At 46.1% G+C, this 57,671-nt stretch carries 46 protein-coding genes and 1 tRNA gene (2 of these 47 cut by a window edge); 20 read left to right on the forward strand and 27 right to left on the reverse strand.

Annotation, left to right across the window (positions count from 1 at the left end; translation table 11 throughout):
* The 7 genes from DW096_RS04770 to DW096_RS04800 all read right to left on the reverse strand — a co-directional run.
* Positions 1–848, reverse strand: the 5' portion of a protein-coding gene (locus DW096_RS04770) for a site-specific integrase (RefSeq protein ID WP_032575809.1). Its footprint begins 268 nt before the window's first position; the window shows 848 of its 1,116 coding nt (coding positions 1–848); it begins with the start codon at positions 846–848; the stop codon falls past the left edge of the window.
* A gap of 117 nt (positions 849–965) precedes the next feature.
* Entirely contained in the window at positions 966–1,844 is an 879-nt protein-coding gene (locus DW096_RS04775; RefSeq protein WP_117867183.1) for a helix-turn-helix domain-containing protein, read from the reverse strand.
* A 260-nt stretch (positions 1,845–2,104) separates the two neighbouring features.
* Positions 2,105–3,499, reverse strand: coding sequence for a tRNA uridine-5-carboxymethylaminomethyl(34) synthesis GTPase MnmE (gene mnmE / locus DW096_RS04780; RefSeq protein ID WP_044468225.1), 1,395 nt, complete (start codon positions 3,497–3,499; stop codon positions 2,105–2,107).
* 281 nt (positions 3,500–3,780) lie between these two features.
* A complete protein-coding gene (locus DW096_RS04785; protein ID WP_009036776.1) occupies positions 3,781–4,659 on the reverse strand; it encodes a nucleoside phosphorylase in 879 nt (292 codons plus the stop codon).
* A gap of 93 nt (positions 4,660–4,752) precedes the next feature.
* A complete protein-coding gene (gene floA, locus DW096_RS04790; protein WP_005826863.1) occupies positions 4,753–5,754 on the reverse strand; it encodes a flotillin-like protein FloA in 1,002 nt (333 codons plus the stop codon).
* A 48-nt stretch (positions 5,755–5,802) separates the two neighbouring features.
* Entirely contained in the window at positions 5,803–6,273 is a 471-nt protein-coding gene (locus DW096_RS04795) for an NfeD family protein (RefSeq protein WP_005826862.1), read from the reverse strand.
* A gap of 8 nt (positions 6,274–6,281) precedes the next feature.
* Entirely contained in the window at positions 6,282–7,712 is a 1,431-nt protein-coding gene (locus DW096_RS04800) for a M48 family metallopeptidase (protein ID WP_117652917.1), read from the reverse strand.
* Positions 7,713–7,878: 166 nt separating this feature from the next.
* Between DW096_RS04800 and DW096_RS04805 the strand changes: the two genes are divergently transcribed.
* Positions 7,879–8,628: an ATP-binding protein gene (locus DW096_RS04805; RefSeq protein WP_005826857.1), complete on the forward strand. Its 750-nt coding sequence runs from the start codon at positions 7,879–7,881 to the stop codon at positions 8,626–8,628.
* A 21-nt stretch (positions 8,629–8,649) separates the two neighbouring features.
* The gene (locus tag DW096_RS04810; protein WP_118930929.1) at positions 8,650–9,018 is read left to right on the forward strand and encodes a DMT family protein; all 369 of its coding nucleotides are present in this window, start codon (positions 8,650–8,652) and stop codon (positions 9,016–9,018) included.
* Between the two features lie 21 nt (positions 9,019–9,039).
* Here the strand turns inward: DW096_RS04810 and DW096_RS04815 are convergent, their stop codons facing one another.
* From DW096_RS04815 to DW096_RS04845, 7 genes are all read right to left on the reverse strand, one after another.
* Positions 9,040–10,056, reverse strand: coding sequence for an FAD:protein FMN transferase (locus DW096_RS04815; protein ID WP_005826854.1), 1,017 nt, complete (start codon positions 10,054–10,056; stop codon positions 9,040–9,042).
* 26 nt (positions 10,057–10,082) lie between these two features.
* Positions 10,083–10,661 carry a manganese efflux pump MntP family protein gene (locus DW096_RS04820; protein ID WP_005826852.1) on the reverse strand — a complete coding sequence of 193 codons (579 nt, stop codon included), beginning with the start codon at positions 10,659–10,661 and terminating at the stop codon, positions 10,083–10,085.
* A 7-nt stretch (positions 10,662–10,668) separates the two neighbouring features.
* Positions 10,669–11,436: a DUF6048 family protein gene (locus DW096_RS04825; RefSeq protein WP_009036778.1), complete on the reverse strand. Its 768-nt coding sequence runs from the start codon at positions 11,434–11,436 to the stop codon at positions 10,669–10,671.
* Positions 11,405–11,890, reverse strand: coding sequence for a DUF6452 family protein (locus tag DW096_RS04830; protein ID WP_005826848.1), 486 nt, complete (start codon positions 11,888–11,890; stop codon positions 11,405–11,407). Before DW096_RS04830 ends, DW096_RS04825 begins: the two co-directional genes overlap by 32 nt.
* A gap of 2 nt (positions 11,891–11,892) precedes the next feature.
* Positions 11,893–12,846 (reverse strand): glycosyltransferase family 2 protein, encoded by a 954-nt coding sequence (locus DW096_RS04835; protein WP_005826846.1) that lies wholly within the window; start codon positions 12,844–12,846, stop codon positions 11,893–11,895.
* A gap of 54 nt (positions 12,847–12,900) precedes the next feature.
* On the reverse strand, positions 12,901–13,446 hold the full coding sequence (locus DW096_RS04840) for a DUF4199 domain-containing protein (RefSeq protein ID WP_005826844.1): 546 nt from the start codon (positions 13,444–13,446) through the stop codon (positions 12,901–12,903).
* Positions 13,447–13,593: 147 nt separating this feature from the next.
* Positions 13,594–13,667 (reverse strand) — tRNA-Thr (locus DW096_RS04845).
* Positions 13,668–14,205: 538 nt separating this feature from the next.
* On the opposite strand from DW096_RS04845, the gene DW096_RS04855 reads away from it, so the two are divergent.
* From DW096_RS04855 to bglX, 7 genes are all read left to right on the forward strand, one after another.
* Entirely contained in the window at positions 14,206–17,097 is a 2,892-nt protein-coding gene (locus tag DW096_RS04855) for a triple tyrosine motif-containing protein (RefSeq protein WP_118930928.1), read from the forward strand.
* 291 nt (positions 17,098–17,388) lie between these two features.
* Positions 17,389–20,583: a TonB-dependent receptor gene (locus DW096_RS04860; RefSeq protein WP_118930927.1), complete on the forward strand. Its 3,195-nt coding sequence runs from the start codon at positions 17,389–17,391 to the stop codon at positions 20,581–20,583.
* Between the two features lie 20 nt (positions 20,584–20,603).
* Positions 20,604–22,211 (forward strand): RagB/SusD family nutrient uptake outer membrane protein, encoded by a 1,608-nt coding sequence (locus DW096_RS04865; RefSeq protein ID WP_118930926.1) that lies wholly within the window; start codon positions 20,604–20,606, stop codon positions 22,209–22,211.
* Positions 22,212–22,228: 17 nt separating this feature from the next.
* Complete coding sequence (locus tag DW096_RS04870) at positions 22,229–23,680, forward strand: PKD domain-containing protein (protein ID WP_057281779.1); 1,452 nt, start codon at positions 22,229–22,231, stop codon at positions 23,678–23,680.
* Between the two features lie 68 nt (positions 23,681–23,748).
* Positions 23,749–24,867, forward strand: a complete 1,119-nt coding sequence (locus DW096_RS04875; RefSeq protein WP_227212671.1) for a family 16 glycosylhydrolase — start codon at positions 23,749–23,751, stop codon at positions 24,865–24,867.
* 26 nt (positions 24,868–24,893) lie between these two features.
* Entirely contained in the window at positions 24,894–26,264 is a 1,371-nt protein-coding gene (locus DW096_RS04880; RefSeq protein WP_016273350.1) for a M57 family metalloprotease, read from the forward strand.
* A 17-nt stretch (positions 26,265–26,281) separates the two neighbouring features.
* Positions 26,282–28,528 (forward strand): beta-glucosidase BglX, encoded by a 2,247-nt coding sequence (gene bglX, locus DW096_RS04885; protein WP_117962581.1) that lies wholly within the window; start codon positions 26,282–26,284, stop codon positions 28,526–28,528.
* Between the two features lie 171 nt (positions 28,529–28,699).
* On the opposite strand, the gene eno is transcribed toward bglX, so the two are convergent.
* The 3 genes from eno to crcB all read right to left on the reverse strand — a co-directional run bounded on the left by eno (position 28,700) and on the right by crcB (position 31,117).
* The gene (eno, locus tag DW096_RS04890; RefSeq protein ID WP_117962583.1) at positions 28,700–29,992 is read right to left on the reverse strand and encodes a phosphopyruvate hydratase; all 1,293 of its coding nucleotides are present in this window, start codon (positions 29,990–29,992) and stop codon (positions 28,700–28,702) included.
* A gap of 65 nt (positions 29,993–30,057) precedes the next feature.
* Positions 30,058–30,726: a pentapeptide repeat-containing protein gene (locus DW096_RS04895; protein ID WP_016273353.1), complete on the reverse strand. Its 669-nt coding sequence runs from the start codon at positions 30,724–30,726 to the stop codon at positions 30,058–30,060.
* Between the two features lie 13 nt (positions 30,727–30,739).
* Positions 30,740–31,117: a fluoride efflux transporter CrcB gene (gene crcB, locus DW096_RS04900; RefSeq protein ID WP_005826820.1), complete on the reverse strand. Its 378-nt coding sequence runs from the start codon at positions 31,115–31,117 to the stop codon at positions 30,740–30,742.
* A gap of 725 nt (positions 31,118–31,842) precedes the next feature.
* On the opposite strand from crcB, the gene DW096_RS04905 reads away from it, so the two are divergent.
* From DW096_RS04905 to DW096_RS04915, 3 genes are all read left to right on the forward strand, one after another.
* On the forward strand, positions 31,843–32,328 hold the full coding sequence (locus DW096_RS04905; RefSeq protein WP_005835937.1) for a DsbA family protein: 486 nt from the start codon (positions 31,843–31,845) through the stop codon (positions 32,326–32,328).
* Between the two features lie 218 nt (positions 32,329–32,546).
* Positions 32,547–34,709 carry a glycoside hydrolase family 97 protein gene (locus DW096_RS04910; protein WP_057088054.1) on the forward strand — a complete coding sequence of 721 codons (2,163 nt, stop codon included), beginning with the start codon at positions 32,547–32,549 and terminating at the stop codon, positions 34,707–34,709.
* A gap of 206 nt (positions 34,710–34,915) precedes the next feature.
* Positions 34,916–35,857, forward strand: a complete 942-nt coding sequence (locus DW096_RS04915) for an EFR1 family ferrodoxin (RefSeq protein ID WP_005826810.1) — start codon at positions 34,916–34,918, stop codon at positions 35,855–35,857.
* Between the two features lie 3 nt (positions 35,858–35,860).
* Here the strand turns inward: DW096_RS04915 and DW096_RS04920 are convergent, their stop codons facing one another.
* Positions 35,861–36,667: a helix-turn-helix domain-containing protein gene (locus DW096_RS04920; RefSeq protein WP_005826809.1), complete on the reverse strand. Its 807-nt coding sequence runs from the start codon at positions 36,665–36,667 to the stop codon at positions 35,861–35,863.
* 171 nt (positions 36,668–36,838) lie between these two features.
* On the opposite strand from DW096_RS04920, the gene DW096_RS04925 reads away from it, so the two are divergent.
* The 3 genes from DW096_RS04925 to gcvT all read left to right on the forward strand — a co-directional run bounded on the left by DW096_RS04925 (position 36,839) and on the right by gcvT (position 40,791).
* Entirely contained in the window at positions 36,839–38,251 is a 1,413-nt protein-coding gene (locus DW096_RS04925; RefSeq protein ID WP_005826808.1) for an amidophosphoribosyltransferase, read from the forward strand.
* Between the two features lie 196 nt (positions 38,252–38,447).
* Positions 38,448–39,671: a peptidase T gene (pepT, locus tag DW096_RS04930; RefSeq protein WP_005826807.1), complete on the forward strand. Its 1,224-nt coding sequence runs from the start codon at positions 38,448–38,450 to the stop codon at positions 39,669–39,671.
* Between the two features lie 31 nt (positions 39,672–39,702).
* On the forward strand, positions 39,703–40,791 hold the full coding sequence (gcvT, locus tag DW096_RS04935; RefSeq protein ID WP_117713579.1) for a glycine cleavage system aminomethyltransferase GcvT: 1,089 nt from the start codon (positions 39,703–39,705) through the stop codon (positions 40,789–40,791).
* 91 nt (positions 40,792–40,882) lie between these two features.
* On the opposite strand, the gene DW096_RS04940 is transcribed toward gcvT, so the two are convergent.
* Both DW096_RS04940 and DW096_RS04945 read right to left on the reverse strand, forming a co-directional pair.
* Positions 40,883–42,409 (reverse strand): M48 family metallopeptidase, encoded by a 1,527-nt coding sequence (locus DW096_RS04940; protein ID WP_044467724.1) that lies wholly within the window; start codon positions 42,407–42,409, stop codon positions 40,883–40,885.
* Positions 42,410–42,590: 181 nt separating this feature from the next.
* On the reverse strand, positions 42,591–42,842 hold the full coding sequence (locus DW096_RS04945; protein ID WP_005835945.1) for a type B 50S ribosomal protein L31: 252 nt from the start codon (positions 42,840–42,842) through the stop codon (positions 42,591–42,593).
* 188 nt (positions 42,843–43,030) lie between these two features.
* Between DW096_RS04945 and DW096_RS04950 the strand changes: the two genes are divergently transcribed.
* Positions 43,031–44,038, forward strand: coding sequence for an endonuclease (locus DW096_RS04950; protein WP_061411187.1), 1,008 nt, complete (start codon positions 43,031–43,033; stop codon positions 44,036–44,038).
* A 282-nt stretch (positions 44,039–44,320) separates the two neighbouring features.
* Positions 44,321–45,331, forward strand: coding sequence for a class II fructose-bisphosphate aldolase (locus tag DW096_RS04955; protein ID WP_005826798.1), 1,011 nt, complete (start codon positions 44,321–44,323; stop codon positions 45,329–45,331).
* A gap of 470 nt (positions 45,332–45,801) precedes the next feature.
* On the opposite strand, the gene DW096_RS04960 is transcribed toward DW096_RS04955, so the two are convergent.
* From DW096_RS04960 to mce, 7 genes are all read right to left on the reverse strand, one after another.
* Positions 45,802–47,652 carry a glycoside hydrolase family 13 protein gene (locus DW096_RS04960; RefSeq protein ID WP_119958013.1) on the reverse strand — a complete coding sequence of 617 codons (1,851 nt, stop codon included), beginning with the start codon at positions 47,650–47,652 and terminating at the stop codon, positions 45,802–45,804.
* Between the two features lie 109 nt (positions 47,653–47,761).
* A complete protein-coding gene (locus DW096_RS04965; RefSeq protein ID WP_119958014.1) occupies positions 47,762–49,114 on the reverse strand; it encodes a lipopolysaccharide assembly protein LapB in 1,353 nt (450 codons plus the stop codon).
* A gap of 169 nt (positions 49,115–49,283) precedes the next feature.
* Entirely contained in the window at positions 49,284–50,444 is a 1,161-nt protein-coding gene (locus tag DW096_RS04970) for a sodium ion-translocating decarboxylase subunit beta (RefSeq protein ID WP_005826789.1), read from the reverse strand.
* Between the two features lies 1 nt (position 50,445).
* Positions 50,446–50,880, reverse strand: coding sequence for a biotin/lipoyl-containing protein (locus DW096_RS04975; RefSeq protein ID WP_005826788.1), 435 nt, complete (start codon positions 50,878–50,880; stop codon positions 50,446–50,448).
* 23 nt (positions 50,881–50,903) lie between these two features.
* Entirely contained in the window at positions 50,904–51,836 is a 933-nt protein-coding gene (locus DW096_RS04980; protein WP_008663742.1) for an OadG family transporter subunit, read from the reverse strand.
* A 31-nt stretch (positions 51,837–51,867) separates the two neighbouring features.
* Positions 51,868–53,421 (reverse strand): acyl-CoA carboxylase subunit beta, encoded by a 1,554-nt coding sequence (locus tag DW096_RS04985; RefSeq protein WP_005826784.1) that lies wholly within the window; start codon positions 53,419–53,421, stop codon positions 51,868–51,870.
* A gap of 58 nt (positions 53,422–53,479) precedes the next feature.
* Positions 53,480–53,896 carry a methylmalonyl-CoA epimerase gene (gene mce / locus DW096_RS04990; protein ID WP_118930938.1) on the reverse strand — a complete coding sequence of 139 codons (417 nt, stop codon included), beginning with the start codon at positions 53,894–53,896 and terminating at the stop codon, positions 53,480–53,482.
* 289 nt (positions 53,897–54,185) lie between these two features.
* Here mce and DW096_RS04995 point away from each other — a divergent pair, with 289 nt between their 5' ends.
* From DW096_RS04995 to DW096_RS05005, 3 genes are all read left to right on the forward strand, one after another.
* On the forward strand, positions 54,186–55,673 hold the full coding sequence (locus tag DW096_RS04995) for a TolC family protein (RefSeq protein WP_005826781.1): 1,488 nt from the start codon (positions 54,186–54,188) through the stop codon (positions 55,671–55,673).
* Positions 55,674–55,816: 143 nt separating this feature from the next.
* The gene (locus DW096_RS05000) at positions 55,817–57,178 is read left to right on the forward strand and encodes a sigma-54 dependent transcriptional regulator (protein WP_009036791.1); all 1,362 of its coding nucleotides are present in this window, start codon (positions 55,817–55,819) and stop codon (positions 57,176–57,178) included.
* Positions 57,169–57,671, forward strand: partial view of a PAS domain-containing sensor histidine kinase gene (locus tag DW096_RS05005; RefSeq protein ID WP_008663734.1) — the start only. 811 nt of this gene lie beyond the right edge of the window; only the first 503 of its 1,314 coding nucleotides appear in the window; the start codon lies at positions 57,169–57,171; the stop codon falls past the right edge of the window. Before DW096_RS05000 ends, DW096_RS05005 begins: the two co-directional genes overlap by 10 nt.

Genomic DNA, 57,671 nt, shown 5'->3' on the forward strand with positions numbered 1-57,671 from the left:
TTCTTTTCAGAACTATAGCCAATCAATCCCAAAGCTTCTTCACTGATGGGAATGATGTCTTCCGCCTTGTTCTTTTGCGTAATGATGTGTACGCATTTTCCTCCGGCAGAATAGTCCACGATGTCTTCCCAACATAGCGAGAGAATGTCACTGATGCGCAAGCTGGTCATACAGGAAAACAGCGATGCCGTTTTCAGAATAGGCTTCTTACAAGGTGTCTCGGCCAATTTGTACAGTTCCTCAACAGACAGGGCCTCTTTCATTACATCTTCTGTCTCTATCTTTTCCAAGAAGTCATTGACATTGGTCTTTATCATCCCATTACGGTAGAGTATTTTCAGGAAACCTCTGAAAGTAGACCAATATCCTGATGCGGAGTTCCGTGTGATACGTCCGTTACGCCTTAGCTTCTTGGCATTCAGCAGATATTCCCGAAACTTGTTACAGAGGTCGATGTCAATCTCTTCAAAGGTGCATTTGCCATGTACGAAGTTATTGAAATGCAGATAGACAAACTCCCATTTCTGGTCATGCTTACGGAGCTGCTTGCGATAATACTCCAGAAAGTCTGCCTTGAGTTTGTACTTGTCAAAGAAGTCATACCGTTCATTGACTACCGACTCGAACCTGCGGCAACGGATGGCTTCGGCTTTCTCGGTCATTACCTCGTTGAAATTCTGTTCACGTTTGTTCCTCGGATTGGCATAGATATAAATACCAAGCGATTCATGACGGATAACTTTCATTGTCTCTTTGTCTCGATACCCCGGATAATAATCCAGATAGAAAGACATCATCCTGCCTTTTAGCGGACGTGTCCTTAATGTCACGGTCTTGCATTCATGCATAATGTTATATTTTTATGGTTATTATTAATTCGTCGGCGAAACTCTATAATGTAGTCATGCAGATTACCTACAGCAGGGATTAATTTTTGAATAATTTACGGATAGCCATAAATTAGACTATTTGCGGGCACCCATTACCCGGTCAAACTCCACTTTCAGGAATCTGACGAACCGTCCGTTCTTCTCCCGGTTGATCTGATGGAATTGCAGAATACCGTAAACCGAATCACGAGAGAGTTTGAATTTCTCCATCGCCTCCTTGACGGTGTAGTATTCCGCCTTGCTCTCCTGTTCGGAACTCTTCGAGAGGTCGAAGTGGAGCTTTGAGTAGAATATCTGCCCATGCTCTTTCTTGGAGGGAATGTTGTCCCGATACACTTGCGAACGGATGGCGACACGTGTCATACCGTACTTCTCCTGAATCTCTTCCGGTGTGTACCATTCAGTAAGGTCGGAATCTACCTCGTATTTGGCAAAGGCAGCATCGATATGTTTCTTGCTGTAATAGTTGAACTGGCGGATTCTCACTTTCGGCACTTTATGTTGCCGAGTGTAAGTCCACACCCATTTGGCGTTGACCTTATATTTTTCCGCAATCTCTTCGGCTGTGTAATACTCGGAGATGTTGAAGTCGTTTTTCGCAACCAGTCGTTCGTAAGGTTTGCTTTTGAGCATTAACTCTATGTCTGCACGCCTTACCAAAGCCATTCTTCCGCTAATTCGGGATGCTCTAAGTTTATCCTCTTTGACTAATTTATAAATGTACTGACGACTCACACCCATCAATCGGGCAGCCTGCGAAAAAGTGAAATATTCTTGTTTCTCCAAACTGGAGCGCAACTCCTGCATTTCCTGAATATGGCGCAGTTCCATTTTGCGCTCCTTGATACGATGTTTGTAACCTCGCTTCGAGCATTGAGGGCTACAATAACAGGTCGTTGTTTTCTGTGCAATGAATGGTTTTCCGCACCATTGACAAATTCTCTTTACTTCCATATTTCTATATCATTTTCTTTGTTTTTTAATTTCCCTTTTTGTCTACACATGTAAACCATTGTCAACACACGTCAACTAATGCGTCACTGTGACATTCGGGCTAACCGTGAATTTGTGTCGCGGTAGAAATATGATAGAAAAATATGGATAAAAACCGTTACTTCCAAATACGGATTGGAAAGTGTTAAAATAGAAAAGTCGCTGAAATACAGCGACTTTGTTCTGAATGGTTATAGTTGGTTATGGCAGATTCTAAGCCATCACTTGCCGATGCAAAAATGTTCAAAAATATTCCCAAGTACCATGTCGTTCGTAACTTCCCCCGCAATATCGCTTAGATGGAAAATACATTCGCGGATATCTTGTGAAACAAAATCTCCGGATAGATTTTCTGCTAGCCCTTGTTGGACCCGGTGGATGGCTTCCAAGGCATGGGTCAAAGCCTCGTAGTGGCGTATATTCGTGACAATGACATCGTTTTGGGTAACCGTGGGCAGGTTAGCGGCAGAGATTAGCATTTGCTGAAGCTTGTCGAGGTTGGTACGCCCTTTGGCAGAGATGGAGATGCATTGCACATTAGTAGCGGCCAGGGTGAAACTGGGGGTGAGGATGGTTGAGGCATCCTGCACCAGATCGGCCTTGTTGAATACGAGAATGAGCCGTTTCCCTTCGCAACGGGGAAGTATCTGGGCAGTTAGTTGTGGTATCCGTGAGACGGCATTCGTGGCATCAACTACCCAGAGCACGATTTCCGCCTGCTCCAATTTCTGGAAGGTTCGCTCAATTCCTAGGCTCTCGATGGTGTCGCTCGTTTCGCGTATGCCTGCCGTATCAATAAACCGGAAAGTTATCCCGCCAAGATTGACTGTGTCTTCTATCACATCTCGGGTTGTCCCGTGTATGTCGCTTACAATGGCTCGTTCCTCGTTTAGTAGTGCATTCAGCAGGGTGGATTTACCAGCATTCGTTTCGCCGATGATGGCTACGGGCACACCGTTCTTGATGGCATTGCCTACACTGAAGGATTGTACTAAACGGGAAATTACCTGCTCTATGCCGTCTGCTAGGAGACATAGCTCGGAGCGGTCTGCAAATTCCAGTTCTTCGTGGTCGCTGAAGTCCAGCTCCAGTTCTATGAGTGATGTGAAGTGCAGCAATTGGTCGCGTAGTGAGGCCAGCTCTTTACTGAACCCACCGCGCATTTGGCTCATGGCGAGGCGGTGAGTGGCGGCAGAGGTGGAGGCGATGAGGTCGGCCACGGCTTCGGCCTGGCTTAGGTCCATTTTGCCGCCCAAGAAGGCCCGTTGCGTGTACTCACCGGGAGCGGCCAGGCGGCAACCATTACCGATGAGCAGTTGCAACACCTTCTGAAGAATATAGCTCGAACCGTGGCACATGATTTCCGTGCTATCCTCGCCCGTGTACGAGTGGGGGGCACGGAATAAGCTTACAAGTACTTCGTCTATGATGTTTTCTTCTTCATGGATATGACCGAAGGTAAGTGTGTATGGCTTGGCATCCTTCAGCTTCTTCCCCTTCCGGGCAGGGGTAAATATGCGGGATGTTATCTCTATGGCATCCGGTCCGGAGACACGGATGCATCCTATGGCTCCCCCTTGGGCGGTGGCTATGGCACAAATGGTATCTTGGTTCATTTTATCCGGCTTATTTTTATTCAGCAAAGATAATGGTTTCTTTACAAAAAAGAGAGATGGTGATTCAACTTATGGGCTTTTATCGTAACTTTGTGCAAATCGATAATGGATAGATGCTTATAAAGCCTAATCCGCCTCTGTGCCCATTGTGGGTATAGCAGGACATTGCTACACTATACAGACCAGCAACGGGCACGTCAGGCAGGATGTGATGAAGTCATTACTAAACCTTACTCCTAGGATTGGCTGAAGGAAAGGGAGGAGCATTTCTTGAAGGATACTTAGATACGGTCGAGTACTGTTTTGATAAGAGTATCTATCGTATTTTTGTATCCCGTGTTCGCTTCTTTTATCAGGCGGTTGGCAATGACCATGCATACCGTCATGGCCTTGTGCCCCATCAGACGGCTCAAGCCTGCCAGGGCAGAACTTTCCATCTCGAAGTTGGTAATACGGTAGCCGTTGTATTCAAATTTTTCAATCTTCTCATTCTGATGTGGGTCGGCAAGCGGCACGCGTAACTCGCGTCCTTGAGGTCCGAAGAAGCCCCCGGCGGCAATCGTTACGCCACGTACCATGTCGTTTTGTGCGATGCGGTCTATCAGTTCAGTGCTTGCATCAATGACGTAGGGGGCAGGGGCACACATGTTGCCGGACCATCCCATATGGTTGAGGAAGGCACGCTCCATGGGCAGGTCGCACACGGAGTTGCGTCCGGCATAGAAGTTGAGCAGCCCATCGAAACCAATGGACTTTTCAGAACATACAAATGTACCCACCGGAGTGTAGGGTTGCAAGCCGCCGCAGGTGCCGATACGTACCAGCTCAAGGCTACGTAGGCGGGGCTTTTCTTCGCGCGTCTCGAAGTCGATGTTTGCCAGGGCATCCAGTTCGTTCATCACGATATCGATGTTGTCACATCCGATACCGGTGGAAACCACCGTAATACGTTTCCCCTGGTAAGTACCGGTGATAGTCTTGAACTCGCGGCTTTCCACTTCACATTCCTTGTTCTCGAAATGGGAGGCAACCAGTGCCACCCGTCCGGGGTCGCCTACCAAGATGACTTTATCTGCCAGCCATTCGGGCTTTACGTGAAGATGAAATACAGAACCGTCTTCATTGATGATCAGTTCGGAAGAGGCGAAATATTTCTTCATATGCTTGAGGCTTTAATCTTTTGTTTATAAATAGAAACGCCGGGAACCGATTCTTGTTCACCGGTTCCGGCGTTTCGTCAGTTACTTTCCGGGTTATTTACTCAACGGCTGGCTGGTATTGCCCGTCGTCGGTTTGGCAATGTTTTCGCGCATGGAAGTGTCGGCTTCTATATTCTTCATCCGGTAATAGTCCATGATACCCAGATTGCCGTTGCGGAATGCTTCGGCCATGGCCTTGGGTACTTCCGCTTCTGCCTCGATAACTTTGGCACGGGCTTCCTGGGCTTTTGCCTTCATTTCCTGCTCTGTGGCTACGGCCATGGCGCGGCGTTCCTCTGCCTTGGCTTGAGCAATGTTCTTGTCGGCATTGGCTTGGTCTATCTGCAGGGCGGCACCGATATTCTTACCTATGTCAATATCAGCAATGTCAATGGACAGAATTTCGAATGCTGTTCCGGCATCCAACCCCTTGCGCAATACCAGTTTGGAGATAGAATCCGGATTCTCCAATACAGACTTATGATTCTCTGACGAACCGATGGAAGACACAATACCCTCGCCTACACGGGCCAGAATCGTGTCTTCTCCGGCACCTCCCACCAATTGGCGGATATTGGCGCGCACCGTTACACGGGCCTTGGCAATCAGCTGGATACCGTCTTTGGCAACAGCTGTCACGGGAGGAGTGTCAATTACTTTGGGGTTAACGGACATCTGTACGGCTTCGAATACGTCACGGCCGGCAAGGTCGATGGCGGTTGCCATCTGGAACGGCAGCTCGATATTGGCTTTAGAGGCGGATACCAGTGCGTGTACCACCCGCTCTACGTGACCTCCGGCAAGGTAGTGCGCTTCCAGTTCGTCGCGCGTGATGTTTTGCAATCCTGCTTTATGAGCTTCAATCATGCCGGGCACAATGATATAAGGAGGAACATTACGGATACGCATCAGGAAAAGTTGTACCAGCGAGATGTTTACTCCCGATACTTTGGCAGACAGCCACAAGAAGAACGGTACATAATGGAAGAAAAGTACCAGGAAGATAATGCCTCCTATAATGAGGAAGGCGGTTAAATACATTGTGCTTGGATCCATGAGATTAAATATTAATTGTTAGTTATAAATAGGTTGATTCCTGAAATTTCACTGCTTGAGCCGTTCCACTAAGAGGACTCCGTCGGCAATACGGTCTACGATAATCGGAGTCTTTTCGTTCAGGAAGCCGTCTGATGACTTTACTTCCACGATGTCTCCGTTGATTTCGGCATAGCCGATAAGAGCCAGGCGAGTAGTGGTTACGCCTATATCACCTACCTTGACTTTTTCCTCGGCACTACGGTCTACTTTGGAGGTGATGTTTTTTTTCAATGCAATTTTGTCGAGTGTCTTGGAGCGCATGAACCATACCAACGAGCCGATACAAGCCAGGGCAGATATGATAAGCGTAATGACACCTGCCGTGGTACCCATATAGGCAAAGGCATAGTAGTTGGCAAAGATGATGCAACCTCCTGCCAGAAAACCGGCAACGCTGATGCCCGGAATTACGAATAATTCCACTAAGAACAAGATTACTGCTCCTATAATCAATGAGGCGATAATGAGTATATCCATAGTTGTCTTTATTTGGTGGCTTGTTTTTCCAGGTTGCGCACTTGAATGGCAGTCTGCTCCATCTCAGTGGACAATTGCCGTACACGTTGCTCCAGGTCGAGGATGGCGGCGGACATCTTGTCCTTTTCCTGCTTGTTGGCTCGGGAGTATTCCGAACGCATATCTTCCAGTTTCTCCTGCAGTTGTTTGTAGCTCTGCTCCAGCTGATTGTATTTGCCATACGAGGCTTTGGCCTGTGGGGAGCGGAAATCGTCCAGCTGGTAGTAGGTGGAGTGGTCGTCAATGATGAATTGGAAATCATGCTTCTTGGTAGTCCGCGGCTTTGCGTTGGCAGCAGTCCGAAGCCTTTCTCGGGCGCCCTTTACCGCATCGGTGTCCGTCCATGTGTCCTTGATAGAGTGAAGTTGCGCCAATGATATCATCTTGTCCGGGTCCATCCCTTCGTAGTTGTACACTTGCTTGGATGAGTTGGGAATGAATACATAGATACACACTTTGCCTTCGGGCTGGTAGCGGTCGGAGGCAAACCATCCCAAGTCGTTGAATTCGTCGATGACGTACATATAGTCGTTGTAGGGCGAATTGAACGGCATGCCCACATTTTCCGGCATCAGATAGGAGTCGGTATTCGTATTGTAACGGGTGACGAAAATGTCATATCCTCCCATCGAGCCAGGGCCATCCGAAGCATAGTAGATAGTGATACCGTCCGTAAGTACATAGGGATAGTCTGCATTCATGGCCTCATTGATGCTTCCGGGCAACAAGCTGCCATCACTCCATTTGTCCAGCAACTTGTTGCGCGAAAGGATACTGAGGGTGCTGTCCGGTTGCATTTCGCTATAATATAGTTTATTGCCCAGCTCCGTTTCGTATACCGTTCCGCCTTCCTTACCGGAATCATTGAAGTAGGTGTCGTACATGAACAGCTTGCCCGATTCGGGGCTGATTTTGTATGCATCCAGGAATTTTTCCTTGTCTACCACAAAGCTGTCGATGAAGCAGACCTCTTCCACGCCTTTCAGCATGCGCAAGTTGGATTTGCTTTTTTCCAATAATTGTTCGGCCTCTTCGGTGGAGCGTTTTCTCTTTCTCAGGTCGGAAATGTAGGTCTCATAAGTCTCGATGGCTTCTTCGAACCGATATAAATCATTGTATGCCCGGGCCAAATAGAGTTGCCCGCTGGGGACGCGTCTCTTGACGGCGCTTTCCAGGTGTTTCAAGGCTTCTGCGGGTTCGCCGGTTTCCAGGCAACATACACCGTACCATAGGTTGTAATTTCCATTGCCAGATTGTGTTTTGACGAGTTTTTTGAAGGCGGGCTTGGCTTCTTCGTATTCTCCCTTCTCGTACAAGGCTTTGGCTTCTGCCAGGCTTTGTGCGGAAATTGTTATGCTCAAAAGGCCGAATAGAAAGAAAAGGATATATTTTTTATTCATATTGATACATGCTGATTTGTTCAGAAGGTCAAAAATACAAATTTATCGTGAATAAAGCTGGTTTCCGTAATTCTATTTTGTTAATTCTTCTTTAAATCGTTCTTTTGCCTTACTTTTGCAACCGGAAGAGCTATAATTCATAACTTATAACTCATAACTCGTATCAATGGCACGATTTACTGAAGAAGAAAAGATGTTGCGCCGCATAGACAAGCGGTTTAGCAAAGGTGTGGTGGAATATGGGCTGATAGAGGACGGCGATAAGATTCTTATCGGGCTTTCGGGAGGCAAGGACTCTTTGGCGCTGGTGGAATTGTTGGCACGGCGTGCCCGTGTCTATAAACCCCGTTTTTCCGTTGTCGCCGTACATGTAGTGATGAAGAATATACCTTATCAAAGCGATGTGGACTATCTGAGGGAGTACGTAGAGTCGTGGGGAGTGCCTTTTGTTCTCTTTGAAACGGAGTTTGATGCCACGACAGATACCCGCAAGTCTCCTTGTTTTCTTTGCTCTTGGAATAGGCGGAAGGCATTGTTTACCGTAGCCAAGGAGCAGGGATGCAATAAAATCGCGTTAGGCCATCACATGGATGATATTCTGGAGACCTTGCTGATGAATATCACCTATCAGGGAGCGTTCAGCTCTATGCCCCCCCGGCTGGTAATGAAGAAGTTTGATATGACGATTATCCGTCCGATGTGTCTGGTACATGAGGCGGATTTGATGGAGTTGGCGCAAGTGAGGGGGTATCGTAAGCAGGTGAAGAATTGTCCGTATGAGTCACAATCCAGTCGTAGTGCAATGAAAGGCATTCTGAAACAGTTGGAGGAAATGAATCCTGAGGCACGCTATAGTCTATGGGGGAGTATGACGAATGTGCAAGAGGAATTGCTGCCTGCAATCATTAATCATTAATCACTAATCATTAATCACTATATGAAAGCATTTTATACCATTTTGCTATTGATTGTATCTAATATTTTCATGACGTTTGCCTGGTATGGGCATCTGAAGCTACAAGAGATAAAAGTCATCTCCAACTGGCCGTTGTATGCCGTGGTGCTGTTTTCCTGGGTAATAGCTTTGGCAGAGTATTCTTGCCAGGTTCCGGCCAATCGGATAGGCTTTTTAGGCAATGGAGGCCCGTTCTCATTGATGCAACTCAAAGTGATTCAGGAAGTAATCACTTTGATTATCTTTACGGTGTTCACAACGGTTCTTTTCAAGGGGGAAACGCTGCATTGGAATCATTTTGCCGCTTTTGTATGTCTGGTACTGGCGGTATATTTTGTATTTTATAAATGATGGGTTAATCGCATTTGCACATTATTTCATATACTTCTCCATTCCTTTTGTTAAGAACGTTTGAAGCTTTCCTTCTTCATCCGTATAAATGAAACAGGCGTCGATATCCGGATGTGCATCCGCCACGCGTTCTGCTTCTTCCAGCCCCATCACCATGAATGCCGTGGCATAGGCGTCTGCACTCATGCAATCTTTGGCAATGACGGTGGCTGACAAGATGCTGTGCTGTACCGGATAGCCGGTACGCGGGTCGATGGTATGCGCATATTTCTTTCCGTCTTTATAGTAGTAGTTGCGATAATTGCCCGATGTAGCCATGCCTAAATCCGTGACTAGCAGCACTGCTTGCAGTTCCTGGTTCACTGCCAGTGAGTCGTCTATCGGCTTGTTCAAACCGATGCGCCAAGGTCCATTTTGAGGGTTTTGCCCGTGAACAACCACTTCTCCGCCTATATCGACCATAAAGTTGCGGATACCCTTCTTCTTCAGAAGTTGGGCTATGACATCTACTGCATATCCTTTTGCCACAGCGCTGCACGAGAGCATTATACGCGAGTCTGTTTTCACCACTTTCCCTTCATCGGACAATTTTACTTTTTCGTATCCTGTCATCTCCAGCAGGCTGTCTATCATGGCAGAGTCGGGGAAGTTACCCTTCTTGAACCCAAATCCCCAGGCATTGGCAAGAGGGGCAACGGTGATATCGAAGGCACCATCGGTCTCCCGGGAGATTTCCATGCTACGTCGGAAGACGTTGGTAAAGAATGTGTCGGGCACAATGTCCTCGTTGCGGTTGATGCGCGTAATGGTCGCCGTGTCATTGAAAGGGGACAAGGAACCGTCGAAACGTTTGAGTTCCGCTTCTATCTCCGCCTTCAGATTTTGGTCACATTGATAAGTCACTTTATATACCGTACCGAATATCAGTCCGTTATCCGTCTGATAAGGAGTGACTTGGTTGTGGCGGGCAAGTATCCAGATGGTTCCCAGTACCAGTAGGGCAATCCATAAAAAATTCCGTTGTACTTTCTTTTCCATATCCTATCTGAGTTTTTACTTTTTAATTAAAAGAAGAGATGCTCTACCAATATCTTGGTACCGATGATGACGAGGATAATCCCTCCCCAAAGTTCGGCGCGCAGTCTGCGGGCTATGCCACATCCGAAACGGATGCCGAACATCAGGCCGACCATCGACAAGGCGAATGATACAAAACCGATAATGCCGATGGGGGAAAGAATAGCCGAGAATTGCTTGATACCGAGGAATGCAAACGAAACACCTACCGCCAATGCATCGATGCTGGTTGCCACGGCCAGAGCGAGCACCACCTTCAGGCTGGTAGGGTCATACTCGTGCTTGCAATCTTCGTCCTTGAAGGATTCCATTATCATGCGTCCGCCCAGGAAGGCAAGGATACCGAATGCAATCCAATGGTCAATACTTTCTATCAGGTGGCTGAAAAAACTGGCGCCTATCCATCCCAGCAGAGGCATCAAAGCCTGGAAAAAGCCGAAGCTGATGGCCATCACCAGCATAGGGCGCAGCCGGGCGCGTTTCAATATAATTCCGCTGGCTATAGAAACGGCGAAACAATCCATCGCAAGTCCTACGGCCAGTAGCCAAATCTCTAACCCTGTCATAAGTCGCTTAAAGAGGTAGTTTATAAGTTATCGTATAGGTTACTCCCATCGTGTTGGAGCCATATTTCCCGAAACCGGGCACATACCACGGGTCACCGTATTCATCGGCCGAGGCGGACAATTTGAACTTGAAGCGTAGTGACCAGCCCATGTACAATGCCTTCCAGACGTGCGCCCGGATACCGACACAAAATTCCGCCCATTGCATGGAGCCTTTCATTCCTTTATGGTTATAGGGCAGGCTGCCTCCCCATATCTCGTCGTCCAGATTCGGATTGCCTACGATGCCACCGTATATCGGGTCGTCCAGTCCCAAGGCGTCTACATCGTACTTGAAGCTACTTACACCGTAACGCAAGCCTACGAGTAGCATGTGTCCGTGCTGCTTCTTGTATAGCGTGTTATAGTCCATTCCTATGCGGAAGTAGGGGGCATTGCTTTTGTAGTGTATGCCTTTGTCACTCCAGGTGTCCGTGGAGCCATATCCCAATTCGGCAATAGGGAAGAAGCGGTTCTTGAGGTTTACGTCCACGGATACTTCGGAACTCAGGAAATCTCCTCCAAATACGGAACTTCCGATTCCCCACAAGTCCAAGCCGACGGACATGCCGTTGTATAACGGATAGTGCACTTCTTCTTTCGCGTCCTTCTTCTCCTTCTTGGGAGGTGCTCCCTGGGGGGGGACGGTAGGATTCCCGTTCTGCGCCCGTAGGGGGAGGAACATCAGCAGGCAGAGTGCCAGACTAATAGAATAACTTAAGATTTTCCTTTCCATAGATGCCTGCTTCATTGTCTTTGATGTATATCGAGTCCAGAGAGATGCGGGTGCACGTTACGCTTGTGATGGCCTGCTTCATCTGATAGCCGCAATCCATCGATAGGAAATAGGGGGTGTTGGTGTGGCGTATCACCATCGTGTCACTCTTGGTCCGGCTATACTTGAATATCAGCTTGGTGGAATCCTCCGTATAGCGCAGTGGCAGGGAGATGTCGTGTACCTTCTTCTGGTTGTTGATGATGATGGAGTCGGTGCCGTATGCTGTGACGGTGAGCGAGTCGAGCGTGTCGTTCTCCACGTATTGGGTTTCGGGGTCTACTCTATAAAGAATGCAATTCACCATGGGGCGTGCCGTCATGGAGCAATCTGCCTCCTCCGAGCAGGAGATAGCTATGCTTATTATCGGGCAAAGGACAGCTCCGAGTATGACAAGTCTGACTAATTTTTTCATCGTTAAATGGTTTTCTCTATTTGATATTTGTTTCGTTCCGGGGCATTACGTGAAATCAGCTCTCCGAGGAATCCTGCCACGAACAGTTGTGTGCCGATAATCATGGAGGTCAACGAGAGGTAGAAGTAGGGAGAGTCCGTCACAAGGCGGTAGGGCATGCCATGGTGCATGTAGTACAACTTGCTGACACCCACTATGACCACGGCTATGAAGCCGAAGATGAACATCAGCGAACCCAGCAATCCGAAAAAGTGCATGGGCTTGATGCCGAACCGGGAAAGGAACCAAAGGGAAAGCAAGTCCAGATACCCGTTTACAAAACGGTTCAGCCCGAACTTGGTCTTTCCGTATTTGCGTGCCTGATGGTGCACCACTTTCTCGCCGATTTTCTTGAAGCCGGCGTTCTTGGCCAGGTAAGGGATGTAGCGGTGCATTTCGCCGTATACTTCTATATTCTTGACCACCTCTTTGCGATACGCCTTCAGTCCGCAATTAAAGTCGTGCAGGTTTTTGATGCCCGATACTTTGCGGGCGGTGGCATTGAACAATTTGGTGGGGAGGGTCTTCGACAACGGGTCGTAACGTTTCTGCTTCCAGCCCGATACGAGGTCATAGCCGTCTTGGGTAATCATGCGGTAGAGTTCGGGTATTTCGTCGGGGCTGTCCTGCAGGTCGGCGTCCATGGTTATCACGACGTCGCCTTGTGCTTGTTCGAAACCACAGAACAATGCCGGCGACTTCCCGTAGTTGCGGCGGAACTTAATGCCCCGTACCTTGTCCGGAGCTTGTGCCTGCAATTGTTCGATTACCTGCCAGGAACGGTCGGTACTTCCGTCGTTCACGAAAATCACTTCGTATGAAAAACCGTTGGCATTCATCACCCGCTCAATCCATGCGAACAGTTCGGGGAGTGATTCTTCTTCATTATATAGTGGTACGACAACTGAAATATCCATTGATGTATGATTTTTCTATTTACAATTGAAATAACATTTCTTTTTACTGTTCCGTCACTTTGCCGGAGCGTTGTCTTTCTTGCGTCTCATCACGAACAAGGCGGTGGGGAAAGCCAGTATCGAACCCCAAAACACATTGGACGATATCATCTGTAGCGTAATGTCGATAGGACTGAGCAGTCGGGCTGTCTCCAGAGCTTCCTGATAGGTGGCGATGTACGAATCCATTCCCGGCATGTTGCTTTGGGCAAGCGTGTCTACCATCGTTTCGCACGTGTTTATCACATATCCGTGGTCTATGAACCTGAAGTAGATGTAGTGTGCCACAGCGGCAAGCAGCGCGGCAAACATATACATGAAAACGGTGAATATCCATGCATGCAGAAAGCTGATGCCGCCTCCGCATACCTGATTACGATACATCCGTGCATAATAATATCCCATAAAAGGTACGCATAGCGTGAGTCCCATGAAAAGGAAAAGTAAAAAAGGAACCGACAGTCCCACCGGAAAGAGTATGAACTTCAATATCCAAAAACCTCCCATATAGGTACCGAACAGCATTGCGTATCGTTGCGTGTAACCTCTATTTTCTGTCATCTTTCTTAGAAATAATGTGCAAAGGTACAAATATAGTTGGATTCAAGGGCAAGCCGATGTGCAGATTTTAATTTTTAATTCTTTAATTTTTCATTATTAATTAAAAAAGAAAAGGTGATACATTTCGTATCACCTTTTCTTTTTCTGAGCCTCTTGTCGGATTCGAACCAACGACCCCGAGATTACAAATCACGTGCTCTGGCCAACTGAGCTAAAGAGGCGGGTGGGTAAGCTTGCTATATCGCGCCGCTACAACCAACTACCTTTGCTGCGATCAAGCCCTGGAGGATTCGAAGGGAGCTGGCCGTATAGGACTTACCCGTTTTTGTTTTGCGGTTGCAAAGGTAGACATTATTTTGAAATCTGCAATAGCTTGTGGCGATTTTTTTATTTGTTTTTTTAGATTCTCTGTTCTATTCCTCTTCATGGCCTTCTTATATAGACACTTTGGAGGGGAGGTACGGATTCTTTCCGGCATTACGATGGACAAATATTCCTTTTACTAGAAAGTATTCGTCCGACATATGTAACCTTATCGTCCGACGGCTGTTGAATTATCGTCCGACAGCTGTCGGACGATAATTCAACAGCCGTCGGACGAATACTTCTTAGTATACCGGAATCTAAAGTATAGTTATGCAAAAGATTGCCATTTGAGAAGAAAATAATAATCGGGGACGAAAAAACAGATAGGCTATTGTGTGCTACCTTGAAAATAAGCATTATTTTTGTGCAACTAACTATATAGTCATTATACGCATGAACAAACACATATTGTCATTCTACCTTTTTTTCTGCCTTTTTCTTTTTCCCCCTTTGGTCGAAGCAATTGCCGGCTGGAATAGCTTTATCGTCAATTTTGATAAAAGTGTTTATGGTAAGGGGACCCAGACTTGGCAGATAGCACCCTATGATGACAAGTGGGTATATTTCGCCAACAAGAACGGTATGGTGCAATTTGATGGCAATGTCTGGAATGTGTTTCCATTGAACAATGCTTCCGATGTGCGTTCCGTTCTGGCTTCTGCCACCCAAAAAAGAATTTATGTGGGGGGCATCAATGAATTCGGCTATTATGAACCGGATACGGACGGTTCTTTGGCCTATCATTGCATGTCCGATACTTTGGAGAGTTCCGTTCGTTTTCTTGGAAATGTGTGGGGCATCCATGAGACAGACAATATCTTGTATTTCCAAGGGGACGGGTGCGTGGTGAAGTACCTGAACGGCAAATATACCGCCATTGAAATGAATGCCAAGATAGACTGTTCCAATATGGTCAATGGTATTCTTTACATCGGTACGGACAGAGGCGTATGGCTTTTGGTTGGAAACACTTTTTTCCCTCTTCAGGGTGCCGATGCGTTGGCTTCCAAGCGTATTCGTGGCATTATACCTTATAAGAAAGGTGTTCTGGTGGTGACTGCATACAACGGACTTTACTATTGTGACGGGCGTACGATGGAACCGTTTGTCACCGGTGCCGAAGAGTTTATGCGTGAGAATGAAGTCTTTTGCGTAGCCAAAAAGGATGATAAGATTGCCTTGGGAACCATTCATAAAGGATTGGTACTGGTGGATTGCAGCACCATGCAACTGAAATATTTCAATGAGAACAACGGCTTGCGTAACAATACGGTGCTTTCTGTCTCCTTCGATACGACCGGAAACCTCTGGGCCGGTCTGGATAGCGGCATTGACTACGTCTGTCTGAGTTCTCCTTTTACGAATCTCTATTCCTATCCTTATTCTTACGGCACGGGATATACGGCGGCGGTAGAAGGCGGCTATCTTTATTTAGGCACCAATCGGGGGCTGTATTACACTTCTTATCCGGTACAGATGAACGGCGATTTGCCGGATATCCGTCCGATGCCCCAATCCAGCGGACAGGTCTGGAACCTTTGCCGTATAGGTGATGAACTCTTCTGTCTGCACGACCGTGGTATTTTCCTTATCAATGGTACTTCCGTAAAACGTGTGACGGACATTACCGGCGTCTGGTGTTGCCAGCTTGTGGCAGGACGTACGGACCTTATGTATGTCGGGGTATATAACGGTATTTATTTGGTTGGGAAAAAGAATGGAGAATGGCAGGTGGTTGGCAAGATTGAGGGTATGAACGATTCTTGCCGTCTTTTTGAGCAGGAAAGCGATAAGGTGATTTGGGTGTACAATACAGATCATGTTACCCGTGTGGATTTGGATAATGATTTGACAAAAGCTGTCCGTATAAAGGAATATAGCGCGAAGGATGGTTTTCCGGTAGGACGTGATATGTATATAGCGAAGATAGAAGACCGGGTGTATTTTGCCACTCCCCGGGGAATCTATAAGCATAATCCTCATAAAGATGTCATGGAGCCTTGTCCGGATATGAACAACCTTTTGAATGGCACCACGGCCTATTCGCGTATCTTGGAGTATCACGATAAGTTGATAAGTTTGAGCCCTCACGAAATCTGTATTGCCAATCTGGGTACCTATAAGCGGGGGGCGAATACAAGCATTAATCCCATCCAGCAATCGCTGATTGAACTGGTACCCAGTTTTGAAACGATTATTCCTCTTTCAGATTCGCTGATGGTGGTTCCTAATGAAGGAGGTTTCGCTTTATTCAGTATCCCGGCTGTAAGGGAGCGTCAGGATCGTAGCCATTCCTTATATATAAGGAACATGTATCTGTCTTATCCCAAGGATTCATTGGTATATACCGCAAACTTTTTAGGAGAGAAGCCGGTTCCGGTGATAGCTTATTCCATGAATTCCGTTCGTTTTGACTATGCCCTTTCTTTCTTTGCGGTAGGAGATGATGTCCGTTTTCAATATCGTCTGAATAAGGGGAGCTGGTCCGATTTTACAACGGTACGCACCAAGGAGTATAGTAATCTGTCGGAAGGTGAATATACGTTTGAAGTTAAGGCGGTCTTTCCTGACGGTACGACATCATCGGATACAATCGCTTTCCGTATACTTCCGCCGTGGTATCGTAGTGCTGCTGCATACGTTTGTTATATCATCTTGGCTTTGCTTGCCTTATGGTATGTCTATCGTTGGGATGATGTCCGTGTGAAACGGAAGAAACAGCAGGCGGTAATCGAGAAAGATAAAGAGTTGCACGATATGGAAAGGGAGTACGAAGAGGAGAAAGCCCGTCAGGAAAAGCAGATTATGCAGCTGGAGAAAGAAAAATTGGAATACGATTTGCAACATAAGAGTCAGGAAATGGCCAATCTGATGATAAACTTTGTCCGTAAGAATGAAATGCTGACTGAAATCAAGTCAGAGATACTTAAAGTATCTGCCTTGCTGAAGGGTGAGGGGGCTCGGGAAGGAAAACAGCAACTCATACTTATTAATAATAAAATAGACGGTAATATACAGAGTGATGAGGTTTTGAAGCGTATTGAAGACCAGTTCGATTTGATACATAACAATTTTATGAAACGTCTTCATGCCAAGCATCCTGAACTTTCCCACAACGAACGCATGATGTGCGCTTATCTAAAGATGAATCTTTCCACGAAAGAAATAGCACCTCTGCTGAACATTTCGGTTCGTGGAGTTGAAACAATCCGTTATCGTCTTCGTAAGAAGTTCGCTTTAGAGAGAGAGGATAGTTTGACGGATTATTTAAGCAATAAACTGTAGCCTTTAGATATTAACTTCCTTTAAAAGAAGGAAGAGTATGAAAGGGAGGAATGTTAAATTTCTCCCTTTTGTGTTATATAACATGTTGTGACGTAATACTTAAAAGTATATATTAATTATTGATTATTAGTAAGTTATTTGCTGATGACGTATTGATAACGTATTTGAATTTCAGATTTGACGTATTTAAGAATGATTGTTTTTTATTTGTTTTATTGCATTTTACTCTATGTTTGCACTGTTCGATTGAGAACAAAACCGAGAAACGTTAATCTTAATTTAGTAAAACTTATGAAAAAGTTATTATCAGTTTTATTTCTGTTAAGCTTTACCTTGGCTTCTGTATATGCCCAAAATATACAGGTAAAAGGTACAGTGGTAAGCGGTTCGGATAATGAACCGTTGCCTGGAGTAAATGTGGTAGTTAAAGGAACTACCAATGGTGGAATTACTGACCTGGATGGCAATTTCACATTGTCGGCTCCTGCCGATGCAACGCTTTCCTTTACTTATATAGGATTTAAGCCACAAGAAGTGGCTATAAATGGAAGAACTTCTCTTAAAGTAGCATTGATAGAGGATGCAGAGGCGTTGGACGAAGTGGTGGTTGTAGGTTACGGTGTTCAGAAAAAAAGTGTAGTGACAGCGGCTATCAGCAAAGTAAATGCGGATGAATTGAACTTGATGAAGCCTTCCCGTGTAGAAGATGCTTTGAAAGGTAAAGTTTCCGGCGTACAGATTACACAGTCTTCCGGTCAGCCTAATTCTGATTCTAAGGTTCGTATTCGTGGTATCGGTTCTGTAAATGGTTCCGACCCCTTGTACATTGTCGATGGTATGCCGGTGGGCGGTGGTATCAACTATTTGAACCCGACGGATATTGCTTCTATTGAAATCCTGAAAGATGCTGCTTCGGCTGCTATTTATGGTGCCCGTGCAGCCAACGGTGTGGTTTTGGTGACTACCAAGGCGGGCAGCAAGGGAAAAACGACTGTAAACTATGATTTCAGTTATGGTTGGCAGAATCCTTGGAAGAAGAAAGCTGTTTTGAATGCCAAGGAATATATGACAATCATGAATGAAATGCAGATTAATGATGGCAATGCTCCTCGTTATTCTGCAGAAGAAATTGCCAATAATACGATTGATACAGACTGGCAGGATGAAGTCTTTAATTATGATGCACCAGTTCAGCAACATCAGTTGAGCATTAATGGCGGTAATGATAAAATGACTTATTTCCTTTCTTTGGGCTATTTCAATCAGGAAGGTATCGTTGGTGGTAATTATGGACGTTCCAATTATGAACGTTTGTCTGTTCGTAGTAATTCTACTTATAAAGTGTTTGAAGTAGAGAATCGAAAGTTCTTGAATGCAGTCACGGTAGGAGTAAACTTGGGCTATACTCGTGATCATTCTACCGGTATTGAAACAAACTCTGAGTATGGTTCTATTCTTGGTAGTGCTATTGCGTTCTCACCGTTGGTTCCGGTATATGCTTCTGAACAGGATGGTGCCGCAATCCTTGCCGAGCATCCTAATGCTATCGTGAAGGATGGTAAAGTGCTTTCTTTGCCTCCTTCCGGTTTCCAGGAATTGACAAATCCGGTGGCACAGCTGAACAGACCGACATTGGGACGTAACAATTCCGATAAAATTGTAGGTACGTTCTATGCTGAATTGAATATCTTACCTGGTTTGAAGTTCCGTTCCAGTTATGGTGTGGACTTGGCTTTCTGGGGATATGACGGCTATGGTTATGCTGATTATCTGGGTACAATGACACATACGGATGCCAGCTGGGTTCAAAGCGAGATGAATCGCGGTATGCGTTGGCAGACTGAAAATTATTTCTCTTATAACCAGACTTTTGCAGAAAGGCATAATTTTTCTGTAGTGTTGGGGCAATCGGCAGCTCGTTATCGTTCACGCAATATTGGCGGTAAGGACTTCGATTTGTTTGACTTGAATCCTATTCATGCCAATTTTGGCTCTGCTACAGCTGCCGAGACAGAATCTGTTTTGTGGGGTGGAATCGGTGATGCAACCCATACTTCCATTGCTTCCTATTTCGGTCGTCTCGACTATAACTTTGCAGAACGTTACATGGTGCAGTTCACGGTTCGCCGCGATGGCTCTTCACATTTTGGTGCCAATAATAAGTGGGGCGTATTCCCTTCGTTCTCTTTGGGCTGGAATGTCTGGAATGAACCTTATCTGGAAAAAATCAAACCGAGCTGGTTTGACGTATTAAAATTCCGTTTCTCATGGGGACAGAATGGTAACGAGTCTATCGGAGATTTCCGTTATCTTGCCTTGATGAATGGTGGTCAGAATTATTACTTTGGCGGCAGTTACAAGCCCAACCTGAATGATTATACAAAACCTGGTGAAAATGGTGGCTCCATGATTTACGGTACTTCTCCCGCAGCAGCCGCCAATCCTGATATTAAGTGGGAAACTTCCACTCAAACTGACCTTGGTGTGGATATGCGTTTCTTTAACCAACGTTTGAGCTTCACATTTGACTATTATTATAAGAAGACAACAGATATGCTGGCCGAAATGCCTGTGCCTACTTATATCGGACAGAGCAAACCTTGGGGTAATCTCGGTTCTATGGAAAACTGGGGACTTGAGTTTGAACTTGGCTGGAAAGATAGCATTGAAGATTTCTCTTATTGGTTCAACACCAACTGGTCTTATTCCCAAAACAAACTCTTGGACTTGGGCAACGCTTCCGGCGAACAGAATTATGAAAGCGCGGGTGCTTCCGGTGTAGGTGACTATGTACATGCCAAGAATGGCGAGGTCTGGCCTTATTTTTATGGACGTAAGACTAACGGCATCTTCCAGAATTGGGATGAAGTGAACAATTACGTAAATGAGAAGGGTGAACTTTTGCAACCCAATGCTCAACCGGGCGATGTTCGTTTTGTAGATGTTACTAGTGATGGTGTAATCAATGACCAAGACCGTACCAAAATTGGTAAGGGTATGCCCGACTGGACTTTCGGTTTCTCTCTTGGTGCCGAGTGGAAAGGCTTCGATTTGAGTTTGTCTTTCCAAGGTACATTGGGCAACGACGTGTTTGACTTTGCGCAACGCGGTGACATCCCGGCCATGAACCGTCCTTCTTGGATTTTGGATCGTTGGGTAGGTGAAGGTACTTCTAACCGTATTCCTCGTATGACTTCTGCCAACCCCAACGGCAACTGGACTTCTTCAGACCTTTACATTCACGATGGTTCTTACCTTCGCTTGAAGAATGCACAGCTTGGTTATACACTGCCGGCCACTCTTACTCGCAAGATTTCCATTCAACGTTTGCGTTTCTATGTAGGTGCAGAGAATCTGATAACCATTACCGGTTACGAAGGATTTGATCCGGAACTGGCATCCGGTGGTTATACGACATTGGGTGTTGATAAGGGTATCTATCCGCAATCCCGTACCATTACTCTGGGTGCTAACATCACATTCTAAACTTTAAAATCAATCAGACAATGAATAAATTTATATTTTATACAGTGGCAGCCGTTTTGGCATCAAGCATGGCTTTGTCCTCTTGCGGCGATAGTTTCTTGAATTCGGACCCTGCTTCAAAAGGTGCTGCCGGAGCAGCGGGCGACCCCATGAATATTAACTCAGGTTTGGCTGCAGCCTACCAGATTCTTTTACTTGATTCGTATGCAGGTGGTTCTTATGAGTCTTCTGTTTATATCGGTGACATCCAGAGTGATGACTTGTGGAAAGGTGGTGGTGATGCTCAAGATGGCATGGCTGGCATGAACTTGAATGTGGCAATGTTTTCCACGACAGGAAATAGTACGCTGAATGGGACTTGGAATATCTATACTTCCGGGATTACGCGCGTAAATAGTGCATTGGGGCTTTGTGCCACCGCTGTAACCGCCAATCCGGCAGAGCTGAAACTCATTGCACAGTATCGTGGTGAAGGGCATTTCTTGCGTGCTTATTTCCTTTATATGTTGTGGAGAAGTTTTGGATCAGTTCCATTTCAAGAAACATTGTATGAGCCTCCTTACGTTGGACCGCAGTTGAGTCCGGATGAGATATATGCCCAGATTATCAAGGATGTCGATGCTTCTATTGCCAGCTTTAAGGATGCTAAGTCGAAGTATTCTACCAATGATGGTGTGAACAACGGACGCGCAAGTCTTGCTGCTGCTCTGATGCTGAAAGCACGTACAGTAATGTATCAGAAAGATAAGGCTAAATATACGGAAGCTGCTGAAGGGTTGGCTGAGATTATTGCCAGTGGAGAGTTTGTATTGACTCCTAAATTTGCTGATATTTGGGTGGATGAAGGTGAATTCAACAAGGAGTCCATTTTTGAGGCCAACCATATTGGTGAAGGAAAAACTTGGGGAAATTCATGGGCTACAGGTGGTACTAATCTTCCCGCATACGTTTCACCGAGTACCTTAAGCGATCCTACCAATACTTATGAAGACGGTTGGGGATTCGGCCCGGTACGTACGGAAGCTTATCAGATGTTTGCCGAAGGCGATACTCGTCGTGACGTTTCTATTCGCGATTATCGTGGCAACGGTACAGGTGGCAACATCGGCGACAAAGTGGAAATCGCATCCGGTGGTACTTATGTTATCCGTTTTCAGGATACGGGTTTCTGGTTAGGTAAATATGCAGCTCGCAAAGGCTACCACAAGCCAACGGGCGACATAGCCTTGAACTACTGCAACAACGTGCGTATTTTCCGTTATGCGGAAACTTTGCTGGCATACGCTGAACTGGTTGGTGTGGAAGGTGTTGCTGAACAGAAAGGTATTTCTGCGCAACAGTGCTTGGATATGGTTCGCGATCGTGCTTTTGGAGATGATAGCCATCGTGTTGCTCTCAGCAGACAGAGCATAATCGACGAAAACCATTATGAATTTGTGGGTGAAGGACATCGTTACTACGATGTGATTCGTTGGGGTATCACAGACGTGTTGACTGTAGCTAATGTGCCGGGGGTAAATGCACCGCGTACTTGGCAGGCTCACAATAAATATGTGGCTATTCCTCAGGGCGATATTGACGCAACTAAGGGTACTGAGTTTGAACTGAAACAAAATGATGGTTATTAATTAAGTAAGAAAATAGTATGAAAAAGAATTTATTATATGGCTTTTTTGCATTGAGCATGGCTATTGTCGGGTTGGCTTCTTGTGACCCCGTTGACAGTGATGACCATTCTTTGGGTGCAGAACCGCAAGAAAATCAGTTGGCATTTTCTGCTACTCCCACCGCTGGCAAAGCAAACATTGTAGAGTTTAAAAACGAATCAACAGTTGAAGGTGTCGTTTTGTGGGATTTAGGTAATGGAGGCACGGCAAAAGGGGAAAGTGTGAAAGCACAATATCCTTTCAAGGGTGAGTATACTGTGGCTATGACTCTGTATACAACCGGTGGCTCGGCTACTATCAGCAAGGTAATTTCTATTGCAGATGATGATATGGCTTTGCTCGACACCCCTATGTATAATGCTTTGACTGGTGGTGCTGCGAATCTTGGAGGAAAAACATGGGTGTTTGACCAATATCACGATGGACATTTTGGTGTGGGACCAGCGAAAGGTGGTGGAGATTATGACGGTACTCCCAAATGGTGGTCTTGTCCTGCCAATGGAAAACTGGAAAGTAGTCTTTACACACAAGAGTTTACATTTGTGCAAGTAGGTGTCAAGATGATATGGAAAAACAATGGCAAAATCTATACGAACGAAGCGGGTAAAAATGACTTGGGTGGGGCTGCCACCGTTCCGGGTGCCGGTGACTTTGATGTAGAATATACTCCTAAAGAAAGCTATACTTATACTTTGGACGAAATCAACAATACGTTGACATTGAGTGACGGTGCATTTATGGGACATTATACCGGTTCGTCTACTTATTTTATTCGTAGTCTGACGGAAGATGAACTTTATTTGGAAGTTGTGAGCAATGTCGAATCTGGTAATGGCTGGTGGTATCGTTTTGTTCCTAAAGAAAAAAATGTGAAGCCGGAAGTAGCTGTGAAGGCAGTGAAGTTGAGCGAAGACTTTGAAGCAGATAAACTGTCCGTTGATTTTGCCCGTGAAGATATGGGCGAATTGGATTTTATCTATTCGAATCCGGCACCTGTTCCGGTAAATACTTCAAAAAAGGTTTATCTGTATGAAAAGAGTATCGGTTTCTATTCCAATATCTCATATACGGCACCTGATTATAAGTTTGATTTGACAAAGGCAAACAAAGTTCGTATGAAAGTTTTTGTTCCTTCGTACAATGATTATACGACAGTTGCCGATGTAGCCGGTGATTGGATTGCTGTCAACCAGTTGCAGAAACAAGTTGCTGTCAAATTGCAGAACAGTGCTGCCGGTGGAAGTGCATGGGAGACTCAAACTGAAATAGTAAAAACAAATCTGACTACAGATCAATGGATTGAACTTGAATTTGATTTCAGTGAAGTGAAAGATCGTAAGGATTACGATAAGATTGTAATTCAGTTTGGTGCAGAAGGACATGCTGCTCCGGGTATCTTCTTTTTTGATGATTTCTATTTTGGAGAATAATACTGGTTTCTGAATGATAGTAGAGGCGGTTACCCTCTGGGCAACCGCCTTTTTAATCCTTTTTATCGATGAAAACAATGATTGGCCTTTGGATAGTGACCTTGATACCATTGATGGGATGTGGTGGTGATGGGCAGGCTGCAAATAATCCCCTCGTAGATAATATAATAGAAGTGTCTCCTGCTGATTTGCAGTTTGCTGCTGCCGGAGAAGAAAAAACGATAAGAATAAAGGCTGCTGCTGCATGGGCGTTGAAAGATGATGGGCAGACATGGTATTCATTATCGGCAAATTCCGGATATGTCGGCGAATCCGTAGTGAAGATAACTGCTTTGAAAAATAGCGAAGAAAAGGAACGTTCGGCTATCCTTTCTTTTACTTCTGGAACAAATTATAAGCAAGAGTATCTGTTGAAACAAAGCAAAGGTGCAATAGAAAACTATGTTCCTGAAGGGTATTCATTGGTATGGCAGGATGAATTCAATGAAGGCACTACACTGGGTGACGACTGGACTCACGAAGTCCAGAAATCCGGTTGGGTGAACAATGAACTGCAGAACTACGTGAACGGAGAGGTATACGGAAAGCGTGTGACGGAACTTGCTGACGGTAAGCTGAACATCAACTGCTTCAAAGGCAGCGACGGTAAGATTTATTCCGGTCGTGTGTATGCCAAGGTGAATACCGGTTGGAAGTATGGTTATTTTGAGGCGCGTATTCTCTTGCCGAAAGGCAAAGGTACTTGGCCTGCTTTCTGGATGATGCCGGTAGGGAACGACTGGAATACCAACCCTTGGCCCATGTGTGGCGAGATAGACATCATGGAGGAAGTGGGCGTAGTACCCAACGAAGTCTCTTCGTCTATCCATACGCAAGACTATAATCATACTAAAGGTACGCAGAAGACACACGCCATGACCATAGACCGGGCAGAAGGAGAATATCATGTCTACGCCTTGGAGTGGACGGAAGATGCCATCACTACCTACGTGGATGGCAAGGTACAGTTGGCGGTCACCAAGCAACAACTGGGTTCCGGGCATAATCAGTGGCCGTTCCATTATGCTTTCTATCCCATTCTGAACCTGGCATGGGGAGGTGACTGGGGTGGAATGAACGGTGTGGACGAGTCTGCCCTGCCGGTGACGATGAAGGTGGACTATGTACGCGTGTTTCAGAAAAAATGAAATTATTTAATTAATAGAATTAGAATATGAAGAGTAAATACCTTTTTTTGATATTAATAGTTTTATCTTTTTTCTTTTCTTGTAGTCAAGAGGATGAGCTGGTAATACCAGAGAAACCTTTTGAAAATTCTGCGCTGGAATTGGAACAAGCTAAATTGGCTATTTATGCTATGGGGTTTGATTCTGCCTTTGTGACAGAATGGGATAATTATTATATCGTTGAGGAAGACATATTGATATGTAAAGATAGTCTCAATATTGTTTCAACGAGACAATATAGAACTAATAATTACGTAGACAATTTACAGTCGCTAACAATAGGCGTTGATAATACAATTGCTCAAAGCACAAATTGGAGGGAAGCTGTAAAGGAAGTTGTTAGGCTATATAATGATTATACTGGTCTTACTATCAGCTATAGTGAATATAATCCAGATGTGAAGATTACTAAAAAGAACATTTCAGGAACGGATGTATGTGCAATGGGCGTTTTTCCTTCATCTTCAAAAAAGCCTGGAAAAGAAATCTTTATTAATAGTAGTTTTTATACTAATATAGATACTTATTTGACTTTGAAGCAAAAGATATTCTTATTGATGCATGAATTAGGGCATAATCTTGGATTGCGGCACACAGATTGCTTTATGAAGGGTGAAGGAAATGGTTCTTATGGAATGGTTAAGATTCCTAATACTCCTGAGATAGATCAAGTCTCTTATATGAATTCAAATACTTGTGGCTTAAACTGGAATGGTATGCCCTTTTATGATGCGGTTGCCTTGAAGGAACTATGGCCTATTAGGTGTACTCTTTCATTCTATGGTAATAAAAATTCTGCATCTTTCTATAAAGGGGATAGCGTGCAATTGTCTTGGTATCATATACCTGATGTGATTCCAGATAGTAAACAATTTGGGGGCTGGTACTATGACTACGGATTGACGGATGAATGTAGGTATGGAACGTATATAAAGGATGATACAATGCTATATCCTAAATGGCGTAGCGGTAATGGCTATGTAAGTGTAACTGAATTTTCTTCAGATCATCCAAATGGTAATCAATACATGACAATAGAGCAGAATACGATTGTAACAGTGACTTGTACTGTTAAAAGAGCATTTAATGAGTGGATTGATATATACAGACATCCAAAGGAAACAGGAGGTGTTATTACATCCTATGGTCATTGGCCATTTGTTACTGTTCAATTTTGGATGGAAGAATATATGGTAGGGCCTTTGACTACTGATGTAGTTACTCATACTTGGAAAGTCTTTCTACCAGCAGGAACGTATATTTATGATGCTTATTTTTCCAAAAGTTTAGGAACTCAGAATGATGGACCGTATGAAAAGCATGGAACAACACGAGTTGATATATCATATTATAATTAAAAACATGTGAAGTAAGAATGCTGAAATTTATTATTGCTTATTTATTATTGCTTTCCTTTACATCTTGTACCCGAGTGCAGAACGGAAAAGGTGATGCCGCCATCGAGCAGAAAATAGAAGCTCTGTTGTCCCGTATGACACTGGAAGAAAAGATTGGGCAGATGAACCAGATTTCTTCTTATGGCAATATAGAGGACATGAGCGGACTGATAAAGAAAGGTGAGGTCGGGTCTATTCTGAATGAGGTGGACCCGGTGCGCGTCAATGCCTTGCAGCGCGTGGCTATGGAGGAGTCCCGCTTGGGCATTCCCTTGCTGATGGCGCGTGATGTCATTCATGGCTTCAAGACCATATTCCCTATCCCTCTGGGGCAGGCGGCCTCTTTTAATCCTCAGGTGGCCGAGGACGGTGCACGGGTAGCGGCTGTCGAAGCTTCTGCTGTGGGTATTCGCTGGACATTCGCACCGATGATAGATGTGGCGCGCGATCCCCGTTGGGGACGTATGGCCGAGGGATGTGGAGAAGATACATACCTCACTTCGGTGATGGGGGCTGCCATGGTAAAAGGCTTTCAGGGGGATTCTTTGAATAATCCGACCTCTATCGCAGCATGTCCCAAACATTTTGTAGGGTATGGGGCGGCAGAAGGAGGACGCGACTATAACTCAACTTTTATTCCGGAGCGTCGCCTGCGCAATGTCTATCTTCCTCCATTCGAGGCTGCTGCCAAGGCTGGGGCGGCCACTTTCATGACTTCGTTCAATGACAATGACGGAGTGCCGTCTACCGGGAACACTTTTATTCTGAAAGACGTGCTTCGCGGTGAATGGGGATTTGATGGAGTGGTGGTTTCAGACTGGGCTTCGGTAGCCGAAATGATAGCGCATGGCTTTGCGCCCGATTCCAAAGAGGCAGCGATGAAAGCAGTGAATGCCGGTGTGGATATGGAGATGGTCAGCTATACGTTTGTCAAGGAACTGCCGGAGTTGATAAAAGAAGGAAAAGTCAAGGAATCTGCCATAGATGATGCAGTGCGGAATATTCTGCGCATCAAGTACCGCTTGGGGTTGTTTGATAACCCTTATGTAGATGAGAAACGTATAGAGGAACTTTATGCTCCTGCTCATCTGGAGGCTGCCAAGCAAGCTGCTGTGGAATCGGCCATCTTGCTGAAGAACGAAAAGGAGACATTGCCTCTGCAATCTTCGGTAAAGACAGTTGCCGTGGTAGGCCCGATGGCGAATGCGCCATACGACCAATTGGGTACCTGGGTATTTGATGGCGACAAGACAAAGACTGTGACACCGCTGACTGCCATCAAGGAATTGGTGGGAGACAAAGTACAAGTGATATACGAACTGGGCCTGACTTATAGCCGTGACAAGAATATGGCCGGCGTGGCCAAAGCTGCCGCCGCCGCAGTACGTGCTGATGTCATTCTGGCATTTGTGGGTGAGGAAGCCATTCTTTCCGGAGAGGCGCATTGCCTGGCCGACCTGAACTTGCAGGGTGCACAAAGCGAGCTGGTTGCAGCTTTGGCAAAAACGGGCAAACCGGTGGTTACCGTTGTAATGGCAGGACGTCCGCTGACTATAGGAAAAGAAGTCGAACTCTCGTCTGCCGTGCTTTATTCGTTCCATCCCGGAACGATGGGAGGACCGGCATTGGCCGACCTGCTGTGGGGCAAGGCAGTGCCAAGCGGCAAGACTCCGGTGACTTTCCCGAAGATGGTAGGACAAATACCGGTTTATTATGCTCATAACAATTCCGGACGTCCGGCTACGCGGAATGAGGTCTTGCTGAATGACATTCCGTTGGAAGCGGGGCAGACTTCATTGGGATGTACTTCTTTCTATATGGATGCAGGTTTCGATCCGTTGGTTCCTTTTGGCTACGGTCTGTCGTATACGACGTTCAAGTATGGCAATGTGAAACTCTCGTCTGCCAGTCTGAAGAAGGAAGATGTGCTGACTGTGACTTTCGACCTTGAGAATACCGGAAAGTATGAAGGTACCGAGGTAGCCCAGCTTTACGTGCAGGACAAGTTTGCTTCGGTGACCCGTCCGGTGAAAGAGCTGAAACGCTTTGCTCGCGTCACATTGAAGCCGGGTGAGAAGAAGAATGTATCGTTTGAACTTCCTATAAGTGAACTTGCTTTCTGGAATATAGATAGGATGAAGACGGTGGAAGCCGGAGACTTTGCTCTTTGGGTGGCACCGGATAGCCAAAGTGGAGAAGAAGTTTTCTTTAGGGTAGTAGATTGATTGTTGATTTAAGGTTAAAAAGAGAAGGGACAGACCGTGACGGTTCGTCCCTTCTTACATTCATATAAATGCTTTATCCTTCAAGCCCCTGACTGTCCGAGAACTCTTGTTATGCTTTCTTTTAGGCACGGATTTCGCGGATTTTTCTTTGTCTTACAAATCACTTATCACTTATAACTCATCACTCATCACTTTCTTATACCCATACACCGCATTGCTTCCCAGCTCTTCTTCGATGCGAAGCAGTTGGTTGTACTTTGCCATACGGTCTGAGCGGCTTAGTGAACCGGTCTTGATTTGTCCGCTGTTGGTAGCTACGGCTATGTCCGCAATGGTTGCATCTTCCGTTTCACCGGAACGATGGGAAGTTACGGTAGTATATCCGTGGCGGTGTGCCATTTCGATGGCATTCAGTGTTTCGGTCAGCGAACCTATCTGGTTTACTTTAATCAATATGGAGTTGGCACAGCCTTTTTCGATGCCCATTGCAAGGAAGTCCACATTGGTGACGAACAAATCGTCTCCTACCAACTGGCAACGGTTGCCGATACGGTCGGTCAGTTTTTTCCAGCCGTCCCAGTCGTTCTCGCTCATGCCGTCTTCGATAGAGTCGATGGGATACTTGTTGATTAACTCTTCCAGATAGTCAATCTGTTCGTCGGCAGTACGTTTCTTGCCTTTTTCACCTTCGAATTTGGTATAATCGTAGATGCCATCATGGTAGAACTCGGAAGAAGCGCAGTCCATGGCAATCATTACATCTTTGCCCGGTTCGTATCCGGCAGCCTTGATGGCGGCAATGATGGAGTTCAAGGCATCTTCTGTACCCTCCAGATTAGGAGCAAAACCTCCTTCATCGCCTACTGCTGTGCTGAGGCCACGGTCTTTCAGGACTTTCTTCAGTGCGTGGAACACTTCGGCACCCATACGCAAACCTTCGCGGAAGGAAGTGGCACCTACGGGGCGTATCATGAATTCCTGGAAAGCAATGGGAGCGTCACTATGCGAACCGCCGTTGATGATGTTCATCATCGGTACAGGCATCACATAGGTATTTGTACCACCGATATATCGGTAGAGTGGGATGTCAAGGTAAGCGGCGGCAGCCTTGGCTACAGCAAGAGATACGCCGAGGATGGCATTGGCACCCAGATTGGCTTTCGTTTTGGTTCCGTCCAGTGCAAGCATGGCATGGTCGATACCCATCTGGTCGAGGGCGGACATACCGATGAGCTTGGGAGCAATGATATTATTGATATTGTCCACGGCTTTCAGGACACCTTTGCCTCCGTAACGTTTTTTGTCACCGTCACGCAGTTCCAATGCTTCGTGTTCTCCCGTGGATGCTCCTGACGGGACAGATGCACGGCCTATGAAGCCGGATTCCAAGGTTACGTCTACTTCTACAGTTGGGTTACCTCTTGAATCGAGGATTTCACGTCCGATAATCTTCTCTATTTTCATATTCAGTCAATTTTAATTATAAACTACCTTACTAACAAATGAAAACAAGGAATTGTTTTTCGTTTTTAATCCTTTATTGTAATGCCTAAAAGAGCAGTCAACTCCATGGCTTGGGAAGTATTGACGATGGCTCCCCGTATGTCGGGCAGGTTGAGGCGTATACCTCCTATGTGCGAGTCGCTCAAGTCGATTCCTCTTAGAGGGGTGTGTGAAAACTCGGATTCTACCAGCTCACAGTTTTCAAAGGCGATGGAGGCAAGTTTGCAGTCGTTGACGTCGCTGTTGCGCAAGTCACAAGAGGTGAAGCGGGCTTGATTGATTTTACTCATGGAAAGATTGAGGTATCTGGCATTGCAGTCCTTCATTGTCAGATGGTTCAATATTGTTTCCGGCAGATTGGTTCCCACCAGTTTGCAGGATATGAATTCCACTCTGAACAGAGAACTTTCGGCAAATGAGATGTTGGAAAGGTCGCAATGTTCAAAACGTACATCAGTGAAATGGCAGGATTTCAGTTTGCAGGCGCTGAATTGGATATGACTGAAAGTACAGTTGGTGATGCTTTTGTAGGAATACTCCATGTGTTCCTCTGTCCGTTTACCGAAGTGAAGGTCTCTGACAGTTTCTTCCGTATTCAGCCATTCTTCCAATGATTTGGAACTTTCACTTTGTCCCTCTAAGGTAGGAGGGATGATGCGTACGGGAGGCATGACAAAAGGCTTGCTGGGTTTCATAGGGGTGTTTGGGTTATATACAGCGTCCGAAGGCGCCGCCGGCGAAGGCTGCCAGGACTCCTAATGTGATACTTAATAAGGTATATAAGGCAAACATTCCGTAGAATTCTTGCTTTATCAGAATCAGTCCGTCATTGCTGAAAGTGGAGAAGGTGGTGAATCCTCCGCACAGACCGGTAGTCAGCAACAGCCGTACCTCAGTAGAAAGGTTGAAACGGGCGGATAAGGTATAGAATAGCCCGATGAGGAAACTTCCGAGGATATTGACTGTGAATGTAGCCCATGGGAAAGAGTAGGGGACTATGCGCTCGTGGAGCATCATCTGCACGCAGTAGCGCAGTACGCTGCCGGTACCGCCGCCAAGGAATATAGCTATCAGTAATCTAGTCATAGGTTTTCTGGGGTTGGTTTTGGCTGCAAAGGTAGTGAAGACAAAGGAATTTCAGTAAATCATAGCCCGAAATTTCATAAAGCGATTCTGTACTGGGGGAAGTAGTTATTGGTGGGATGTATATAATTTTGATATTTGATATGAGTGATTGCCAATCTTGGTTCCGGATAGTTCGTGATGGGGCAGAAGCGATTTACTAAATCTTGGAGGAAGATTTAGTAAATCGTTGCCGGAGATTTAGTAAAATGTCCGGGAGATTTTAGTAAACGAGTAGAAGGGGCTTTGGAAGGATGACTGGTTTGTCTGTATTTTTGGATACGGTAATAACTTGTGAAACTTGAGCCACTCTTGAAATTGAGGTCTTAACCGTTCAAATGCCATATTGTAGAGACCTCTCTAGAACCTTGTCTTGATAATCAGCGATTTATTTTCATAGGCTGTAGAGATTGTATCCATTCCTTCTCATTCTCTTCCTGCCTTTCTTTCTTCACTTGTAGAGAAGGGTTGTTCTTAATTTGTTGTTTTTTAGAGTTTTAACGAAATTGGTTGTAGATGTCATTTCCTTGTATTCCCGTCATTCACACCCTAACTTTGCAACATCGAATTCAAGAGAATGAAAGTTTATCGTTGAGGCCTCACGATGGATCTCCACTTCTTGAAAGAGAGGAAAAGGCTTCGGCCTATTTATTACATTATTATATTAACTTTCTAAAACATTAAAAATTATGGGACTTCAGTATGTAGTGGCAAAGAGAATCTTTGGTTTTGACAAGGACAAAAATGTAAAGTATGTAGCTAAATCCGTAGGAGCGGGTGAATTGGATTTTGATAAGTTGTGTGCCAAAGTGAGCCGTATTCTTGGTATTCACAGAAAGACGGTGGACTTAGTGGCTGCAGGACTGGTGGACATCATGTCGGAAGAAATAGACGATGGAAAGACTGTTCGTTTAGGTGATTTCGGATTGTTCCGCCCTTCTTTTGTAGGGAAGAGTGCTGATACGGAGGCTGGCGTTTCGGCCAGTAACATTGTCCGTAAACGTATTCTGTTTTTTCCGGGGAAAGCTTTTAGTCAAATGTTGGGCAATATGAGCGTCACCAAGATGGTGGTTCCCGATACGGACTATACGGATGGAAGTAGCAATGGTGGAGGGGATAACTCCAATCCTTCGGGAGGCAATGACGGGGACCAAGGTGAAAATCCTTTGGGATAATTCCAGTGCACGATTAAAGTTGTAAAAATATGGAGGGCGAAGTTTTCGTAGCGATACTTCTCCTTCTATTTTGTTTGTAGGCAGGATATTGTTCAAGGGAAGTTGGTTTTCATGCAAACGTTTGCCGACAAATCATCTATCATTTTAGTTTAATTGCGTCAGAGTGTATTTCTTTCCTGCCTATATTTGCATCTGGAACATAATTTTATAAATATAGCATGAGAAACATGAAAGCAATCTGTACAAAATTAGCCTGCTTCCTGCTCGTTTTGTTGGTGAGCGGCGTAGCAATGGCAGAGAGTATTACCTCTCCCAACGGACAACTTCAATTGAATTTTTCGGTAAATGCGCAAGGCGAACCCGTTTACGAACTTTCTTACAAAGGAAAGCCGGTGATTAACCCTTCCAAATTAGGACTCGAACTGAAGAACGACCCCGGTCTGATGAATGGCTTCACGATGGAGGATGCAAAGACTTCCACTTTCGACGAGACTTGGGAACCGGTATGGGGTGAAGTAAAGCAAATCCGTAACCACTATAATGAGCTGGCTGTGACGCTCAACCAAAAGGCGCAGGATAGGAACATCATTATCCGCTTCCGTTTGTTCGACGATGGTATGGGCTTCCGTTATGAGTTCCCTTTGCAGAAGAACTTGAACTATTTCGTGATTAAGGAGGAGCGTACTCAGTTTGCCATGACTGGCGACCATACAGCCTTCTGGATTCCGGGCGACTACGATACGCAGGAATATGATTACACAGAATCCAAACTTTCTGAAATTCGCGGGTTGATGAAAGGGGCCATTACGCCTAACTCTTCACAAACCCCGTTTTCGCCCACCGGTGTTCAGACTTCTTTGCAGATGAAGACTGCTGATGGTTTGTACATCAACTTGCACGAGGCTGCTTTGGTGGATTACTCTTGCATGCACTTGAATCTGGATGATAAGAATTTTGTTTTTGAATCTTGGCTTACTCCCGATGCAGTAGGCGATAAAGGTTATCTGCAAGCTCCCTGCACGTCACCGTGGCGTACGGTTATCGTAAGCGACGATGCTCGTGACATCCTTGCCTCTAAAATCACGCTGAACTTGAACGAACCTTGTGCTTACGAGGACGTTTCCTGGATTAAGCCCGTGAAATACGTAGGTGTATGGTGGGAAATGATTGCAGGTAAGAGCACCTGGGCATATACAGACGACCTTCCCTCCATCAAACTGGGTGAAGTGGACTACTCCAAAATGAAGCCCAATGGCCGTCATGGTGCCACTAACGAAAATGTAAAAAAGTACATCGACTTCGCAGCCGAGCACGGTCTGGACCAAGTATTGGTAGAAGGCTGGAATGAAGGCTGGGAAGACTGGTTTGGCAAATCCAAGGATTATGTATTCGATTTTGTGACCCCTTATCCCGATTTCGACGTGAAGATGCTGAATGAATATGCCAAGAGCAAAGGCGTGAAGCTGATGATGCATCATGAGACATCCGGTTCGGTGCGCAACTACGAACGTCACATGGACAAGGCCTATCAGTTTATGGTGGATAATGGCTACAATGCCGTGAAGAGCGGATATGTAGGTAATATGATTCCCCGTGGTGAACATCATTATGGGCAATGGCTGAACAACCACTACCTCTATGCCGTGAAGAAGGCAGCCGACTACAAAATTTGTGTAAATGCGCACGAAGCTGTACGCCCTACCGGTTTGTGCCGTACTTATCCTAACTTGATTGGCAACGAATCTGCACGAGGAACTGAATATGAGGCATTCGGCGGTAGCAAACCGTTCCATACCACATTGCTTCCATTCAACCGCTTGATTGGCGGTCCGATGGATTATACACCGGGTATCTTCGATACCAAACTTGACTTTATGGGCGATTTGCCCCACGGACAAGTGCAGACTACACTTGCTAAGCAACTCGCTCTGTATGTAACTTTATACAGCCCGTTGCAGATGGCTGCCGATTTGGTTGAGAACTACGAAAAGCACATGGATGCTTTCCAATTCATCAAGGATGTGGCAGTAGACTGGGACGACAGCAAGTACATTGAAGCAGAACCGGGTGATTACATTACCGTGGCCCGTAAGGCAAAAGGAACCGGCAACTGGTTTGTTGGAGGTATTACAGACGAGAATGCACGTACAGCCAACTTTACGCTCGACTTCCTTGAACCGGGCAAGCAATACGTAGCCACTCTCTATGCCGACGGTAAAGATGCTGATTACAAGGAGAACCCTACTTCTTATCAGATAAAGAAGGGTATCGTAACCAGCAAGACCAAAATGTCCGTGAAGGAAGCGCGTAGCGGTGGTTTTGCATTGAGCTTGATTGAAGCGACTCCGGCTGACAAGAAAGCTGTGAAGAAGTGGAGATAATTTAGGGTAGAAAGAGTTTTTATTAGGCATTAGTGAGGCCCCGCAGAAGTCCAATCTTTGCGGGGCTTTTTTTTGTGTTAGGGTAAGCTCATTCTTATACCGTAAAAATAGCATCAAGACCCGAGTTTTTGGTAAGTCCGTTCTTTGGGGAAACCTTTATTTTTGCACTCAGATAACAGATTGCATAATCATTAAAAATCAGAGATATGAATACGGATAAGAAAATCAGTCGTCGGGAGGCTTTAAAGCGTATGGGATTTGCCGTGATGAGCAGTGCTATCGCATCTTCCGGCCTACTCTCGTTGGCATCCTGCGAAACAAAAAGGAGTAAGCGTATCATCTTTTATTTTACCGGAACGGGTAACAGTCTTTACATCGCCCGTCAGTTGGCTGGAGAGAACGCAGAATTGTTGAGTATCCCTCAGATGGTGAAACGGGGGAAGTATGAATTTGAGGCAGATGAAATCGGCATCGTTTATCCCATCTACGGTCATATGCCTCCCTATATGGTACGGCAGTTCATTCGGAAAGCAAAACTGAAGGCAGAATACAAGTTTGCTGTCCTCACCTATGGTGCAAGGAAGTGCGATGCGGTAGAGATTTGGGACCGTATATCCCGTAAAGCCGACAATGCGTTTGACTATATCAACACTATCATCATGGTGGATAACTGGCTACCCAACTTCGACATGAACGAGCAACTCAAGATAGACAAGCACATCCCCGAGAACTTGCAGAAGATAACGGCAGATATCAACAGTCGGCAGCATTGGCACGAACCGGTGACGGAGGAGGAACGGCAACAGCACCAAGGTTTTATGCAGCGGAGTGGACTCGACCCCGAGGTGGGCTTCCTGATGAAAAGCGAGAAGTTCTTTACCGTGACCGATGTTTGTATTGACTGTGGCATTTGTACCTACGTTTGTCCGCGCGGCAACTATGAGCTGACGTCGAGAGGAGTGAAGACGTCCGGTGACTGCGAGTTCTGTTTTGCCTGCATACAGAATTGTCCGCAGAAGGCTATTCAGTTCATAAAGCAGGAAGATGGCTCTTTTCCTGACGGAACGGAGAAGAACCCCAATGCCCGCTATCGTAATGAGCATATTTCGCTAATAGATCTGAAACGGGCAAACAATCAAAAACTATAATCATTAACCTCTGTATTTTGTCGGATTTACACCCAGATGTTGTTGTACGTAACGGCTAAAATAAGCAGGAGAGGAAAAACCGAACATATCGGAAATACGGACGAACGTTAGTGATTTGTCGCGCAGCAAACGCGAGATGTCGAGTGTGGTATAACGGTTTATCCAGTAGTTTGCTGTATAACCGCTTACTTTCTTGGAAACTTCCGAAAGATATTTGGAGGTGACACATAGGCAGTCGGCATAATAGGTCACTTCACGATGCTCGCGGAAAGTTCCGTTCTCCAGCATGTTGAGGAAACGGCTCATGATGGAAGCATTTTGTACAGAGATATTGTCCTCGCCATATAGATGGGAGTGGAAATCGAAGAAGTCGAGTATCAACATCTGTGTGGAGGCGATAAGCATATCGCGATGGAAATGATGGTCTGTATTCCGGAGTCTGTATTCCACTTGTTCAAAATCCCGGAGACATAGCTCTTGCTGTTCGGTAGTCAGGGACATGATAGGATTGAGAAATAGGGAAAGTTGCCCTTTCATGCCGTAGTTGTTCTGTGGTGTACTCAGCACCACAAAGCCCGATGCGATATAGATGACCTTTACGCGAAAATCTTCTGAAGGTTGAATTTTCTCTACCAGTTTTCCTTTGCGGACAATCATCAGGTCGCCGGCACGTAGCTCGCGCTCCTCTCCATTGTACTTCAATCGGCAGATTCCTGACAGACAGAGGGCGTGTGCAAGATAGCCACTGTATGCGTCCGTCCCCAGACCTTGAAGAGTATCGGCTATTATAATATTTGCGGTTTCTCCCATTATACAGTTGTTTGGTTTCGATCACAAAAGTATATGTTTCCAATAATATAACTTCTATTGTGGGCAAGAAATATATTGCCTTTTTTATTCATTTCAAATCTGCCCGAATTTCGCAAATTCTTCATACCTTTGCATCCGTTAATTTTAGAAACCAATAACAAAACAGAACTTATGGGAGGTTTTTTCGGAACAGTCGCCAAGGCAACAAGCTGTGTGGCAGATTTGTTTTACGGCACAGATTATAATTCACATTTAGGGACAAAACGTGGTGGGTTGGCTACATACGATGCAGAAACGGAGCAGTTTACCCGTTCCATTCACAATCTGGAAAGCACTTATTTCCGCACGAAGTTTGAGGATGAACTGGATAAGTTCAAAGGAAATTCCGGAATAGGAATCATCAGTGACACAGACCCTCAACCCCTTATCCTTAACTCCCACCTCGGTCGCTTTGCCATTGTAACGGTAGCCAAAATAGTAAATCTGCAAGAACTGGAAACAAAACTGTTGGCCCAAAACATGCACTTCGCCGAACTCAGTTCGGGCAAAACCAATCAGACGGAACTTATCGCCCTCCTTATTATACAAGGAAAGACATTTGTCGAAGGAATTGAAAATGTGTATAAGCATATCAAAGGTTCCTGCTCCATGCTGTTATTGACGGAAGACGGCATCATTGCCGCTCGCGACCGCTGGGGACGTACTCCGATTGTGATTGGCAAGAAAGACGGAGCGTATGCCGCCACAAGTGAGTCGAGCAGCTTTCCGAATCTTGGTTATGAGATAGACCGTTATTTGGGACCCGGAGAGATTGTTCGCCTGCGTGCCGATGGTGTGGAACAGATGCGCAAGCCTGATGAGGGAATGCAGATTTGTTCCTTCCTATGGGTATATTACGGTTTCCCCACTTCCTGCTACGAAGGTAAGAATGTGGAGGAAGTGCGTTTTGCCTCCGGTTTCAAGATGGCACAGACAGATAAGTCAGAGGTGGATTGTGCCTGCGGTATTCCTGATTCGGGTGTAGGTATGGCGCTTGGGTATGCCGAAGGTAAAGGAGTTCCTTATCATCGTGCCATTTCCAAATATACTCCGACTTGGCCTCGTAGTTTTACTCCCAGCAAGCAGGAATTGCGTTCGCTGGTGGCAAAGATGAAGCTGATTCCCAATCGTGCCATGCTCGAGGGTAAGCGTCTGCTGTTCTGTGATGACTCTATTGTCCGGGGGACCCAGTTGCACGACAATGTGAAGGTGCTGTATGAGTATGGTGCCAAGGAGGTGCATATCCGGATTGCTTGTCCTCCATTGATATATAGCTGCCCGTTTGTAGGATTCACGGCTTCCAAAAGCGACATGGAACTGATTACCCGTCGTGTCATCAAGGAACTGGAGGGTGACGAGAATAAGAATCTCGATAAGTATGCCACTACCGGCTCACCCGAATACGAAAAGATGGTGGACGTTATCCGCGAGCGTTTCGGACTTTCATCCTTGAAGTTCAATACGTTGGAAACTCTGGTTGAGGCTATCGGATTGCCTAAGTGTAAGATATGTACGCATTGTTTTGATGGTAGCAGCCATTTTTGATTGACATTTTGTCCTTAAGAAATAAAAAAGAGGCGTGAATTGCTTGGCAGTTCACGCCCCTTTTTTTATCTTTACAGCACAAAATAGTGGTTAATGATTAGTGATTAATGATTAATGCCATTCGGATAATGCTTTTCGCCAATTACTAATCACTGACCATTAATCACTAACCATTAATCACTAATCATTATTCATCATGACTTTAGTAGAACGTTTTTTAAAGTACGTAAGCTTCGATACTCAGTCCAGTGAAGAGACTGAGATTACTCCGAGTACTCCGGGGCAAATGGTGTTTGCCCGGTATCTGAAAGAAGAATTGGAAACTTTGGGTCTGGAAGAAATCACGTTGGACGAAAATGGTTATCTGTTCGCCACTCTTCCTGCCAATACAGACAAGCCGTTGCCCGTCATCGGCTTTATTGCCCACATGGATACAAGCCCCGATATGAGTGGCAAGAATGTTTCTCCGCGTATCGTGCAGAATTATGACGGTAAGGACATTGTTCTTTGCGCCGAAGAGAATGTGGTTCTTTCTCCTGCCCAGTTCCCCGAACTGCTCGACCATCAAGGGGAAGATTTGATTGTGACCGACGGCAAGACCTTGCTTGGTGCCGATGATAAAGCCGGTATTGCCGAAATTGTATCGGCAGTGGTATATCTGAAGGAACATCCCGAAATCAAGCACGGTAAAATACGTATCGGCTTCAATCCGGATGAGGAAATCGGTCTGGGTGCCCATAAGTTCAATGTAGCGCAGTTCGGCTGCGAATGGGCCTATACCATGGATGGCGGAGAAGTGGGTGAACTTGAATTCGAGAACTTCAATGCGGCCTCTGCCAAGATAAGCTTCAAGGGACGGAATGTGCATCCGGGCTATGCCAAGAATAAGATGATTAACTCTATCCGCGTTGCCAACCGTTTCATGTCCATGCTTCCGGCTGACGAGGCTCCGGAGCATACCGAAGGTTACGAAGGTTTCTATCATCTGATAGGCATTACTGGCGAGGTGGAGCAGACAACAGTCTCTTACATTATCCGTGACCACGACCGCACCCGCTTTGAAGAGCGCAAGAAGGAGATGGAACGTCTTGTGGCAAAAATCAATGAAGAATACGGTCCGGGTACCGCTACTCTGGAACTTCGCGACCAATACTATAATATGCGCGAGCAGATTGAACCGGTGATGCATATCATCGACACCGCTTTTGCCGCCATGAAGGCGGTAGGTGTAGAGCCTCGTGTAAAAGCCATTCGCGGAGGTACGGACGGTGCCCAGCTCTCTTTCAAGGGCCTGCCTTGTCCCAATATCTTTGCCGGTGGCTTGAACTTCCACGGCCGCTATGAGTTCGTGCCTATCCAGAACATGGAGAAAGCCATGAACGTCATCGTCAAGATTGCCGAGCTCGTAGCAAGCAAATAGATAATTCATAACTCATAACTCTAATAGTTCCATGAAAACCACTCCGTTTACCGAAAAACACATCTCGCTGGGTGCCAAGATGCACGAGTTTGCGGGATATAATATGCCTATCGAGTATTCCGGCATCATTGACGAACATCTTACAGTATGTCAGGGTGTCGGTGTATTCGACGTCTCACACATGGGAGAATTCTGGGTGAAAGGTCCCCATGCTTTGGACTTTCTGCAGAAAGTGACTTCCAATAACGTAGCTGCCCTCACACCTGGGAAAGTACAGTATACCTGCTTCCCCAATGACAACGGAGGCATTGTAGACGACCTTCTGGTCTATCATTATGAGCCGGAGAAATACCTGCTTGTCGTGAATGCGTCGAACATTGAGAAAGACTGGAACTGGTGTGTGTCTCATAACACGGAAGGCGCTGAATTGGAAAATGCTTCCGACCACATGGCACAGCTTGCTGTGCAAGGACCGAAGGCTATTCAGACGTTGCAGAAACTGACTTCCATCAATCTTTCCGACCTTCCTTACTATACTTTTACCCACGGTGAGTTTGCCGGAGAAAAGGATGTCATTATCTCCAATACCGGATATACCGGTGCGGGTGGTTTTGAGCTTTACTTCTATCCGGAGGCTGCCATGAAGATCTGGGATGCCGTGTTCGAGGCAGGCGCGGAGTTCGGCATTAAGCCGGTTGGTCTGGGTGCGCGCGATACGCTTCGTCTGGAAATGGGCTTCTGTTTGTATGGCAATGATTTGGATGACACCACTTCGCCCATTGAAGCGGGTTTAGGATGGATTACCAAGTTTGTGGAGGGAAAGAACTTCACCAATCGCCCGATGCTGGAAAAACAGAAAGCGGAAGGCACTACCCGTAAGTTGGTGGGATTTGAAATGATAGACCGCGGTATCCCCCGTCATGGTTACGAGCTGTATAGTACAGACGGTACTGCCATCGGTGTGGTTACCTCCGGAACTATGTCGCCTACCCGCAAGATTGGTATCGGAATGGGGTATATCAGACCCGAGTACAGCAAAGTCGGTACGGAAATCTGCATTGACATGCGGGGACGTAAGCTGAAAGCTGTGGTTGTGAAGCCGCCGTTCCGCAAACAGTAATTTGAATGAATAACTAAAATAAGAAGAATGAAGAATTTGTCATGCGGCATCATCGCGCAGTCAAATTCTTCATTCTTAGTTATTCCTTTCTCTATATTCTGCTTATCCTGTCCAGCATTTGGTTTGCCCAACCTATCTCTTTATTGGTCCATTCCTTTTCGGTTCCTTCTATGCCCTGGCCTTCGTAGGCCGAAAGCAAGGTGATATATTCTTTCAGTATATCGGCGGCTTGGGCTTGTTTGTTCATGCGCATCAATAATAGTATTTTTTGTTTATATATGTCCAGATTGGGGCTTGTTCCTGCCATCTCCTGGGCTTTATCAAGCATGGCGAGGCAGCGGTTGTTCACTTCTTCCGTATTAGACAGTGCCATTTCCGCTTTTACCAGGATGATGTAGTCATTGTCTGTGGCTAGTCTGTTGTCAATGTTCTTGCGTATCAGCCGGGCAGTTTCCTTATAGCGCTTGTTGGCGTAGTTCATACTTGCGTTGAAAGAAACGACATCGCTGGTGGTCCGTAGGTAGGGGCGGGCACTCAGGCTATGGGATTCACCGGCCTTTTCTATACGCTTTTGCAGGTTGCCGATGCTGCCGTAGCGAGGAATGTCCTTGTTGCGTTGGTGCAGGTTGTAATACCCTATAATTTTACCGAGGGCCGATGCGATTCCGTCGGGATTATATCCCTTGAATGCCAGAAGTTGGCGCGCAAGGCGGTCTGAAGAGATTTCCTGGGAAGTTTTGTATTTCATCCCCAACCGGTCCGTTGCCGGAATGCTCAAAAGGGAAGCGATGGCTCCGATATCTGCCACCAGACTGACGGCATAAGCATCTTCATTATCGTCCCAGTAGGCCACATCGAGGGCTGCACTGGCGGTAGTGGCAAAGACATCTGCCCAAAAAGCTGCACGCTTGGCACGCCGCTCGGCACGGTAAATGTTGTTTACCTGATGGTCGAGGACGAAATGTCCCAGCTCACATGCGATGACGGCGGCCAGTTCGTCTTCGGAATCAAGAGTGCAGAGGAGGCCCGTACTGATAACCATGGAGCCGTTGGGAAGCATGAAGGCATCTGGTTCGGGCGACTGGATGATACGTATGTTCAGACTCTCCCCGCGATTGCTGTCAATGGTGGTGGCGTTCAACTTGGAGAACACTCCCTGCACGTACGAAACGATGTAATCTTCCTGATAGGCTATCTCATTCAGTTTGTCGAGATACTCCAGGCACTCTTCGTCGATTTCCTGGCGCAGTTTGTGCTTGTAGCCGCGGTCGCTGAAATATTCGTAAAGATGGTTTTTCAAGTATATCTGCTGCCAGAATTCCCGGTCGGTTTGCGGAGCGGATATGGCAATGTGCCCCATCTCATTCAAAGGAATGGTCTCTTGTATGCCGTTCATTTCGACAGCATAGCAAATGTTGTTGCTGCTTTCACCGGGATTCTTCATTTTGACAACCCGGCGGATAATGACCGGTGTACCGGCGGGAGATTGCCGGTACTCTTTTGTCAATTCTCCTTTGACAGCGATGTTTCCGCTTAAATCTTTGTACTTTTTGGGCTTGGCAAATCCTGCCGTTGCGACAAGGATTGTCAGGATGAATAGGGTGGCGAGTCGTTTCATGATTAGTATATGTTTTCGGTTTTGATGATACAAAAATAGGGAAGTGTTTTTCTCCTTTCTCGTTTTTTTCCCTATTCTGTGATAGGAGATTCCCTATTTATCGGTCCTGCAGTGGGAGGCGGAAACAAAAAAGGGAACCTTTCAGTGAAAGACTCCCTTTTTTCAGTTTGCTTGAAACTGATTATTTCTTACGGTTACCGTAACGGCTCATGAACTTATCAACACGACCGGCAGTGTCAACCAGCTTAGACTTACCTGTGTAGAACGGGTGAGAAGTGCTGGAGATTTCCAGCTTTACCAGCGGATAAGTTTCACCTTCGAATTCGATAGTCTCTTTCGTGTTGCAAGTGGAACGAGACAAGAATACATCACCATTTGACATATCTTTAAATACTACCGGACGGTAATTTTCAGGATGAATACCTTTTTTCATTTTGATATTTTCTTTTAAAAATTTATATTCTGTTACTATTTTGGTAATAAATAGTGTAATGGTCTTCTTTTCAGAGCGCAAAGATAGTGCAAGTTGGAGACTCTACAAAATAAATTCAGATTTATTTTTATTTAGTAGGTTTATCGCATTTTATTTCTGATTTTTGCAGGACTTAATCTTGTGAATTTATGAGGAAACTACTTGTCTTATGCTCTTTCTGGCTGTGCGTGGCAACGCTGGGGGCACAAAATGCGGAACGGAAACTGTATAGTGTTGCGTTCTACAATCTTGAGAACTTGTTTGATACGATTCATGATGCAGGTAAGAATGACTATGAGTTCCTGCCCGACGGCAGTTACCAATGGACGGCAAAGAAGTATGAGTCCAAGCTGCAGAACCTTTCCAAAGTGTTGGGTTCCCTTTCGCGTGATTTAGTGCCGGAAGGTCCGGCATTCATCGGTGTGGCAGAGGCGGAGAACAGCCGGGTGCTGGAAGACCTCGTGAAGCAGCCGGCCATTTCCAATTATGAGTTCGTGCATTATGAAGGACCGGACAGACGGGGTATAGACTGTGCCTTGCTGTACGACCCGAAGCAGTTTAGCGTTACCCACTCAAAGTTGGTGCTTTCTACTCCTTTTGAGGGGGATACGCTGCACTTGACGCGCGGCTTCCTGATTGTGGACGGGCAACTGGCGGGAGAGCGTGTCTGCGTGATAGTGAACCACTGGCCCTCCCGTGGGGCAAAGTCACCGGTGCGTGTGCATGCAGCCAGGCAGGTAAAGGCCTTGAAGGACTCTCTGATGCGTAGCGACAAGAAGCTGAAACTCATCGTGATGGGGGATATGAATGACGACCCGATGGATGAAAGCATGAAGGTGCTGGGTGCACGCAAATATCCGAAGCAGGTGAAGAAAGGCGAATTCTACAATCCCTGGTGGGAGACACTGGAAGACAAGGGAGTGGGGACATTGCTCTATCGGGGCAAGTGGAACTTGTTTGACCAGATTGTCATTTCGAAACCGTTGCTGAAGGCTAAGAAAGGGTTGCGCTATGATCACAATGAAGTTTTCATCCGCGATTATCTGATTCAGCAGGATGGCAAATACAAAGGTTCCCCCTTGCGTACGCATGGGGGCAGGACTTGGCTGAACGGTTACAGTGACCATTTGCCGACCATCATCTATCTGAAAAATTAGTATTACATAATAATGTGTAAACAGATGCCGGAGAGCAAACATGTTCTCCGGCTTTTTTGTTGATAGAAGTATAGATGGCAAAAGTATGGCTGGCAGAGATAAATGCAAAGAGTTTGTAATATAGAGATTACAATAATCTGTTAAATGAAGCCAATAGCTTTAAAATAGAATGGATTTGGTAGGATGAGCCGGATATTTTATTCCTCTCAAGTTCTTTACTTTAAAGGATAATGATTACTTTTGCGTAGAATTTTAATTCACTAACAATAAAATTTAAACAAAATGGTTAATTACAAAGATTTAGGACTGGTAAACACAAGAGAGATGTTTGCTAAGGCTATCAAAGGTGGATATGCTATTCCGGCATTCAACTTCAACAATATGGAACAGATGCAGGCTATCATCAAGGCTGCAGTTGAAACAAAGTCTCCGGTTATTCTTCAGGTATCTAAGGGTGCCCGTCAGTATGCCAACGCTACTCTGTTGCGTTACATGGCTCAGGGTGCTGTTGAGTACGCTAAGGAATTGGGTTGCAAACATCCTGAAATTGTTCTTCACCTCGACCACGGAGATACATTCGAAACTTGCAAGAGCTGTATCGACTCTGGTTTCTCTTCAGTAATGATTGACGGTTCACACCTTCCGTACGAAGAAAACGTTGCACTGACTAAGAAGGTAGTTGATTATGCTCATCAGTTCGACGTAACTGTAGAAGGCGAACTCGGTGTATTGGCCGGTGTAGAAGATGAAGTTTCTGCAGAACACCATACATATACTAATCCTGAAGAAGTTATTGACTTCGCTACCCGTACAGGTTGCGATTCACTGGCTATCTCAATCGGTACTTCTCACGGTGCATACAAGTTCAAACCCGAACAATGCCACGTTGACCCTGCTACCGGTCGTCTGGTTCCTCCTCCTCTGGAATTTGCCGTTCTGGATGCTGTAATGGAGAAACTTCCGGGATTCCCCATCGTTCTTCACGGTTCTTCTTCAGTTCCTCAGGAAGAAGTTGATACTATCAACAAGTATGGTGGTAAGCTGGAAGCTGCTATCGGTATCCCCGAAGAGCAGTTGCGTAAGGCTGCCAAGTCTGCTGTTTGCAAAATCAACATCGACTCTGACTCACGTCTGGCTATGACAGCTGCTATCCGCAAGACATTTGCTGAAAAACCGGCAGAATTCGACCCGCGTAAGTATCTGGGTCCGGCTCGTGACAATATGGAAAAACTGTACAAGCATAAAATCATCAACGTGCTTGGTTCAGAGAACAAATTGGCTCAACTGGACTAATCGAAAGATAATCCGAATATAGCGTCAGCCCTTGCAATATTGATGTTGCAAGGGCTGACTTGTTGTATATAGGCCGGTGTTGTGGGATGGTTAAGTTCGCCGCTTATTTCAGAAGCGGATGTTTCAACGTGTACAACAGTCTGTTTCCTTTAACAAAACAGTCTGTTTCCCTTAACTGAACAGTTTGTTTCAATAAAGAGAACACTTTGTTCCAATATGCAAAAACACTTCGTTCCAATACGTAAGAACACTTTGTTTCTACATATCCGAACACTTTGTTTCTCTATACTGGAACAAAGTGTTCACCGTTATGAACTAACAGATTAGCTATATTTGAGACCGGTGAAAAGCATATCCCCGTGACACCTATTCCATACTAAAAATCCCTTGCAGATGGCTGGCAGGCGAGGTGTCTGCTAGCTATCTGCAAGGGATATTTGCAAGAATGAGCTCTCTGTGTGGAGTGCGCGTTATAATTCTATCACTAATGATTCTCTGGGGCCCATCTTCAGCTCTTCACCGAAGGTGATGGCCTTGCCGCTAAGAATATCTTTTCCCTGCTTGCTGTTTTTCAGGATTTCCTTGTAGAATTTCAAAGGAACGGTGGTCTCTGCATCTGTACCGTTCAGCATCACGAATACCGTCTTGCCTTCGTACTGGCGTGCGTAGGCATAAACACCATTCTGTACCATGAACTGCACCATGCTGCCTTTGGCAATCACATCGTTTCCTTTGCGCCAGTTCAGGATGGTCTTGTAGAAGTCGTAGCACTCGTTCTGTATTTTGGTACGTCCGGCTGGGGTCAGTGCGTTTGTTGCGTCACCGGTCCATCCGCCGGGGAAGTCCTTGCGGACATAGCCGTCGCTCTTGCTCTTCACGCCATTCATCATGACTTCCGTTCCGTAGTAGAGTTGCGGAATGCGGCGGGTGGTAAGCAGCAGGGTAGAGGCTTGCTTCAGCATCGGAAGGTTGTTGCCTTCGCCCAGGAAGCGGTCGGTGTCGTGGTTTTCGATGAATGCCAGTACGGAAGCGGGGTTGGGGTAGAGGAAGTCGTATACGAAGTTATTGTATATGCGGTCCAGTCCCTTGAACCAAGTCTCGGTCTGTTCATTCTTGGCGGTGTTTATCTTGTCAAAGAAGCTGAAGTCCATAACGGTCTTGAGGTTACTGTTCTTGGGGGCTGATAGCTTGGAATCCTTCTGCCACCAGGCGGTGTAGGCGGGTTCGGTAACCCAGGTCTCGCCCACGGTGTTGTAGTTGGGATATTCTTCGTTGAGCTCTTTCATCCAGTTGCTCATGGCATCATAGTCGGCATACGGGTAAGTGTCCATGCGGATGCCGTCGATGTTGGCGAATTCAATCCACCAGAAACTGTTCTGTACCAGGTAGCGGTAAACGTGAGGGTTCTTCTGGTTGAGGTCGGGCATGGAAGGTACGAACCAGCCGTCGTTCATCTGGTCGGCATCGTACTGGGAAGTATAAGGGTCTACGTGCGGGGTCAGTTTGAAGGAGGTCTGCACGAAGTTGTTTTCGTGGTCGGGGTTGTTGAACCAATCTTTGGAGGGCATGTCCTTAATCCATACATGCTCTACGCCGCAGTGGTTGAAAATCATGTCCATTACGATTTTGATGCCGCGTGCATGGGCTTTTTCAATCAGTTGCTTGTATTCTTCGTTGGTACCGAAGCGCGGGTCTACCTTGTAGTAGTCTGTGGTGGCATAGCCGTGATAGGAACCGCCGGTCATGTTGTTTTCCAGTACCGGAGTAAACCAGAGGGCTGTGACGCCGAGGTCGGAGAAGTAGTCCAGGTGTTGTTCGATGCCGGCAAGGTCACCGCCGTGGCGTGCATTGGGGTCATTGCGGTCTATCTTGTACTCGGCCATGCCCGCAATCTGGTCATTGTCCGGATTGCCATTGGCAAAGCGGTCGGGCATCAGCAGGTACAGTGCGTCGGAGGCGTCGAAACCTTTATGTTCGCAACCTTTCTTGTTGCGTGCCTTCAGTTCATATTCCTTTACGAGTTTCTTTTTTCCTTCAGTGAAGGTGAGGTTGAATTTGCCGGGTTTTACATCCTTGTCCAGTTTCAGATAGACCAGGAGGTAGTTGTTGCTTTCCAGCTTGACGGTGCTGCTCAATGAGACGCCAGGATAATTGACGGATACTGCCGCGTTGCCGATGCCTTCGCCATAGACCATCAGCTGGAGTTCCGGGTTCTGCATGCCGGTGTACCAAAACGGAGGGTCGATTTTGTTCACATTCATAGCTGCATACGTACTGAGGGAGAGTAAGAGTGTTCCCAAGATTAAGAATACTTTTTTCATGATAGTAACTTTACGGTTAATTTTTGCGCTAATTTAAAACAAATAACGGAGAAAGTTAATCTTTCTCCGTTACTGTACTTTATTATATTATGCAAACGTTTTCATTGGGCTATTTGATGGGGGTTACGCTGGCGGTATCGACCTTTCCCTTGAAGAAGTCCTCTTTCTTGCGCTTTTCTCTGATGTCCTTCAGCCAGTTTTCGGCGGCATTGTATCGGTTGTCTTCTCCGATGATGGGAACTCCGTCCGCATCTACTTCCTGCACTTTGTCCTTGCTGTTTTTCGGACGGGTTTTCAGGTAGGCCGTTAGGTATCTCTCTGCTTTGGACGCATCTTTCAGATAGTAATAATAGATAAAGGCTGCGTCGTAGAGCAGTTTGTGTTTCTGCCGGTCGTATTTTTCGTATTGTGTCAGAAGGGTATTCGCCTGGTCGGTGTATTGAAATGCCATCTTGTAGCAGTCCGCAAGCCCCACATATAGGCGGGACATGACACTGTCGCTGGGCATGGCGAGGCTTACGGCAGTTTCCAGATAAGTCACTCCATCCTCTTTCCATGATGTCTTGGAGCAGGCGCGTCCCAGATAATAGAGAACGTTGATGTTGGTATTGTCATCTTTAAGAGCCCTTTCCAGCAGGTCGTGTGCTGGGTAGAAGTCTTCGAGGGCATAATAGCTGATTCCGGCGTAGAAGCAGGTTTGGAAAGAACTGTCTTTTTCCTGTAACAGTTGTTCATATCTTTCTATTGCTTTGGGGTAATCTTTGTTCAGGCAATAGGCTTGGGCATTGATGCGGTTCACAAGGACGTTGGTGGAGTCTATGGAACGGTATTTCTCCGTTATGCTTATGGCGTCTTCATACTGGTGGCCTGCTACATAGATGTTGCCGAGTTTGGCAGCAGACAGGTAATCATTGGGATATCTTTTCTGTATGTCCAGGTAGGCATCTATCACATGCATGATTTCTGTGTTGTCATAGACTTGCCCCATACTTTCGGCTCTAAGGTGTAGTACATAGGCGGAACTGTCCCTTTCTGCCAGCAGGTTGCTTTCCTTTAGAGACTCACGGTATCTCTTCATGTTCATCAGCAGACTGATATACTGGATGCGTGCGTATTTATTGTCCGGATTTATGTGGAGCGCATTCTGGTAGTAATCCAGTGCCTCGCTATATTTGGCAAGTGATTTGCAGCATTCGGCAGCTTCAATGTATGCCCGGGGATTGAGAGAATCCTGAGCTACGACTTCCTGAAATACGCTCAGAGCTTCAAGGTTATTGCCCAGCCCTTTCAGCGCTTTCCCTTTTTGGTAGAGTAGGGGGACGGTCGGGGTTTCTTGATCGATCAGCATCAAGGCTGTTTCATAATCGTAGTTGGCCATCGCCTCTTGAATGGGATTTGTGGTCTGTGCCGCCAGAAGCGAACAGCATGCACTGAAACATAAGGAGATAAAAAGCTTTCGCATACAGTATATCATTTATATGAGGTTAAACTGACTGCAAGTTACTAAAAAGAATGTATTTACGAAATAATCGTAATCTGTTTTAGATAGATTAACGAAAAAGCCCCTCCAAAAATGAAGGGGCTCTAAAATAGTTCAGAATTCAAGCCGGATAACGGAATGAATAAATGTATTACATTAAGAATCCCAGCAGGATACCTGCTGCTACAGCGGAACCGATTACACCGGCAACGTTCGGGCCCATGGCATGCATCAGCAGATAGTTGGTAGGATCGTATTCCAGACCTACTACTTGGGAGATACGTGCAGAGTCGGGTACGGCAGATACACCGGCATTACCGATCAACGGATTAATCTTGTTGCCTTTCTTCAGGAAGAGGTTGAAAATCTTCACGAAGATGACACCGGATGCTGTGGCAATGACAAATGATAAGGCGCCCAGACCGAATATCTTGATTGAATCAAGGGTTAAGAACTCGGATGCTTGCGTAGAAGCACCTACTGTCAAACCAAGCAGAATAGTAATGGTATCAATCAGCGGACCACTGGCTGTGTTTGCCAGACGACGTGTAACTCCACTTTCTTTCAGTAAATTACCGAAGAACAGCATACCCAGCAAAGGCAGACCGGATGGTACAAGGAATGTGGTTAGTAACAAACCGATAATCGGGAACATTACTTTTTCCGTATGTGAAACCACACGGGGAGGTTTCATACGGATAAGACGTTCATTTTTACTGGTCAGCCAACGCATAATAGGCGGCTGTATCACCGGTACTAATGCCATATATGAATAGGCTGATACCGCAATGGCACCCATTAAGTTAGGAGCCAGTTTGGAAGAGAGGAAGATGGCAGTCGGACCATCGGCACCACCAATGATACCGATTGCACCAGCCTGCATCGGGTCAAATCCTATGGCAAGGGCAATCATATAAGCACCGAATATACCGAATTGGGCTGCTGCACCAACCAACATTAATTTGGGGTTCGATATCAAAGCAGAGAAATCCGTCATGGCACCGATACCCAGGAATATGAGTGGCGGGTACCAACCGGAGGTTACTCCCTGGTACAGAATATTAAGTACGGAACCTTCTTCATAGATACCAACTTTCAATCCGGCTTCCATATTGAAAGGTATATTACCAATCAGCATACCGAAACCGATAGGAATTAATAGCATCGGCTCAAATTCCTTGGCTACAGCCAAGTATATGAAAAACAAACCTACCAGAAGCATTACCACATGTCCTACCGTTGCATTGGCAAAACCTGTATAAGTCCAGAAGTCGGCAAGGTTGTTTCCTAAAAATGTGATAAATTCTCCCATATTATTCAATAATTACGAGGTCAGTACCTTCGAGAACAGAGTCCCCTTTGTTTACATTGATGGCTGTAATCTTACCGTCTTTATCAGCATTGATATTGTTTTCCATCTTCATGGCTTCCAAAATGATGATAACTTGTCCCTTCTTTACTGTATCGCCGACATTTACTTTGATATCGAGGATTACACCGGGAAGCGGAGATTTTACACCTGACTTGCCGGTAGAAGCAGCGGCCGGTTTTACTACCGGAGTAGCAGGAGCAGCAGGAGCGGATGTGGCTGCCGGACGTGCTACCGGTTTAACGACTACCTTCGGTGCTTTTTCCATTTCAACTTTGTAGGGAGTACCGTTCACTTCTACATGAGCGATGTTGTCTTCAATATCTCCAATGGCAACTTTATATACGTTACCGTTAATTTTATATTTATATTCTTTCATCGTTTTATTTTATTATGGGTGACTTACTTTTTGTGAGGAGTCTCACGCAACGTATAAATCTTTGAACTCCACGGTGAGTAACTGCGTTTTACACGGGTAATGGTAAGTATCGTGTCTTCCACATCGTGTACATCGCTTTGGAATTCGTGCATGGCCATTGAAATGGCAGCAAAAACTTCTCCCGGAGCCTGCCCCAGTTGTTTCTCTTTTGCTTCTTGTTTATCAGTAATACCTTTAGCTTTCATGGCATTGCGTTTGCTGAGGTTAACTGATATTTTACCTATAATCTTGAAGGAGATGTAGAGTAATATCAGCCCGCAGAATACAACGCTCATGGCAGAAATAGCCATACCGATACCTACGCTGTCATGCTCTTCGAATTTTTCCATTTTGGCATTGCTGTCGATAGTCTTGTTGTTGGTACTCGGAGTGACATATTTATCTTCGCTTCCACCCTTTACTTCCCATTGGTCGGCTGCATCACTGACACGGGCATAGGATTGGTTGGCTTTTAAAGTACCGGCAGGCACTATGACTTGATCAAGCAATTTCTTGCCGGAATCATACAACCCAATCCAGTTGGCATTTGTGGCATCCAGTTTGAAGTTCGTATGAAATGTACCGCGTCTTGGTTCTCCATCAGCCCAGAAAAGTGCATGCTGACGTGGTTTTATGAGTGTCAGAACGTCACCTTTGGGAATGAAATAACTGGCAGTATCACCCGGCTGGCTGCTGAATTTCAGATAGCAACCTGCAAGGTCGGCGCTGCCGTATGATCTGTTGAATATTTCAATCCATGCGCTGTGCACACCGTAGTCATCCTGATAGTTGCTCTCGTTGTTGACCAGCACTTCATTCAGCAGCAGTTTGTTGTTCGATTTCTGTTCTTTGCAAGAAGAGCAAAAGCCCAACACCAGCATCAATGAAAGGAATATTCCGATTTTTGTTTTATTCATAATCGTTCTTGTTTTAGTGTGAAAAGCTTGATTACAAGGGAATATTACCATGCTTCTTAGCCGGGTTAGTCAATTTCTTGGTTTGCAACTGTTGCAGGGCACGAATGATGCGGAAACGTGTGTTACGCGGTTCGATAACATCATCAATGTAGCCATATTTAGCTGCATTATAAGGATTGGCAAACAACTTGGTGTATTCAGCCTCTTTTTCAGCCAGGAATTGAGCCGGATTTTCCTGCTCTTTGGCTTCGCGGGCATATAATACTTCTACAGCACCTGCACCACCCATTACAGCGATTTCAGCAGTAGGCCAAGCATAATTCATGTCGCCACGCAGCTGCTTACAGCTCATCACGATGTGCGAACCACCGTAGGATTTACGCAGTGTGATGGTAACCTTGGGTACAGTAGCTTCACCGTATGCATACAGCAGTTTGGCACCGTGCAGGATGACGCCGTTGTACTCCTGGCCGGTTCCCGGAAGGAATCCCGGTACGTCTACCAATGATACGATAGGAATATTGAAGGCGTCGCAGAAACGGACGAAGCGTGCGCCCTTGCGGGATGCGTTGCTGTCGAGCACACCTGCCAGATACTTCGGCTGGTTGGCAACAATACCTACGGACTGTCCGTTGAAACGTGCGAAACCAATAATGATATTCTTTGAATAATCTTTTTGGATTTCGAGGAACTCACCATTATCTATGATAGCACCAATTACCTCGTACATATCGTACGGCTTGTTCGGGTTATCAGGAATGATGTCGTTCAGGGAATCTTCCAGACGGTCGATAGGGTCTGTACAGTCTACATAGGGAGCTTCTTCCAGGTTGTTCTGGGGAATGTAGCTCAACAGTTTGCGGATAAGAGCCAAACCTTCTTCTTCTGTCTGTGCAGTAAAATGAGTAACACCAGATTTGGTGGAGTGAACGCTCGCGCCACCCAGGTTTTCCTGGCTTACGTCTTCTCCGGTTACAGTCTTTACTACCTTCGGACCGGTAAGGAACATGTAGGATGTACCTTCCATCATCAAAGTAAAGTCTGTCAAGGCAGGAGAGTAAACGGCGCCACCGGCACAAGGACCGAAAATACCGGAAATCTGCGGAATGACACCCGAAGCAAGTATGTTACGTTGGAAGATTTCAGCGTAGCCAGCCAAGGCATTAATACCTTCCTGAATACGTGCACCGCCCGAGTCGTTGATACCGATACACGGAGCACCCATTTTCATGGCTTGGTCCATAATCTTACAGATTTTCAGAGACATGGTTTCGGACAGTGAACCGGCAGAAACTGTGAAGTCCTGTGCGAAGATATAAACCAGACGGCCTTCGATTGTACCGCAACCGGTTACTACACCGTCACCGGGGTAGTGTTTCTTTTCCATGCCGAAGTTGGTGCATCTATGTTCTACGAACATGTCCATTTCTTCGAAACTGCCTTCGTCGAGAAGCATGGCTATGCGCTCGCGAGCTGTATATTTACCCTTCTCGTGTTGCTTTGCAATCGCTTTTTCACCACCACCGAGACGTGCTGCAGCGCGGCGGTCTATAAGCTCTTTAATCTTTTCAAGTTGATTACTCATGAATTTATATTCTTTAAGTGTTTATACAATTTATGATTTGATGATTTTACAGTCTTGCTTATTCCGGTTTCTCGCAAAGCTCGGTCAGGACACCGAGAGTTGACTTCGGATGCAGGAATGCAATGTTCAGACCTTCTGCACCTTTGCGGGGAGCTTTGTCTATAAGGCGGATACCTTTTTCTTCGACTTCGGCAAGCGCACCGGCCACTCCGTCTTCAACGGTAAATGCCAGATGATGCATGCCACCGTTACCGTTGTTCTTTTCGATGAACTTGGCAATTGTGCTTTCGGGAGAAGTAGGTTCCAACAATTCGATCTTTACATCGCCCACTTTCAGGAAAGCGGTTCTAACTTTCTGATCTTCCACGGTTTCGATGTTGTAGCATTTCAAACCTAAAACGTTTTCGTAGTACGGAAGGGCTTCTTCAATGCTCTTAACGGCAATGCCCAGATGCTCAATGTGTGAAATCTTCATAACTATATAAATTAATGTTAGTATTGTATCCTTTTTAATAAAGGTATAAAGCAGCACAAAGAAAGAGAATTCTTCCTTAATAAAGAAATTTTTCATCAATTAATTAATGGTTAATTGAACTTTAGAAGGATTTTTTCAGACTTTAGATAGAGACCGGTTGTTTTCTTGATATCGTCCGCTAACGGACATCCCCACTGTCCGAAAATGAACACTTACCCCTCTATGAAACCTTTCCGGCCACTTGGCACACTCTTTGCTTTTCTGTTTGCGACAATTTTAAAGATTGAACATGAAAAAGAATATTTTACTTGCAGTTTGTTTTTTGATGCCGTTGGCAACCATGGCGCAGAATGATACTTTGGGACATGAACGCAATATTACGCTGTCGGAGGCCATTGTACTGGCCCGTACGCAGTCTGTGGATGCTGCTGTGGCATTGAATGAATTGAAAACCGCGTATTGGGAATACCGTACATTCCGTGCGGACTTGTTGCCGGAAGTGAATTTCACCGGTACACTACCCAACTATAACAAGTCCTACAGTACCTACCAGAATTCCGACGGCTCCTATAGCTTTGTTCGCAACAATACACTGGGGCTGTCCGGACAGCTTTCGGTAGACCAGAACATTTGGTTTACGGGGGGTAAGCTGTCACTGACTTCTTCGCTGGATTATCTCAAACAACTGGGTTCCGGAGGAGCGAAGCAGTTCATGTCAGTCCCCGTGAGCCTGGAGTTGACGCAGCCGGTCTTCGGAGTGAATACCTTGAAGTGGAACCGCCGTATAGAGCCCGTACGCTATGCCGAGGCAAAGGCCGAGTTCATTTCAGCTACGGAAGAGGTGACGATGAAAACCATCACTTATTTCTTTGAGTTGCTGCTGGCCAAAGAATCGCTCGCTACCGCCATGCAGAACAAGACGAATGCCGACCGCCTTTATGAAGTGGCCATAGCCAAACGTAAAATGGGACAGATATCCGAGAATGATTTGTTGCAGCTTAAACTGAATTCATTGCAGGGCAAGGCCGACGTGACTGAGGCAGAGAGCAACCTGAATGCAAAAATGTTCCAGCTCCGTTCTTTCCTCGGGGTGTCCGAGCAGGAAAGCCTGAATCCGGTGTTGCCCGCCACTGTTCCCGATATAAAGATGGAGTATGACCGTGTGCTGAACAAGGCACTGGAACGCAACTCCTTTGCACAGAACATTCGCCGCCGCCAGCTCGAAGCTGATTATGAAGTGGCAACGGCACGCGGAAACTTGCGCAGCATCGACCTCTTTGCCAGTGTGGGCTATACGGGGCAGAACCATGAATTCTCTTCAGCCTACCGGGACTTGCTTGATAATCAGATTGTGCAGGTAGGCGTCAAGATTCCTATCCTTGACTGGGGCAAGCGCCGCGGCAAGGTAAGGGTGGCAAAGAGCAACCGTGAAGTGGTCTTGTCCAGAATCCGTCAGGAACAGATGGACTTTAACCAGGACATCTTTTTGCTGGTGGCTAACTTCAACAACCAGGCGCAACAGCTGGACATAGCCGAAGAGGCGGATGTCATTGCTGAGAAGCGTTACAAGACCAGTGTAGAGACCTTTATGATAGGTAAAATCAGCACCCTGGACCTGAACGATGCACAGAACTCTAAAGACGAAGCCCGTCAAAAGCATATTTCAGAGCTGTACTACTATTGGTATTACTTCTATCAGCTCCGCAGCTTGACCCTTTGGGATTTTGAACGCGATACGGAATTGGAAGCTGATTTTGAAGAGGTGGTAAGAGGATAAGTCGACGGGTTGCAAGTGATAAGTTATGAGTTATTTGCCGGTAAAAGTACCGTATATGCGATATTATAGGTAAATAACTTATAACTTATCATTCATAACTCTGCTTTTTTACTTATTTTTGCGGGAAACAAACTACAATTTTTATGATACTGATAATAGACGACGATAGTGCTGTGCGCTCTTCCCTCAGCTTTATGCTGAAGCGTGCCGGATATGAGGTGAAAACGGCTCCAAGTCCTCGCGAAGCTATGGACATAGTGAGGGCCGAAGCTCCCGCCTTGATTTTGATGGATATGAACTTCACTCTTTCCACTACCGGAGAAGAGGGACTTACCTTATTGAAGCAGGTAAAGGTGTTCCGTCCCGATGTGCCCGTTATTTTGATGACGGCATGGGGAAGTATCCAGCTTGCCGTGCAGGGTATGCAGGCCGGCGCATTCGATTTCATAACCAAGCCTTGGAACAATGCTGCTCTTTTGCAGCGCATCGAGACGGCCCTTGAGCTTACGGCCGCCCCGAAAGAGGTGCCGGAAGAACAGACTACCGCATTGAATCGCAGCCATATTATAGGTAAGTCCAAAGGGTTGATGGAAGTGTTGAACACAGTGGCCCGCATAGCCCGTACCAATGCTTCGGTGCTGATTACGGGCGAAAGCGGAACGGGCAAGGAGCTGATTGCCGAAGCCATCCATATCAACAGCCAACGCGTGAAGCAGCCCTTTGTTAAGGTGAACCTTGGTGGCATCTCGCAGAGCTTGTTCGAGAGCGAGATGTTCGGCCATAAGAAAGGGGCGTTTACCGATGCCAGCGCCGACCGTATAGGGCGTTTTGAAATGGCAAATAAAGGTACTATCTTCCTCGACGAGATTGGTGACCTCGACCCTTCCTGCCAGGTGAAACTGCTGCGCGTGCTTCAAGACCAGACATTCGAAGTGCTGGGCGATAGCCGTCCCCGCAAAGTCGATGTGCGCGTTGTGTCCGCCACTAATGCAGACCTCCGCAAGATGGTGTCCGAACGTACTTTCCGTGAAGACCTTTTTTACCGTATCAACCTGATTACCGTAAAACTGCCCTCCTTGCGGGAGCGCCGTGAGGATATACCTTTGCTGGCACGTCATTTTGCCGACCGTCAGGCAGAGGTGAACGGCTTGCCGCGTACGGATTTCTCGGCCGACGCTCTGAATTTCCTTTCCCGCCTGCCTTATCCGGGCAACATTCGTGAGTTGAAGAATCTGGTGGAGCGTACCATTCTGGTCAGCGGCAAGCCGGTGCTGGATGCCACGGATTTCGATGCCCAATATCTGCGTCACGACGAACCGGCCAAAGCTGCCGAAGGTACTTCTTTTGCAGGTATGACCTTGGATGAAATAGAGCGGCAGACTATCTTGCAGGCGTTGGAACAGCATAAAGGGAATCTCAGTCAAGTGGCAGTGTCATTAGGCATCAGCCGCGCTGCGCTTTACAGACGTTTGGAAAAATATAATATTCAAGTCCCGTGCGCATAAAATTCTTTTTCTTCATACTCGTCCTTTTTCTGCTCGGTCTGGGTGGAATGCTGGTATATCTGCTGAGTGGAAAGCCTTCTTTGTATCTGTACGTATTGGAGGGGCTCATCGGGTTTATCCTTATCTATCTGATAGTATTCTATAATAAGATAGTGAAGCCGATGAACACCATAGGCAGCGGTATGGAGTTGCTGCGCGAGCAGGATTTCAGTAGTCGTCTCAGCCGGGTAGGGCAGTACGAGGCAGACCGCATTGTGAATATCTTTAACCGAATGATGGAGCAGCTCAAGAATGAACGGTTGCGCATGCGCGAGCAGAATCACTTCTTGGATTTGTTGATTCAGGCATCTCCAATGGGGGTTATTATCCTGACAATGGACGATGAAGTGTCGCAACTGAATCCGATGGCGGTAAAGATGCTCGGTGTCCGTATGGAGGAGGCGATGACAAAACGGCTGGACCAGATGGACTCCCCGTTGGCTGCCGAACTTTC

The sequence above is a fragment of the Bacteroides sp. AM07-18 genome (genome assembly GCF_003602695.1).
GTDB lineage: Bacteria > Bacteroidota > Bacteroidia > Bacteroidales > Bacteroidaceae > Bacteroides > Bacteroides uniformis.

Coding starts and splice junctions, on each gene's coding strand:
- DW096_RS04775 (WP_117867183.1), bottom strand. CDS start 1,844: ATGGAAGTAAAGAGAATTTGTCAATGGTGCGGAAAACCATTCATTGCA.
- mnmE (WP_044468225.1), bottom strand. CDS start 3,499: ATGAACCAAGATACCATTTGTGCCATAGCCACCGCCCAAGGGGGAGCC.
- DW096_RS04785 (WP_009036776.1), bottom strand. CDS start 4,659: ATGAAGAAATATTTCGCCTCTTCCGAACTGATCATCAATGAAGACGGT.
- floA (WP_005826863.1), bottom strand. CDS start 5,754: ATGGATCCAAGCACAATGTATTTAACCGCCTTCCTCATTATAGGAGGC.
- DW096_RS04795 (WP_005826862.1), bottom strand. CDS start 6,273: ATGGATATACTCATTATCGCCTCATTGATTATAGGAGCAGTAATCTTG.
- DW096_RS04800 (WP_117652917.1), bottom strand. CDS start 7,712: ATGAATAAAAAATATATCCTTTTCTTTCTATTCGGCCTTTTGAGCATA.
- DW096_RS04805 (WP_005826857.1), top strand. CDS start 7,879: ATGGCACGATTTACTGAAGAAGAAAAGATGTTGCGCCGCATAGACAAG.
- DW096_RS04810 (WP_118930929.1), top strand. CDS start 8,650: ATGAAAGCATTTTATACCATTTTGCTATTGATTGTATCTAATATTTTC.
- DW096_RS04815 (WP_005826854.1), bottom strand. CDS start 10,056: ATGGAAAAGAAAGTACAACGGAATTTTTTATGGATTGCCCTACTGGTA.
- DW096_RS04820 (WP_005826852.1), bottom strand. CDS start 10,661: ATGACAGGGTTAGAGATTTGGCTACTGGCCGTAGGACTTGCGATGGAT.
- DW096_RS04825 (WP_009036778.1), bottom strand. CDS start 11,436: ATGGAAAGGAAAATCTTAAGTTATTCTATTAGTCTGGCACTCTGCCTG.
- DW096_RS04830 (WP_005826848.1), bottom strand. CDS start 11,890: ATGAAAAAATTAGTCAGACTTGTCATACTCGGAGCTGTCCTTTGCCCG.
- DW096_RS04835 (WP_005826846.1), bottom strand. CDS start 12,846: ATGGATATTTCAGTTGTCGTACCACTATATAATGAAGAAGAATCACTC.
- DW096_RS04840 (WP_005826844.1), bottom strand. CDS start 13,446: ATGACAGAAAATAGAGGTTACACGCAACGATACGCAATGCTGTTCGGT.
- DW096_RS04855 (WP_118930928.1), top strand. CDS start 14,206: ATGAACAAACACATATTGTCATTCTACCTTTTTTTCTGCCTTTTTCTT.
- DW096_RS04860 (WP_118930927.1), top strand. CDS start 17,389: ATGAAAAAGTTATTATCAGTTTTATTTCTGTTAAGCTTTACCTTGGCT.
- DW096_RS04865 (WP_118930926.1), top strand. CDS start 20,604: ATGAATAAATTTATATTTTATACAGTGGCAGCCGTTTTGGCATCAAGC.
- DW096_RS04870 (WP_057281779.1), top strand. CDS start 22,229: ATGAAAAAGAATTTATTATATGGCTTTTTTGCATTGAGCATGGCTATT.
- DW096_RS04875 (WP_227212671.1), top strand. CDS start 23,749: ATGAAAACAATGATTGGCCTTTGGATAGTGACCTTGATACCATTGATG.
- DW096_RS04880 (WP_016273350.1), top strand. CDS start 24,894: ATGAAGAGTAAATACCTTTTTTTGATATTAATAGTTTTATCTTTTTTC.
- bglX (WP_117962581.1), top strand. CDS start 26,282: ATGCTGAAATTTATTATTGCTTATTTATTATTGCTTTCCTTTACATCT.
- eno (WP_117962583.1), bottom strand. CDS start 29,992: ATGAAAATAGAGAAGATTATCGGACGTGAAATCCTCGATTCAAGAGGT.
- DW096_RS04895 (WP_016273353.1), bottom strand. CDS start 30,726: ATGAAACCCAGCAAGCCTTTTGTCATGCCTCCCGTACGCATCATCCCT.
- crcB (WP_005826820.1), bottom strand. CDS start 31,117: ATGACTAGATTACTGATAGCTATATTCCTTGGCGGCGGTACCGGCAGC.
- DW096_RS04905 (WP_005835937.1), top strand. CDS start 31,843: ATGGGACTTCAGTATGTAGTGGCAAAGAGAATCTTTGGTTTTGACAAG.
- DW096_RS04910 (WP_057088054.1), top strand. CDS start 32,547: ATGAGAAACATGAAAGCAATCTGTACAAAATTAGCCTGCTTCCTGCTC.
- DW096_RS04915 (WP_005826810.1), top strand. CDS start 34,916: ATGAATACGGATAAGAAAATCAGTCGTCGGGAGGCTTTAAAGCGTATG.
- DW096_RS04920 (WP_005826809.1), bottom strand. CDS start 36,667: ATGGGAGAAACCGCAAATATTATAATAGCCGATACTCTTCAAGGTCTG.
- DW096_RS04925 (WP_005826808.1), top strand. CDS start 36,839: ATGGGAGGTTTTTTCGGAACAGTCGCCAAGGCAACAAGCTGTGTGGCA.
- pepT (WP_005826807.1), top strand. CDS start 38,448: ATGACTTTAGTAGAACGTTTTTTAAAGTACGTAAGCTTCGATACTCAG.
- gcvT (WP_117713579.1), top strand. CDS start 39,703: ATGAAAACCACTCCGTTTACCGAAAAACACATCTCGCTGGGTGCCAAG.
- DW096_RS04940 (WP_044467724.1), bottom strand. CDS start 42,409: ATGAAACGACTCGCCACCCTATTCATCCTGACAATCCTTGTCGCAACG.
- DW096_RS04945 (WP_005835945.1), bottom strand. CDS start 42,842: ATGAAAAAAGGTATTCATCCTGAAAATTACCGTCCGGTAGTATTTAAA.
- DW096_RS04950 (WP_061411187.1), top strand. CDS start 43,031: ATGAGGAAACTACTTGTCTTATGCTCTTTCTGGCTGTGCGTGGCAACG.
- DW096_RS04955 (WP_005826798.1), top strand. CDS start 44,321: ATGGTTAATTACAAAGATTTAGGACTGGTAAACACAAGAGAGATGTTT.
- DW096_RS04960 (WP_119958013.1), bottom strand. CDS start 47,652: ATGAAAAAAGTATTCTTAATCTTGGGAACACTCTTACTCTCCCTCAGT.
- DW096_RS04965 (WP_119958014.1), bottom strand. CDS start 49,114: ATGCGAAAGCTTTTTATCTCCTTATGTTTCAGTGCATGCTGTTCGCTT.
- DW096_RS04970 (WP_005826789.1), bottom strand. CDS start 50,444: ATGGGAGAATTTATCACATTTTTAGGAAACAACCTTGCCGACTTCTGG.
- DW096_RS04975 (WP_005826788.1), bottom strand. CDS start 50,880: ATGAAAGAATATAAATATAAAATTAACGGTAACGTATATAAAGTTGCC.
- DW096_RS04980 (WP_008663742.1), bottom strand. CDS start 51,836: ATGAATAAAACAAAAATCGGAATATTCCTTTCATTGATGCTGGTGTTG.
- DW096_RS04985 (WP_005826784.1), bottom strand. CDS start 53,421: ATGAGTAATCAACTTGAAAAGATTAAAGAGCTTATAGACCGCCGCGCT.
- mce (WP_118930938.1), bottom strand. CDS start 53,896: ATGAAGATTTCACACATTGAGCATCTGGGCATTGCCGTTAAGAGCATT.
- DW096_RS04995 (WP_005826781.1), top strand. CDS start 54,186: ATGAAAAAGAATATTTTACTTGCAGTTTGTTTTTTGATGCCGTTGGCA.
- DW096_RS05000 (WP_009036791.1), top strand. CDS start 55,817: ATGATACTGATAATAGACGACGATAGTGCTGTGCGCTCTTCCCTCAGC.